This window comes from Streptomyces sp. NPDC048269, from assembly GCF_040652395.1.
In the GTDB taxonomy this organism is placed as follows: domain Bacteria; phylum Actinomycetota; class Actinomycetes; order Streptomycetales; family Streptomycetaceae; genus Streptomyces.
In genome coordinates this window covers 1-56,278 of record NZ_JBEZLW010000024.1, presented here as the reverse complement: position 1 = coordinate 56,278, position 56,278 = coordinate 1, and the positions used below count along the sequence as shown (strand labels likewise).

The window sequence follows — 56,278 nt, the reverse complement described above, 5'->3', positions numbered from 1 at the left end:
CAGCGCACCGTCCGTGAACCGCACCCGACGGCCCGCGCGGCGCTCATGGGAGACCTGACCGGCCGCCCGGGTGCCGGGCGTGGGATGCCAGCTGGTCAACCCGTACGCAACGTGCGCCACGTCCGCAGCAGTCCACTCCCCCATCGCCGCGGTCACCAGCAGGTCACCCAGTCCACCGTAGAAGGCCATCGCCGGCACCACGGGGACGGCTGCCTTCCGGGCTGCGTCCGCGTAGTCGGCGAACATGGAGACGTTGGCCTCGATCTCTGCCGCGACGTCGACGTACGGGATCCCCGCGCGCAAGGCTGCCTCGACAATCGGGCCTCCCGTCACCGCGAAGGGTCCGGCGCAGTTGACGACAGCCGCCGCGCCGGCGAGGGCCCGGTCCAGTGAGCTCGCGTCGTCCACGGTGGCCGGCCGCACCACCGCACCAGGCCACTCGGCCGCCAGCGCCTCCAACTGCGCCGCGTCACGGCCGGAGATGACGGTGGCGAAGCCGCGCCTTCGCAGCTCGGCGACGACGAAGCGACCGGTGTGTCCTGTCGCCCCGTAGACCACGACTGCAGCTGCTGTACCCATGGTTCCCCCGTATCTCGATGTGCTGACGAGTCCAGTCTCGCCGCAGGCGCCACCCGGCCGTGATGGTCCGGAACGACATCACCCATACACTTTCGGACATGCCCACTGTCGCCCTGCTGACCGCCGGTCACCTGCTGCACTTCGAGCTCGCGGTGGCTTGCGAGATCTTCGGCAATCCCCCGCGCGAAGCCGCACAGGGCTGGTACGACGTACTGCTCTGCGGGCCCGGGCCGGTGCAGGTCGGCCCGTTCTTGGTCGAGCCCGACCACGGGCTGGAGCGCATGGTCGGCGCCGACACCGTGATCGTGCCCGCCTGCGCCGACATCGACGATCCGCCGCCTGCGGAGGTGATCGAAGCCGTACGCGCTGCCCACGCGTCGGGAGCCCGGGTCGCATCCCTCTGCACAGGAGCGTTCGTACTCGGTGCCGCGGGCCTGCTGGACGGCCGGCGGGCCACCACCCACTGGGCTCACGCCGCGGAGCTGAGCGCACGCCATCCGCGGGCCGTGGTCGACCCGGACGTGCTGTACACGGACAACGGCAGCGTACTCACGGCCGCGGGCAAGGCCGCAGCCGTGGACCTCTGCCTCCACCTGATCCACCTCGACCACGGCGCCGCCATCGCCAACTCCGTCGCCCGCCGCCTCGTCATGCCGCCGCACCGGCCCGGCGGTCAGGCCCAGTTCGTGTCCACGCCGATGCAGGTCACGGGCGACCACACGCTGGCCCACCTGTTCGCCTGGGTCCAGCAGCGGCTGGACCAGCCGCTGACCGTGACCGACATGGCCCGGCAGGCGAACACGAGCCCGCGCAATCTCGGGCGGCAGTTCCACTCGGTGATCGGGCAGACGCCGATCCAGTGGCTCATAAGCCAGCGCGTACGTCGCGCCCAGGAGCTGCTCGAGACCACCGACGAGACCATCGAGGCGGTCGCCCTCGCCACCGGCATGGGTACCGCCACGACACTTCGGCGCCAGTTCAAGCGGATCGTCGGGGTCCCGCCCGACAGCTACCGCCGCTCGTTCCACAACGGAGAGCCGGCCTGACCCACGGGGGGCCGGCGCTCGTCACCGGCGTCCGCCGCCGGACTTCGCGCACGTCCAGCGCCCGCCTCCCAGCGGGGATTACGCCGTCCGCGGGAGCGCGAAGTCGGGCTCGGCAGGCGCACGCCGGAAATGAGCGCGCCGAAATGATCGGTGCGGCATCAGTCCCGCCGACTTCTACGATCATCAAATGACTGATCCTCTTTACCCCGCCAAGCCCCGCCCCGGAGACAGGGTTGCGGTGCTCTCCCCCTCGTCCGGTCTGCCCGGGCTCTTCCCTCTGCCCTACGAATTGGGGCTGCGCCGGCTCCAGGACGACTTCGGACTGACGGCAGTGGAATACCCGACCACGCGGAAGATGGGTGCGACGCCCGAGGAACGGGCCGCGGACATCCACACCGCCTTCGCGGATCCCGATATCAAGGCAGTGATCGCCAGTATCGGCGGAGACGACCAGATCACCGTCCTCCCCCATCTCGACGGCGGTCTGCTGCGCGCCCATCCCAAGCCGTTCTTCGGATACAGCGACAACACCAACCTGCTGCTGTTCCTGCGGAACCTGGGCATCGTCGGTTACCACGGCGGCTCGGTCATGGTCGAACTCGGACGGCCCGGCGCGATGCACCCGTTGACCGCGGACTCCCTCCGGGCGGCGCTGTTCACCTCGGGCGAGTACGAGCTGACTGCGTCACGCACCTGCGGGGACGTCAACCGCCCCTGGGAGGATCCGCACACCTTCGTGTCCGAACCGGAAATGGAGCCCTCCGACTGCTGGTCCTGGCACAACGGCGACCGGGTGGTCGAGGGGATCGGCTGGGGAGGCAACCTGGAGGTCATCTCCTGGATGCTGATGGCCGACCGCGCGGTGCTGCCGGTCGATGCCTACGCCGGCAACGTGCTCTTCCTGGAAACCTCCGAGGAGATGCCGCGCGCCGAAGAGGTCTACCGGATCCTGCGGCACATGGGCGAACGCGGGCTGCTGCAACAGTTCCCCGCGCTGCTGATGGGCAGGGCCAAGAGCTGGTCGTTCGAGAACCGGTTCGGTACCGAGGAGAAGGCGCGCTTCCGCCGGCAACAGCGCGAGGCGGTGCTGCGCGCCCTCCGGCAGTACGCCCCCGACACCATGGTGGTGTTCGACGTCGACCTCGGCCACACCGACCCGCAGCTCGTGGTCCCCGTCGGAGGACGAATTCGGGTGGACGGCCCGGCACGCCGGATCGTCGTCACCTACTGAGCCGGGCCGACCCGGAGCCGAACGACGTGGCGTCCCCATCGGTGGTCCCTGATCGAAGCACATGATTCCGCCGCGGCGGCCAACCGGTCAGGAATCGAGAAGCGTCGGTCACCGAGCCGCAGCTAGCGTGACTGCCATGGGCATCACCGCTCACACAGGCGGTGGTCCTCCTCCTCTACCCCACTACTTCAGGAGTGACCATGACCAGCTCTTCCACCCAGGGGATCAAGACCGTTCTGCATCCCGTTTCCGACCTGGCGAAGGCCAAGGAGGTGTACGCCGCCCTGCTCGGCGTGTCGCCGACGACCGACGAGTCCTACTACGTCGGCTTCGAGACCGCGGGCCAGCACATCGGGCTGGTGCCCGGCGGTGCACAGCAGGGCATGTCCTCACCGGTGGCCTACTGGCACGTGCCGGACCTCGAGGCGAAGCTCGCCGAGGTGACCGCCGCGGGTGGCACCGTGAAGGAGCCCGCGCACGACGTCGGCGGCGGCCGCCTGGTGGCCACCGTCACCGACCCCGACGGCAACGTCCTCGGGCTGCTCCAGGACCGATGAGCGCCGACACCCAGGCCCGGAGGCTCGCGCCGAAGCGAGGGCAAACGGGACCTGCTGCCTGAAACTGGCTGGACCGAGCCAGGCGACGCCGGCGGAGACCGCGAAGGCGGCCCGCGCAAGAGATGGAGACACGATGAGCAAGGCCACGAGGACGGGCACGCGGTCGTCTGCGCAGCACGTTGCCGACAGCCACGACCTGATCCGCGTGCACGGTGCGCGCGTGAACAACCTCAAGGACGTCAGCATCGAGATCCCGAAGCGCCGGCTGACGGTGTTCACCGGTGTCTCCGGCTCGGGCAAGAGCTCGCTGGTGTTCGGCACGATCGCCGCGGAGTCGCAGCGGCTGATCAACGAGACCTACAGCGCCTTCGTGCAGGGTTTCATGCCGACGCTGGCGCGGCCGGAGGTCGACGTGCTCGAAGGACTGACGACCGCGATCATCGTCGACCAGCAGCGGCTGGGTGCCGATCCGCGCTCCACGGTCGGCACCGCCACCGACGCCAACGCGATGCTGCGCATCCTCTTCAGCAGGCTCGGGGAGCCGCACATCGGCTCGCCCAACGCGTTCTCCTTCAACGTCGCCTCGGTCCGGGCCAGCGGTGCGGTCACGGTCGACCGCGGCGCTGACAAGACCAGGACCGTGAAGCAGACCTTCACCCGCACCGGCGGCATGTGTACGCGCTGCGAAGGCCGGGGCACGGTCTCCGACATCGACCTCACCCAGCTCTACGACGACTCCAAGTCGATCGCCGAGGGCGCGTTCACCATCCCCGGCTGGAAGTCGGACAGCTTCTGGACCGTGCGGGTCTACGCCGAGTCGGGCCTTCTCGATCCGGACAAGCCGATCCGCAAGTTCACCAAGAAGGAGATGCAGGACTTCCTCTACCGGGAGCCGACCAAGGTGAAGGTCGAGGGCGTCAACCTCACCTACGAGGGGCTGATTCCCAAGATCCAGAAGTCGTTCCTGTCCAAGGACAAGGAGGCGATGCAGCCGCACATCCGGGCGTTCGTGGAGCGGGCGGTCACCTTCACCATCTGCCCCGAGTGCGACGGCACCCGGCTCAGCGAGGCGGCCCGGTCCTCTCGGATCGGCAAGATCGGCATCGCCGACGCCTGCGCGATGCAGATCAGCGACCTGGCCGAATGGGTCCGCGGCCTCGACGAGCCGTCGGTGGCGCCGCTGCTCGACGCGCTGCGGGAGACCCTCGACTCGTTCGCGGAGATCGGTCTCGGCTACCTCTCGCTCGACCGGCCGTCGGGCACCCTGTCGGGCGGCGAGGCGCAGCGCGTGAAGATGATCCGCCACCTCGGGTCGTCGCTCACCGACACGACGTACGTGTTCGACGAGCCCACCATCGGCCTGCACCCCCACGACATCCAGCGGATGAACGACCTGCTGCTGCGACTGCGGGACAAGGGCAATACTGTGCTCGTCGTCGAGCACAAGCCGGAGGCGATCGCGATCGCCGACCACGTCGTGGACCTCGGGCCCGGCGCCGGTTCGCAGGGCGGCACCGTCTGCTTCGAGGGCACCGTCGAGGGACTGCGGTCCGGCGGCACCGTCACCGGCCGCCATTTCGACGACCGGGCCGCCGTCAAGGAGGCGGTGCGCAAGCCCACCGGCACGCTGGAGATCCGCGGCGCGACGACGCACAACCTGCGCGACGTCGACGTCGACATCCCGCTCGGGGTGCTGTGCGTCGTCACCGGCGTGGCCGGCTCCGGGAAGAGCTCGCTCGTGCACGGCTCGCTGCCACACCGGTCGGGGGTCGCCGGCGAAGGTGTGGTGTCGATCGACCAGGGAGCGATCCGCGGCTCGCGCCGGAGCAACCCGGCGACGTACACCGGACTGCTCGACCCGATCCGCAAGGCTTTCGCCAAGGCCAACGGCGTGAAGCCGGCGCTGTTCAGCGCCAACTCCGAGGGCGCCTGCCCCACCTGCAACGGCGCCGGCGTCATCTACACCGACCTGGCGATGATGGCGGGCGTCGCCACCACCTGCGAGGAGTGCGAGGGGAAGCGGTTCCAGGCAGCGGTGCTGGACTACCACCTCGGCGGCCGCGACATCAGCGAGGTGCTCGCGATGTCGGTGACCGAGGCCGAGGAGTTCTTCGGCGCCGGGGAGGCGCACACGCCCGCCGCGCACCGGATCCTCGGTCGGCTCGCCGATGTGGGGCTCGGCTACCTCAACATCGGCCAGCCGCTCACCACGCTGTCCGGCGGCGAGCGGCAGCGGCTCAAGCTGGCCTCCCAGATGGCCGAGAAGGGCGGGGTCTACGTCCTCGACGAGCCGACCGCCGGTCTGCACCTGGCCGATGTCGAGCAACTGCTCGGCCTGCTCGACCGGCTCGTCGACTCGGGCAAGTCGGTCATCGTCGTCGAGCACCACCAGGCGGTCATGGCCCACGCCGACTGGATCATCGACCTCGGCCCGGGCGCCGGCCACGACGGCGGCCGGATCGTCTTCGAGGGCACACCCGCGGACCTCGTCGCCGCCCGCTCCACCCTCACCGGCGAGCACCTCGCGGCGTACGTCGGCAGCTGACCGCCCGGCCACCGCCGCCCACTGACCGTCAGGTGGGCGGCTTCGGACGGGTAGTGCCGGGAAGGCAGGTCACCGTCGGGTTGTACGTCTCGAACACGCCCAGGGGGTTCTCCTTCCAGAGCCACAGGTGCAGGGCGTAGTGGACCGGCTGGCCCGGGAAGTTGCCGCGCTGCGGGCCCTGGAAGGGGGTGTCGAACAAGGTGGGGCGGTCGTCGTCCGTCGCCGTGTCCTGGTCACGGTCGTAGACCAGCCACTGGACCCCGACGAGGCGTTTGCCCCCGTGCCCGTCGTCCTCGTAGAACAGTGCGGCGGGCTTCGCCGGGTCGAGGGAATTGTCGAGCGCGTGGTTGAAGTGCGGGTAGCCGAGCGCCCCCGGGCCCGCCCGGTTGGCCACGCAGTACTCGTCCGGAACGTAGCCCGCCTCCACCGCGTTGGCGTGCAGGTGGTACCGGGCGGTCGCCTCGTACGTGAGCGCGCGGGCGGCCGCCGCTTCGCCGGTATCGGCTCCGGCCGCGGGAGCGGCGACGAGCGCCAGGGCGAGCGAGGCAGCGGTCGTGAGGACCGGGGCGAGACGTCGGACCATGCGCGGACTCCTTGGGGCGGGCTCCCTGGGCGGCTCCCCGGGCGGGCGGGCTTCAACAGCAGCCTGTCCCGCGATTCGTCGGCCCGCCACACGGCCCGACAGGTCGGCTGACCGCCGGTCGGGTGAGGCGGGCCCTGGCCCCACCGGCCATGTCGGTGCGGTCGACCGCCGGATCCGTCGAGCTCCCTCCCCATCCGGCCCGGACAGTCGGGGGCGGGTGTACGCCGGAAACGGCTCACCCCATCGAGCCACGGGTGGTTTCACGCCACGCTCCCCCAGGGAACCCGTAGGTCCGCAGAACTCAAGTGTCACGGAGGGTGCGGAACATGACGCAGGAGAACGCGGCACCGGGCATCGGCGGAGCGCCGCTGCACGACCTGGTGTCGGCCGTGTCCAGGGGCGCGCCGGAATACCGGGCATGCCCCCACCCCGTCTACGCCGCGCTGCGCGAGCAGGCCCCGGTGTGTCTGCTGACGCCCCCGCACGGGGTCGACACCTATCTCATCACCCGCTTCGAAGACGCCCGGGACGCCCTGTCGGACCCGCGCTTCAGCAAGGACATGCGCGGGGCCATCGACACGTACCACGCCGTGTACGGCAGCTTCTTCGACGCGCTCGACGACAACGTCCTGTTCTCGGACCCGCCCCGGCACACGCGCCTGCGCCGAGCTCTGCGGAGCGGCTTCACCCCGCGGCGGGTCGAGGAGATGCGGCCGAAGATCACCGCGATCGCCGAGAGCCTCCTCGGTGAATGCCGGAAGAGCGACACGGTCGACCTGATGTCGTCGTTCGCGTTCCCGCTCCCGATCGCGGTGCTGTGCGATCTGATGGGCATCCCAGAGGGGGACCGTCCCGAGCTCCTGGCCCACTTCGGGGTGGTGACCCGCGCCAGGTTCGATCCGCGGATGCGGGCGGAGCTGCAGGCGGCCGGGGAGTGGTTGCGGAACCGGCTCGCGCGGCTCATCGCGTACACACGCGCCCACCCGTCGGATTCGTTCCTCAGCGACCTCATCCACGCGGACGAGGGTCTGGACGACGCGGAACTGACCTCTTCGTTGTGGGTCCTCTTCTTCGCCGGCCACAAGACCACCGCGTTCCAGATCGGCAATTCCGTGCTGGATCTGCTGCTCCATCCGGATCAGCTGGAGAAGCTCCGGAAGGACCCGCTGCTGATTCCGCAGGCGGTCGAGGAGATCGTACGGTTCGAGGGGTCCGTCGAGACGTCGACGTTCCGGTACGCGACGGAGGACGCGGAGATCCGGGGAACGGTGATCCCCAAGGGCTCGCTCGTCCAGATCGCCATCTCCTCCGCGAACCGCGACCCCGAGAAGTTCGACTCCCCCGACGTCCTGGACGTGACGCGCGAGGGACTCCAGAGCACGCACCTGGGCTTCGGCCACGGCACCCACTACTGCCTGGGCGCCCCGCTGGCACGGCTGGAATTGGAGGTCGCCCTGGCCTGCCTCCTGCGGGAGTTCCCGGAGATGGAGCTGGCGGACGGGCAGACGGAGGGCGAGAACAAGGGGGCTTGGCTCACGGGCCCCGTGGCGGCATTCCGGGGGCTCCAGGAACTGCGGCTCGTCCTGGAGCCGTCCCGGACGGATGCCTGCCCCGCGCCGGGATCCGGGGCCGGGGTGACGTCCTCCGTCACCGCGGCGGCTTCCCTGTCCTCCTCCGTACCCTCCGTACCCTCCGTACCCTCCGGAAACTGACCGACTGACCGACTGACCGACTGACCAACTGGCCAACTGGCTAAGACCCGACGGACGGTGGATTTGGCATGACGGATTCCGCGAGCACCTCCCGGCTGGGCCTCCTCGGAACCTCGGCGGGCGAGCCGCTGACCTCCGGCGTGGGCACCGGAGAAATCGGCGGTCTTGCACGCGACGCTGCCGTTCCGGACCTGAGCGAAGCCCACGGCGCGCGCTCGAAGATCGACATGCATCAGCACTTCTGCGCACCGGAATGGCGCGAGTGGGCCGGGCGTCACGGGCTGATCAAACCGGAAAAGCTGCCGCCGTGGTCACGGCTGGACACCGACGCCGCGATCGGCTTCATGGACCGGGCGGGGATCGCGACAGCCGTCCTCAAGCCCATGCTGCCGGCGCGCTACCGTTCATCGGCGCAGCTGCGTGAAGCGATCAACATCACGCTCCAGTCGGCTCTGGAGGTGGCGAGTTCGCATCCGGGGCGGTTCGCGTTCTACGTGCCGCTGTTCCTCGACGACCTCGACGCGTCGTCCTGGGCCGTTCGTCGCGGACTCGGTCAGCTGGGCGCCGTCGGCGTGAACGTGACGGCCAACTACGGGGGCGTCTACCTGGGCGATCCCACGTACGACCGGCTGTTCCACGAGCTGAACGACCTCTCCGCAGTGGTCGACACCCATCCGCACAACCTCCCGGACGGCGCGCCCGGGGCGGTGACGGTTCCGGGCATTCCGAACTTCATGTGTGACTTCCTGCTGGACACGACGCGGGCCGCGGTGAACATGATCACCCATGGGACACTCGACCGCTTCCCGAAGATTTCCGTCATCCTCCCGCACGCCGGTGGCTTCCTGCCGTACATCGTGGGGCGCCTGGAAGCTCTCGGACGGTTCTGTGACCCGCCCCTCGAACCTGCCGCGGTACGCGACCACTTGCGACGCTTCTACTACGACACGGCGGCCCCCATGGCCGGCGCGGCAGCGCTCCTCGACCATGTGCCCGCCGACCACCTCCTCTTCGGCACGGACTTTCCCGCTGCCCCCGCCGACACCGTCACGAACCTGGCGATCCCCGCCCTGGAGACGGATCCCGCCTTGACCGCGGGGCAACTGAAGGGGATCTACCACGACAACGCGCTACGCCTGATTCCGCAGTTGGCGAGCGTCTGACGACTGCCCGGCCGCGCGTCAGCGGTGGAGCCACCAGTCCTCGTTCCCGTCGAGGAAGCGGGCAACGGCCCCACTCCTGTTCGCGCGACCGCCGACAAGCGGTCGCGCCGCCGGCACCGACGGGGCGTCCCCGCGCCGGCGCGGGGACGCCGTTCACTGCGGAAACGGCACCGCACTGCCGGTCCCGACGAAGCGCGACGTGCTCAGGAGTCCGGGTGTGCGGCCACGTACTCGCCGGCCTCCCGCAGGGCCTGGTGTGCGGTGCGCCGGCCCATCAGGACGCACAGCGTGTAGGCAGCGTCGTCGAGCGCCTGCCGGGCGCCCGCGTCGGACGGATCCCTCCGGAGCCGGGTATGGGAGGTACGGAACCGCTCCAGCACCTCGGTCACCCGTCCGAGGCCGGGCAGCAGCGCGCACGACGGTTCGGCAGCCGGGGCCCGGGCCGCTTCGACGGCCAGCCGCAGCGCACGCTCGATCCGCCTCGGTGGTTGTCCGCCCCGCGAACGCTCCACCAGCGCCGTCACCATCTGCCGCGCCGTGACGGCGGCCATGCCCGCTGCCGCGTCGAGGATCTCCCGCGCCGCCGAAGCGGTGCAGGGGGTCGCCGCCATGAGGATCCCCAGCGCCCACGCCGTCGTCGGCTCCTCGACGTCGGGTCGTACGGGACTTCGACCAGCATCTGCGCATACTCCCACCGCGTCAGGTGGCCACTGCTCGGAAGCAGCAGGAAGCGTCACGTGCCTCTCCTCGTCCTGGGCCGGGTCCGTGCTGGCAAGCAGTATGGGAGCTGCGCGCGCACAGGGGGACGCGGCACACCCACGCGGCTGCCGAGTCCCCCGGAAAGTGACGCCGCCGAGGTGGGGCGGAAGGGGCGCACGGACGAACCCGACGGCCCGAAGCGGGATCGCGCGGCGCGGTGACGGGCGATGACCGACGTGGACGACGTACAGTTCGCGGGCCGTCCTCGGATCCCGGCGGCGGAAGGACCGTGATGCCTCCATGAACGCGCGTACGGACAACGGCGGCGACCACGACGCCGCCGCGGGCACCGCATACGACGCGGGCCCCTACGTCCCCCGTCGGGGCGGCATCGACAGCCTCCGGCGAGCCGCCGCCTCGTGCCGCGGCTGCCCCCTGTTCGCGGAGGCCACGCAGACGGTCTTCGGAGCCGGGCCGCCGGAGTCCCGGTTGGTGCTGGTCGGGGAGCAGCCCGGAGATCAGGAGGACCGCAAGGGCGAACCCTTCGTCGGGCCGGCCGGAGCCCTGTTGCGCAAGGCGCTGAACGAGGCCGGGATCGACGACGAGCCCGTCTACTTCACCAACGCCGTCAAGCACTTCAAGTTCACCGTCGCCGAGCACGGCAAACGGCGCATCCACAAGGCACCGAACCTGCGCGAGATGAAGGCCTGCCGGCCCTGGCTCGCCGCTGAGCTGCGTCTCATCGAGCCGGAACTGGTCGTGGTCCTCGGCGGCACGGCCGGCAAGGCGCTCCTGGGCAGCTCCTTCCGGGTGAACGAGCAGCGCGGCGTACTGCGGCCGATGCCCGCGCCGGACGCCCTGGGCGAGGATGCGGCCGAGCCGGGGCACGCGCAGCTGCTCGCCACCGTGCACCCCTCCGCCGTACTCCGTGCCACCGACCGGGAGTCGGCCTATCAGGGTCTGCTCGCCGATCTGCGCGTCGCCGCGACGGCCCTGGGCTGAGCCGGCGGGCATGCCTGCTCAGCGCGAGGCCGGCCGGAGGGGTGGCGCGTGCGCCGGAGCCGACTGGGAAGGCGCAGGCGTATGACGCAGACAATTGCCCCACTACGACAGTTCGTACGGCGACGGCAGGAGCCCGCCGTCACCCAGGCGCTCCGCTCCACCGCCGCCGCCGTCGTCTCGTACGTCGTCGCGCTCCAGCTCAGCAGCGAACCGGCGCCGCTCACCGCGCCCCTCACCGCGCTGCTCGTGGTGCAGGTGACCCTCTACACCACGCTCACCACCGGGGTCCGCCGCGTCAACTCCGTCGTCGCCGGGGTTCTCATCGCGATCGGTTTCAGTGCTCTGGTGGGGCTGACCTGGTGGAGTCTGGGCCTGATCATCCTTGCCTCGCTCGTCATCGGCCGCGTGGTAAAGGCGGGAGAGTTCGTCCCGGAGGTCGCGATCAGCGCGATGCTGGTCCTGGGCGTGACCAGGGTGGCGGACACCGCCTGGGACCGGGTTCTGGAGACGCTGATCGGCGCCGCCGTCGGCCTTCTCTTCAACGTCCTGTTCGTTCCGCCCGTCTGGGTGCGGCCGGCCAGCGACGCCATCACCGACCTCGCCGCGCGCATGCGTACCCTGCTCCAGCACATCGGCGGAGAACTGGGCGGCAGCACGACGGTGGAGGAGGCGGCCGCCCGGCTGCACGAGGCGCGCCGCCTCGACAACGACATCGCCCAGGTCGACGGTGCCCTCAGGCAGGCGGAGGACAGCCTGCGGCTGAACCCCCGCGTGCGCGAAGGCGCCCTGTTCAGTCTGGTGCTGCGCACCGGGCTCGACACGCTGGAAATCTGCGCGGTCGTGCTGCGCGTGTCCTGCCGTACGCTCACCGATCTCGCCAAGGTGCGGGTGGAGCAGCCCCTTCTGCCGCCTGCCATCAGCGGAGCCCTGCAGGACCTGTACGGCCACATGGCCATGGCGGTGGAGGCCTTCGCCGAGCTGATCACGGCGCAGGTCAGCGCCAACGCCGAGGAAGCCGAGGCCAGGCTGACCAAGGAGCTGAGCACGGCACGCTCCAGCCGTGAGCGCCTTGCCGTGCTGCTACTGGAACAGGTCCGCGACCATCCCGGTGACTGGCAGCTGCACGGGGCGCTGCTCGCCGAAGCGGACCGGGTACTGGACGAACTCGGGGTCGAGAAGCGTTCGGAGCGGCTCCTGGAGGAGCTCGACCGGCACGCGCGTCAGCAGCGGGAGCGCTTCCCGCGCCTGCACGGGATGGCCCGACGCCTGCGCCGGGAGCCCCGGTTCGAGGACGGGTCGGGTGAATAGCCGAGCGAGGAGGCGATCAGTACCGCTGGGCCTTGGCGATCCTCGGTGTCAGATTCAGGTCGGCGGGCTTGCGGCTGATGGCGAGGGGCTGGGCCAGCTCGCCCGGCTCAAGGTCCTCCGCTCCGACGATCCTGCTCTCGACGACCTTGCCCGCGGCGTCCGTGAAGTCCACTTGGACGGCGTACGACGCCTTCTTGTCCGTGCTGTTGGTGATGCTGACGATGACCGCCAGGAGCCCTCCGGTCTCGGCCCTCGGCTTGCCCCGCAGCGAGACATCGGCCCCCGCGTTGCCACCACCCGACACCTTCTCCAGCTCCTCGGCAGCAGCCTTGTTCGCCCGCAGCGTCTCGGCCGACACGGAAGCCTCGAAAGCAGAAGCGGCGGCGGACGCGGACGAGGCCGCGGCCGACGCCGACGCGAGTGCGGACGCTGCGGCCGAACTCATCGGGGAAGGCGGCATGCCCGAGAAGGACGCCGCGTCGGGTGGCGTGGGCCGAGGGCTGAACGTCCTGGTCGGCTGGTCCCCGTCGTCCGTACTGCACGACGCCAGTGCGGCCGCCCCTGAGACCACGGTGGCCAGCGTCAACGCGACAGCCGCCAATCGCCGCCCAGCCGGTGAGTGCTTCCCGCACGCGGTCATGAGGTTTCCTCCCACTCCTGGCGGGCCGACGTCGGCCTCGTATGACCTCATGCTCGGGGTCGTGTACGCCTGCCGCGACCGGCGTAGCCCGATCGGGGGTGGTCCCGGTCTCGTCCGCCCCGGGCGCCGCCACCGCGGGGAGCGTCGCAGGCCGGAATGCCGATGGAGGACCGCCGTGACACGCTGAAAGAGGGGATCCCGCCGGTCCCGGCACGCCGGGCCGGCTCTGCAACCCATGGAGATCGAAATGGCCAGTGACGCCGGCAGGTCCCGAGGAAGCAACGCACACCCGAGTCCCTGGCACGCGCACACATCCGGGACCACCATCCTGGCGGCATCCCTGATGATCTTCGGTGGAGTGATGGCGATCTTCGAGGGGATCGCGGCCATCGCCAAGGACGACCTTTTCCTCGCGACGCGGCACTACGTGTTCGAGTTCAGCCTGGCGGGCTGGGGCTGGGTCCACCTCATCCTGGGCATCGTCCTGGTCGTCGCCGGCTGCGCCGTGATCGGCGGAGCCCTGTGGGCGCGCTTCTTCGGTGTCGCCGTTGCCGGCCTCGGCGCGATCGCCAACTTCCTGTGGTTGCCGTACTACCCCCTGTGGGCGCTGGTCCTGGTCGCGGTCAACCTTCTCGTGGTCTGGGCCCTGTGCACCGGCATGCACCGAGAAGCGGACACGGTCTGACCGCCTGCCCCTGCCGCGCCCCATGACGGCCTGGAACGCGGCGCGTTCCAGGCCGCCACGGGTAGCTCCCTTCAGGGCAGGCGTGCGTGGGGTTGGTCCGGCCGCTTGCTCCGGCGGCTGCGCAGGACGGCTGTCCCGGCGAGGCCTGCCGCGACGAGGAGCACCGCCGGTACGGCGTAGGCCGTGTGGGTACTCGTCCGGGGGCGGTCGGGAGTGGTGGCGCGAGCGGCCACGACGTGTGGCGTCTTCGACGATGCCGGGGGCACCAGTGATCCGACCGGATCCACGTGTCCCGCCGCGGCGAATCCCCAGTCCAGCAGCGACCAGGCTTCCTCGTACACCGCGTTTCCGCCGGCCCGCTGAGGGTTCATCACGGTCACCAGCAGGGTGCGTCCGCCCCGGCGGGCGGCCGCGATCAGCGTGTAGCCCGCCCGGGAGGTGTAGCCGTTCTTGACACCGATGATCCCCGGGTAGCGGCCCACCCCGTCTTCACCGGTCACCAGCCTGTTGGTGTTCTCGATGCCGAACGTCCAGGTGGGACTGCCGTCGCTGCGGGTGCCGCCGGGAAAGCGGGCGTCGGGGGTCGCCGCGTACGCGGCGAAGGCCGGGTCCGCAAGCCCCGTACGGCCGAAGACGGCAAGGTCGTAGGCCGAAGAGACCTGACCCTCCGCGTCGTAGCCGTCCGGGGAGACGACTGTGGTGTCCAGTGCGCCCAGGACGCGCGCCTTGGTTTGCATCTGCGCCGCCGTGGCTTCCCAGCCGCCGTTCATCTCGGCGAGTACGTGCACGGCGTCGTTGCCCGAGCTGAGGAAGACACCCCGCCACAGATCCGCCGCACGATAGGTGTGATCAGCGGAGACGCCCACCACACTGCTCCCGTCCGCCACCTCGTCCAGTTCGGCCTCGGTGACCGTGTGCCGGCTCGAGCCGGGAAGGTGGGGCAGCGTGGTGAGGGCGAACAGGGTCTTGAGGGTGCTGGCCGGAGGCAGACGGCGGTGTGCGTCGTGGGCGGCGAGCACCTCGCCCGTGCGGACATCGGCCACCAGCCACGACAGGGCGGACACATCGTCCGGCAGCTCGGGCGCTCCCGGTCGCGCCCGCACGTGGGTCCCGGAGCCGTGCAACAGCGAGGGGCTGACCGACGCGGCGGGTCGCGGCGGCAGCGGATCGGCTCGCGGGATGCCCACGGCCGTCGGTGCGAGGAGGACCGACGCACCGATGGCGAGAGCTGCCGCGCCGGAGCCGGTTCTGCGCCCAGAGGATCTGATGCTCATTCAGCCAGCGTAGGAACGTATCGGGCCGTCCGCAGCGACGGGTGAGCCGACCGGCGGAAGGGGCAGCCGCTGTCGGCCCTGTCGAAGCCGCGGGGGCGTCACCGTGCCTTCGTGACCGCCGGGAGGAATTCGCCCGCGAGCGTGCGGTGCCACCACGTCCGGTGTCGCAGGAGTTCACGCCGGTCGCTGAACGTGTAGCGGTAGAGGCGTGCGCGGATGCAGGCGGGCGGGGAGGTGGGGAAGGGGTTGCCGCGCAGGAGCTTGAGGGTGGCCGGGTCGTTGGCCAGGAGCCGTGCGACGAACGCTCCGAACCAGGGCGCCGCGTACGAGGGTGAGATGGCGGCGAACCACAGCAGCCAGTCCAGGCGCAAGTGGTACGGGGCGACCTGCGGTGGGATGCGGTGTACGTCACCGGGTTTGCCCTTGAAGCGGTATTCCTTCCACACCGTGTCGTCGGTGAGCTCCCGGTCGTCGGTTCCTTCGATCACCACTTCGTGGCGGACCCGGCCGACGCTGCCGAAAGCTCCGTAGGTGTTGACCAGGTGGAGCGGGTTGAATGACGCGTTCATCACCTGGTGCCGGGAGAGCAGGTTGCGGACCGGCCAGTAGCTGAGTACGGCCACGAGAGCGGTGACCGCCAGCACGATGCCCTGGTACCAGGCGGGCGGGGCGGCCGGTGCCGGAGCCTGGGGCAGCGGCAGGACGTCGGCGGCCCGCCCTCCGTCGATCGCGGTGAGTGCGAGCAGCAGGGCCAGCCAGTTGAGCCAGGCGAAGTTGCCGGATGCCACGAGCCACAATTGCGTGACGACGATGACCCCGGCGGCCACGCTCGCGACGGGCTGCGGCGCGAACAGGGCCAGAGGGGCGGCGAGCTGGGCGAAGTGGTTCGCGGCGGTCTCCACCCTGTGCAGCGGTCTGGGCAGGTGGTGGAAGAGCCAGCTGAGGGGGCTCGGCATCGGCTGGGTCTCGTGGTGGTAGTACAGGCAGGTCAGGTCGCGCCAGCACGGGTCGCCGCGCAGTTTGATCAGCCCGGCGCCGAATTCCAGACGGAACAGCAGCCAGCGCAGCATCCACAGCACCAGGACCGGGGGCGCCGTCCGGGCGTTGCCGAGGAAGACCGCCAGGAAGCCCGCTTCCAGCAGCAGCGATTCCCACATGAAGGCGTACCAGGTCTGGCCGACATTGACGATCGACAGGTACAGCGCCCACACGAGTGCCCACAGGAGCATCGACGCCCACAACGGCACGCGGTCGGCCGCGCCCGCCACGAGGGCGGCGGACAACCCCACGCCCGTCCACGCGACGACCGCGAAGAACCGGTCCGAGTAATGGAAGTGGAAGATGCTGGGCGAGCGCCGGAAGGGTACGGCCGCCACGAAACGCGGCACCGGGAGCAGCCCTCGCGCGCCGATGAGCGCCCGGAACTGGTTGGCGGAGCTCAGGAAGGCGACGAAGTACAGGGCTGCCAGGCCACGCTGGAAGACCAGCCTGCCCAGCCAGTACGTGTCATCGGTGAACCACTCCACAGCAGTCCTCCTGTGGTGGCCCCTGCCCGCGGCTCGTGCCGGTCATTCGGAGCGGGGCGCCGCTCGTCCCGGGCCGCGAGGAGCGGTGACTGCTTTCGCGGCCCACCGGAACGTGTCGGCCGGCTCATCCCGTGCCGCCCTTCGGGCTCCCGTCATCGACGATCTCCGCGTCGACGACGTCCTCGTCGGCGCCGGACGGCCCGGTGTCGGACGCCGGCCCGCCACCGCCTGCGGCGGCTCCTTGGGCTTCGGCGTAGAGGGCGGTGCCGATCTTCTGCGCGGCCGCGGCCGCCTTGTCGGTCGCCGCTCGGATGGCGGTGGTGTCCTCGCCCTTGAGCTTCTCCTTCAGCTCGGCGACGGCGCCCTCCACCTCGGTCTTGAGGTCGGCCGCGATCTTGACCTCGTTGTCCCGCAGCAGCCGCTCGGTCTGGTAGACGAGCTGTTCGGCGCTGTTACGGGTCTCGGCGGCCTCCTTGCGGCGGCGGTCCTCCTCGGCGTGCTGCTCGGCCTCGCGGACCATCCGCTGGATGTCGTCCTTCGGCAGCGAGGAGCCGCCGGTGACGGTCATCTTCTGCTCCTTGCCCGTGCCGAGGTCCTTGGCCGTGACGTGCATGATGCCGTTCGCGTCGATGTCGAAGGAGACCTCGATCTGCGGGACGCCACGCGGGGCCGGCGGCAGGCCGGTCAGCTCGAACATGCCGAGTCTCTTGTTGTACACCGCGATCTCGCGCTCACCCTGGTAGACCTGGATCTGCACGGACGGCTGGTTGTCCTCGGCCGTCGTGAAGATCTCCGACCGCTTGGTCGGGATCGTGGTGTTGCGCTCGATGAGCTTGGTCATGATGCCGCCCTTGGTCTCGATGCCCAGGGACAGCGGGGTCACGTCGAGGAGCAGGACGTCCTTGACCTCACCCTTGAGCACACCGGCCTGGAGGGTGGCGCCCATGGCGACGACCTCGTCCGGGTTCACGCCCTTGTGCGGATCCTTGCCGGTCAGCTCCCTGACCAGGTCCGTCACCGCGGGCATGCGGGTCGAGCCGCCCACGAGGATGACGTGGTCGATGTCCGAGAGCTTGATCTTCGCGTCCTTGATCGCGTCATGGAAGGGCCCCTTGCAGCGCTCCAGCAGGTCCGCGGTCAGCTGCTCGAACCGGGTGCGCGTGAGCTTCTCGTCCAGGTGCAGCGGGCCCTCGGCGGACGCGGAGATGTAGGGCAGGTTGATCGAGGTCTCCGTGGCGGAGGACAGCTCGATCTTCGCCCGCTCGGCGGCCTCGCGCAGACGCTGGAGCGCCATCTTGTCCTTGGACAGGTCGATGCCGTAGCCGTTCTGGAACTGCTTCACGAGGTGGTCGACGACGCGCTGGTCCCAGTCGTCGCCACCGAGGTGGGTGTCGCCGTTGGTGGCCTTGACCTCCACCAGTCCTTCGCCGATCTCCAGGAGCGACACGTCGAAGGTGCCGCCGCCGAGGTCGAAGACGAGGATCGTCTGGTCGTTCTCCTTGTCCAGCCCGTACGCCAGGGCGGCCGCGGTCGGTTCGTTGATGATCCGGAGCACCTTCAGCCCCGCGATCTCACCGGCCTCCTTCGTCGCGGTGCGCTGGGAGTCGTTGAAATACGCGGGAACGGTGACGACCGCGTCGGTCACGTCCTCACCGAGATAGGCCTCGGCGTCGCGCTTCAGCTTCTGCAGGACCCTCGCCGAGACCTCCTGAGCCGTGTACCGCTTGCCGTCGATGTCGCCGGCTTCCGGGAAGCGCCAGGCCGCCTCCCCGATGTGGCGCTTCACCGACCGCGCGGTGCGGTCGACGTTCGTGACCGCCTGCCGCTTGGCGACTTCCCCGACCAGGACCTCTCCGCCCTTGGCGAAGGCGATGACGGAAGGGGTCGTCCGGTTCCCTTCGGTGTTCGTGATGACCGTGGGCTCTCCGCCTTCCAGCACCGCGACGACGGAGTTGGTAGTGCCCAGGTCGATCCCCACTGCTCGTGCCATCGTCCGCTCCTCTCCGGCCTGACTGACGTCCGTGGCAGCACACCGGCCTCGCACGAGGTCTCATACGTTCGGCTCCGTATCCAGCGTCTCACTGGGGAACAGCCCCTGTGGCCGGGCCTGGCGAACCAACCCCCTCCTTTACGGACCTCCTCAATAAAGTTGACAAGACCACACTCAAGGTAGGCGTCAAACCTGGCGGACCGCACTTTCCTCCTGTTGGCCTATGCCCGTTGGCCTCTTTGGCCCAGGGGCACTCTCATGGACATCGGGCCGGTCTATCCGACCGGCCGCGACGGCAGAAAGGCACGCCCATGTACGAGATGCGCGCCGAATCCACCCCCGGCCGATCCGAAATGCTCTGGCACGTCATAGCCAAGGACCCGGCGACCGGCACCCTGTGCGGCTACACCCTGGCTCCGGATCAGACCGTCACCGCGCTCCTGTCCGAGGGAGCGGCGGAACGCTACTGCGTTCCCTGCATGAGCGCCTTCCGCACCGTCATGGAAGGCCGCACGCCGCCCGACGCCGACGCAGCGAAGACGCTTTCCTTCGACGGGCCCTGACGCGACGAGCGAGCGGCTCAAGGTGCACGTCGCGCCGGCCGAGTCATGGACCGCATCCGCATACGGACCAGCGAAAGCGCGAGCGGACGGCCGGCCGGCCGCGACTGCCCCCCGTCACCTTCGTCGTAGGCTGCCATAAAGGCGCTCCGGACAGCACCAAGGCATTCGGGCATCCGCTACGGGGTATATCGATCACATAGGGCGACGCGAAGTCTCGCGATCGCGGATCGCGAGGCAAAGCGCCGGGAATCCGAGAGGGGGCGAGAACAAATGATCACGGGACTTGCATTGGAGCGAGTGGAATTCACCTGCGGCCGGTGCTGGTACGAATGGAGCATCGACTACGACGTCCAGCAATACACGGATGATCAGGGTGGCGTCTGGGAGTACTTCTCGCTCGACGGCATCGCCGTGCCCTCCCCGTACACCCCGGCCGGAGCCTCCCCCTGCCCGGCCTGCGGGCGGCACTGGGTCGGCCGCCTCCTCGCCCGCAGGCTCATCCCCGCGGCGCCCGGACCGGACCACACCCCGCGCCAGAAGATCACCGACGCGGCCGGTCACCGGCCCGAGCGGCAGGACGCCCCGCTGCTCGGCGCCACCGCACACACCCAGCCGCAGCAGTTCGAGCCGCCCGCGGTCCTCGGCAGCTGATGATCGTCGCAGCACGGCCCCGGCGTGACCGCCGAGGCGAGGGGGGAGCCGCCCAGCAGGGCCGGCTTTCCAGCGGCAGGAGGAGCCATGACCCGACAGGTCCACGAGGTAATGACCGAGCGGCCGGTGGCCGTCGAAAAGCTGACGTCCCTCGCGGAAGCCGCACGCGTCATGCGAGACGCCGGCATCGGGGACGTGCTCGTCGTGGACGAGGGCCGTCTGCGCGGCATCCTGACCGACCGGGACCTCGTCATCCGTGCCATCGCCGAGAACAGGGATCCCGGGGAAACCACCGTGCACTCCGTCTGCAGCACCGAGGTGGTCACCGTCAGGCCCGGCGACGACGTCGGCCACGCCCTCGATCTCATGCGTCGGCATGCGCTGAGGCGTCTGCCCGTGGAGAGCGAGGACGGCACGCTGGTGGGCGTCGTCACCCTGGGTGATCTCGCGGTCGAACAGGATCCGGGGTCCGCTCTCGCGGCGATCTCGGCCGCGGAGCCCGACAGCTGACGCTGCCAGGTCCTCTCCCGGCGGTCTTCGCCCTGGCCGCGGTCACAGGCGCAGGACGACCAGCGCGGTGTCGTCGGTGATCCCGGCGGGCGGGAGGAGGTCCGCCAGCAGGCCGTCGGCGAGCGTGTCGGGGTCGGCGGCACGGTGACGTGCGAGGGAGTCGGCAAGCCGGTGGATGCCGGTGTCGATGTCCTCGTGGCGGCGTTCGATGAGCCCGTCGGTGTAGAGGACGAGGACGGAGCCCTCGGTGAACGCGGTGTCCGTTTGGGGTCGGGGTGCGTGTTCGGGCCGGGCGCCGAGTGGCGGGTCGGTGGCCTGGTCGAGGAAGGTGACGGTGCCGTCGGGGTGGCAGAGCGCGGGCGGAGGATGGCCGGCGCTGCTGTACGTGAGGGTGCGGCTGTGCCAGTTGATGAAGACGGACACGACGGTGGTGGATTCGGCGCCGTCGACGTAGCGGGCGTACAGGCCGAGCACTTCGAGTGCCCGGGCGGGTCCGTCGGCGACGCGGGAGGCGGCCGACAGGGCGCTGCGGAGCTGTCCCATGACGCCGGCCGCGCGCAGTCCGTGGCCCACGACGTCGCCCACGGCGATCGCGGAACGGGCGGCCTCGGGCAGGTCGACGATGTCGTACCAGTCGCCGCATACGTTCAGGGATCCGGTGGCAGGCCGGTAGCGCACGGCGGCCTGGTGGTGGCCCAGCGGGCGGGGTGCGGGCAGCATCGCCTCCTGAAGGTGGAGGGCCACCTCGCGTTCGCGGGCGTGGGCCTGGCGCAGGCGCTCGTTGACCTCCTGGAGTTCCCGGGCGCGGGTGTAGAGCTCGGCTTCGAAGACCTGGGCGGGACCCTCGCCGCCGCGGTCGCCGCGGGCGCCCCGGGCCCTGATGAGCTCCGTGACCTCTTCCACCCGGTGCAGGAGCAGTGCGACGGTGCCGTCGGGGGCGAATACGGGGACGTTGACCGGGCTCCAGTACCGCTCCTCCCACACCCCTGGCCGGTCGGGGTACTCCACGTCGTAGCGCTGGAGGGCCATGGTGTCGCGTTCCCCAGTGGCCACGACCCGCTGCAGGGAGGCGTGCAGGTTGTGCATGCCGGTCGCGGCCGGATCATTCGGGTTGTCGGGGAAGACGTCGAACAGATAGCGGCCGACGACCTGCTCCCGAGGCCGCCCGGACATGGACAGGAACGCCTCGTTGACATCCCGGAACACCAGGTCAGGGGTCAGCAGCGCGACCGCCCCGGGTAGGGCGTGGAAGACCGCCCGGTAGTCGGTTCCGGTTTTGTTCACGATCCACCTGCCCGCGCGCGAGATCGTTGGGATCTGCTGCTCTCACGATAGGCGCGGGCGCCCGGGGCGGCCGGTCACAGCGGTGTGGCTGGGCCGTTTGGGCCCGGGGAACCGCAGCCCGGCCTCGTGTACGAGCGACGCTGCCGGGCTGTGGTTGTGGCCGTCTACCGCGCGGTGTGGCCGCTCGCGAGTGCCCACTCGCGGTTGAGCGTGCCCAGCGGGATGCGGTGCTCGATGATCGGCGTACCGAACAGGGACAGCTGGAGGTGAAGCTGTCCGCTCAGGTCGAAGCCGCCGTACAAGGCCCAAGAACCGGATACCGAGGTCTTGCCGTCGGTGGAACCGGTCGCCTTGGCATCGGCCTCGCCGCGCACGTACGGGGCGAAGTCGGCGCTGACGCCGACGGCGCCGTACAGGCCGACGGAGGCTTCGGCGCCGAGAGCGCCCTTGACGCGCCCGGAGGCGGTGACGGTGGCCTTGACGGGCGAGCTCTGCACGGCAGACGTGCTGACCGGGGTCCAGCCGTTGCCGGACGCGTAGCTGCCGCCGACACGGAAGTCACCCTTGACGTCCTGCTGCACGTCGAGGGTCACGCGGCCGTCGGCCTCCACCTGGATGTAGCAGGTCAGGCCCAGGTTGACGACGACGGGCACCGGGCCCACCTGGATGACGGGGGAGCTGTGAAGCTTGGCGAACGGGATCCGCTTGGGCGCGCCGCTGCTGGCCGCGGCGCGGCCCTTGAGCTCCCACTGCGAGGACCAGTCACCGCTCATGCCGAGGAAGGCGGACTTCGGACCGAAGCCGCCGCCCGAACTGCCGTCGTACGAGAACTCCACCTTGGGGGCGAGCTGGACGAAGCCGGACACCGAGGCGCCTGCCGAGACGGGGGCGCCCTCGGCGGTGTCCACCGCGGCGCTCACGTCGAGCCGCAGGTTGCCGAGGGGCAGCTCGGCCCCCTTGGGCCCGAACTTCACGCCCTGGCCCTTCGCCCAGGAGAAGGTGACGCCCTTCATCAGGGGCTCGACGGTGACCGACGCCGGGTCGACCGGGACCTTGCCGTCGGCCTTGTCGTCCTTGAGGACGGAGGCCAGCGTCGTGGGAGCGGTCTTCACTTCGATTCCGCGGTCGGTCTTCCCGACGACCTCGGTGACCTTGGCGAGGAGGCCGTCGGGTGCACCGGGCGCCGGTGCGCTCGCGATGACGTCGTCCACGGCGACGGGCTGGTCGGGAGCGGGCTTGCCGGGCGACGGGGAGTGGCTCGGCGCGCCGGTGCGCTCCTGCGGAGCCGTGGATATGACGGCCCGTCCGCTCGCCTTGTCGTAGGAGGCGACCGTCAGGGAGGACTTCTCGGGCTGGCCCTTGCCCGTACGGGCGCGGGCGACGGCCGTGGGCGTGGCCGACCCCTGCGGAGCGGCGGCCACGTCGAGCTGCTGCGTACCGTCGGTGGCCGAGGCGGACGTGGCCGGGTTTCTCGGCTCGTCGGCGGTGTTGGTGTGAGTCGCAGAGGAGCAGCCGGTGGCGGCGAGGGCCAACGTGGTCAGGCCGGGGAGCAGGAGGCGTCTGGCGAGCGTGCGCACGGAGGTGTGACCTTCGGGTTGGGGGGAGGGGGCGTTACCCGCGGGTAACGCTGCGGTTGATCATGCCATGCGCACACAACGGCAGTCACCTTGGGATCCGGCCAACTCGCGTTCCCGACAAGGCGGTTGAAGCTTCACTCACCTACGCCCGGCCGGGCGGCGCGCCGGCCGTCGAACCGGGGCTCGGCCCCGTCGTCCCCATCCGCGTGCAGCCGAGCCCGAAGCGGTGGCAGCCGATCGCTCGCCCGGCGGCCGGAGCCGCTCCCCCGCCGGAGATCGGCCCGTGTGACCATGGCCCGTCAGCACATCGGCACCTCATGGGGGGACCATGCACACCCGCACCACCACCACCGCGACCGGCCTCGTTGCCGCGCTCGCAGCGCTGCTCGTACTGGCAGGCTGCACCGCACCGGGCGAGAGCCCGCGCGGGGCGGTGACCTCGGGGGCTTCCGCGCCCGCGCCCACCCGGAGCAGCGGGACCGGTTCCCCATCCGGGTCCGCGTACCAGGGGCCCCGGCCGCAGGATCAGAACCTGCTGGCGTGGACCGGGGACCCCAACGACGCGGGACACGTCACCGCCCAGTCGGCTGCCGGGGTCGGCGGGCGGGTCACGCTGGTACGGGTCGTCCTGCAGGAGCAGATCACCTGGTCGAACATCTGGCTGGGCCTGGCCGGTATCGACCCGAACGCCCAGCTCGCCAACTGCTACCTCGGCGTGTACGACGCCACCGGCACCCTGGTCGCGGCCACCGCGGACATCTCGCCCCAGCTGATGACCGACGCGATCGCCAAACCACTGCCCCTCGGCAAGCCGTTCACGGCCGCCCCCGGCACCTACTTCATCGCCCTCCTCCTCAACGGCAATTGGGCCACGAACGCCCTCACCCTGAAGTCCACGGGGGCCGGCATCTCGGTCAATGCAGGTCTGACGCCGCCGAAACTCCGGTACAGCACCGTCCTGACCGGTCAGACCTCACTGCCGGCCACCGTGAACCTCGCCGAGCAGTCCACCAGCACCATCAACACCGGCTGGGCCAGCCAGTGGTACGCGATCTCCTGATCGGCGGTGGTCCCGGTCGGCGACACGACCGGGACCACCGCGTTCCGGTCGTTCCCGGTCAGCGCGGGTCGGGAAGCCGGTCGACGCCGCGCGAGTGGACCAGCCGGGTGTACGCCTCCACCAGGGAGACGGTCGTCTTGCCCACCTGGTACTCGTGCTGGTCGATGGCCCGGACGGGCTGGACCTCGTAGGCCGTGCCGGTCAGGAAACACTCGTCGAAGTCCCCGAGCTCTTCGGGGAGGATGTGCCGCTCGACCACCGGGATGCCGAGCTCACGGGCCAGGTCGAGGACCGTCTGCCGGGTGATGCCGGCGAGGAAGCAGTCGGCCGTCGGCGTGTGCAGCTCGCCTCCGGTCACGAGGAAGAGGTTGGCCCCGGTGGCCTCCGCGACGTGGCCCCGGTAGTCCAGCAGCAACGCGTCGTCGAAGCCGGCCTCATCGGCGGCGTCGCGCGCCAGCGTGCAGATGTTGTACAGGGAGGCCGCCTTGGCCCGTACGGGGGCGGTGTCCGGCGCCGGGCGCCGCCAGCGCGAGGTACCCAGGCGGATCCCCCGCTCCTTGGCGTCGGCTGAGAAGACGTGCGGCCACTCCCAGGCGGCGATGGCGACATGCACGGAGGTGCCGGCGCCGGACACGCTGATCTGCTCACTGCCGCGCCATGCCACGGGCCGGACGTAGCCGTTGCCGATGCCCTGCCTGTCGATGAGCTCGAGCGTCGCCGCGTCGAGCTCCTCGACCGGGAACGGGAGGTGGAAGCCGAGTTCCCGCGCCGACTCGTGCAGCCGCCGCGTGTGCTCCGTCAGTTTGAAGACGTGGCCGTCGTAGACCCGTTCTCCTTCGAAGACACCGCCGCCGTAGTGGAGACCGTGGGTCAGGACGTGCAGGCGGGCGTCGCGCCAGGGAACGAACTGCCCGTCGAGCCAGATCACGCCGTCGCGGTCGTCGAGGGACGCGTGGTTCACTGTGCCGCCCCTGTCGGTGCGTAGTCGATGCGGATGAGGTGTTCGAGGGAGCGGTGGAATTCCTCCGCCTCCCCGGTGGAGTCGTGGTGGGAGAGGACGAACGCCGGATAGCCGGTGAAGTCCGGGTACGGACGCACGACGTCGCCCGGGTACAGCATCTGCACGACGTGGTCCACGCGAGGATCGTCGGCCAATGCGTCCAGACCGTGGATCGCGGTGATCCGCCCCGAACCCCCGCACGGAACGATGTAGTTGGCGGCAGCCCCCACCGCCCGCGCCAGCCGCGTCGGCGAGCCGGACCCGCTGTCGGTCAGGCTCTCGGTCACGGTGGTGGGTGCGAGTCCCGCGGCGATGCGCAGCGCGTCTCCGGCGAGATCGGCTCCGGTGACGTGCTCGGCGATGTAGTGGGAGACGCCGGAGCCGCCGACGCGGGCGCCGAGCTCCAGCAGGTACGGACGTACGCCGCCGCGCAGCCGCAGTTCCGTGTGGGCCGGGCCGTCGGTCACCCCGAGGGCGGAGTGGGCGGCGACGACTTCCCGTACCACCGCCTCCTGGACGTCCGGCGGGAGCGGGGCCGGCGCCCGGTAGACGCCCTCTTCGAAGTACGGGCCGGTCGGCTCTCCCTTGTATCCGATGGAGAGCACGGTGACTTCGCCGCGATGGGCGAGGGACTCGACGGCGAGTTCCGGGCCGTCCAGGTACTCCTCGACGATCAGACCGGTGGCGCGGCCGAGCTTGGTCCGGCAGACCTGCCAGACCTCCTCGATCACGGCGCCGAGCTGCTCCGCGCTGTCGGCCTTGGTCACACCGAGGCTGGAGAAGCCGTTCGCCGGCTTGACCACGACCGGGAAGGTGAGCCCGGTGTCGCCGGCCCAGGCGCCGGGGTCGTCCAGGACGACGAAGCCGGGCACGTTCAGTCCGGCTTCCGCCAGCCGCTGTCGCATGAGCCGCTTGTCCTGTACCGCCCGCGCGTCGGCGCTGCCGAGGCCGGGCAGTCCGAGGGTTTCGGCCACGTCCGCGACGAACGGCACGGCCGGGTCGTAGAGCGTGGTGATGCCGTCGAACGGGGTGCTTTCGTAACGTTCCCGCAGGACGGCCAGGGCCTTGGCCGGGTCGCCTTCCACATCCAGCGGGAGGACGTCCACCACGGCGGGCGGCAGCCGGTCGGGCGATACGGACTCGTCGGGGCGGGGAACCAGGACGATGTCGATTCCGGCGCGCAGTGCGCTGTCGAAGACCCAGCGGAGCGAGGTGCGCTGGTAGACGAGGACGACGGTGGGGCGCTGCGCGCGTGGTGCTGTCACGGTGTGCTTGTTCCAGATTCTGTCGAGGGGACGGGCTGGCGCTCTTCCGCTGCCGGCCCGGAACGCGAAGGGGCGACCGTCATCCAGACACCTGCCGAACAGAGCCCCAGGAACAGGACGGAGAGCAGGCCCGGTGCGTCCGCCGCGCCCCACGCCCACTCCCCCAGCCGTACCAGGAACGGCACCATCAGGGCGACGGCGGAGGTGAACAGCGGGCCCTTGCGCACGATCAGTTCGTGGGAGATGAGGAAGACGGGCGCGGTGAGCACCGCGCCGAGCACGGCGACCCCGGCCCACTGCGTGGCGCCGACGGTGCCCAGGGGTACGAAGAGGATCGCGGCGAGCCCGAGCATGACGGTGCCCGCACCCGTCACCGCGGGGAGCGCGGCCATGGGCGGGACGTCGGACATGTGCTGGCGGTACACGTAGCCGTACAAGGCGTACGCGAAGGTGCCCGCGAGGGCGAACAGGACACCGGTGACCAGTACGCCCGTCCCGGTGCCCGCGCTCGCCGAGCCGCCGTCGATCGCGTAGCCGAGTGCCGCGGCGACGGCCAGGACGGTCCCGAGGGCCTTGCGTGCGCTCGTGGGTTCGCGGAAGGCCACGATGCCGATGGCGAAGGTGATGCACGGCAGGAGGGACACCACCAGGCCTACCTGGGAGGCGCCGATCCGGTCGACACCGAGCAGCGTGCCCGTGTAGTAGGCGAAGAACCCCAGGAACGCGAGGAGGACGACGGCCCGCCGGCGGCCCGCGGTGGCCCGGATGGCGGGCCAGCTCCGTGGTTGCAGCGCGGAGATCGCGCTGATCACCAGGAAGCTGGCCCCGGTGCGGCCGGCCGCGACGGCCAGCGGCGGGGTGCCGCTGACCAGCCGCCCCGACACCACCCAGCCCGTCGCCAGCAACAGCACCATCAGGCAGGACAGGACGGGTACGCCGAGGCGGCCGCTGCGGATGCCGTGGCCACTGCGGCCGTTGGGGCCCTTGAGGCCGTCGGGGCCGCTGGTGTCGCTGGTGCCACTGGGGCCGTCGCCGCCACGGTGTCCGGGGTCGTCGCTCACGGGCGGTGTCACCACTCGGCTTCTGCGAACCGCAGCGGCGGCAGCGCCGCCAGCGGCTGCTTGGCCCGCAGCAGCACGCTCTGGTCTTCGGTGAAGCGGTACCGCTGCTTCACCTCGCCCTCCGGCAGGTAGGTACGGACGAGCGCCTTGGCCGCGGTCCGGTATTCGTCGTCGGTGGTGACCTGCTCTTCGAGTTCCTCGACGGTGGCGACGTACTCGCGCAGGGCGTCGAGGGTCTTGTCCCGGTCGAAGTGCAGCAGTCCGCCGGTCTCGGGCGATCCGGTCAGGGCGCCGTGCGCGCGAAGCCAGGAGTAGAGGAAGACGCCGGTGCCGGAATCGAAGTTACGGGTGGCGTCGTCCGCCTGCGGGTAGCGGAAGATCCGCTCCAGCAGGATCATGTCGATCTGTTCCCGCGCGAACGGCACCCCGCCGCCCGCGCAGGCGAGGACGGTCTTGGCGTCGACCTTGGTCTCTTCGAGGAGGCCGACGAACCAGTTCATCTTCAGGGAGATGTGCTGGTCGAACGGCCAACGGCCCTGGTAGTGCATGGAGTCGTGCAGGTACCCCCAGATCGCGCGGGCTTCGTAGCAGTCCTCGGGGGCGAGCCCGGACGAGGCCCGGGGTACGGACTCGGCGGTGAGGACCGACTCGGCGCCGGGAAGCGCGTACGTCTCGTGGATCTTCCGCATCTTGTTGTAGAAGAACATCGCGTAGGGCTGCTCTTTGACCTTGTCGCGCGCGGCCACGTTCTCGGGGAAGAACACGAGGCAGTTGCCGTGGGCGAAGCCGTCGCTGCCGGTGATGAGGACCAGCGACTGACAGTTGTTCTTGGGATGCGGGAAGGTCGTGGCCAGGTCCGGCAGCGCGTCGGGTTCCTTGCGCAGTGCGAAGAAGCAGTCGAGCCGCTTGCCCACTGGCGGCACGCTGTTGGTGGTCTGCGCGGGGGCCAGGAAGAAGACCGGCGTCCCGTCGGCAGGAGGCTGGAGCGCGTCCCGGGAGCGGGCGAAGTGCGGCGCGCTGTCGAGGCCGTCGGCGATCCATCCGTCCACGTCGGCCACGAGCGCGTCGGCCTGGTGTGCCCGTTCGTTGCGGCGGTACCAGGCAGCCGCCTCGTCCCGGATGGCGAGGAGCAGGTCCCGGTCGGCGGCCTGCGGCTCCGGCACCGTTCCGTCGTCGGCCTGGCGGCGGCGGAAGCGGTTGACCTTGGGGACGAGGGAGCGGGAGAGGTCCGCCGCATCGGCGCGCAGGGTAGCGGTGAGGGGGGCGCTCGTCGTCACAGCATCGCCCCGATGGTCTCGCGCCGGCCGGCCGCCTCGTCATCCGTCGCGAGCACCTGGTGGATGGTGAAGACCATGGGGACCGGGCCGAAGTCGCGCAGGACGCGCAGTCCGTGCCGTTCGGCGGCGACGATGGTCGTGATGCAGCCCTCGGTACGGCCGGCGGCGCAGTCGATGGCGGCCTGGGAGTTGCTCAGCACCAGGCGGGACTCGGCGTGCGCCGAGACCAGGCCGACCGGAGCGGGGTGCGTGGAGACGGTACGCGGATCGTCCGCACCCGCGCTCGCCAGGACCATGTTGTGGGTCGGCATGATGAAGCTGTCGACCATGCGCAACCGGTGCAGGTTGCCGAAGGTCAGCGTGTGCAGGTCCGGATAGACCGCGCAGGCCGCCAGTGCGTGCTCCCCGTCGTCGGGTACCGCGTCGAGGGCGGCCTCCAGCGACGCGTGGAGTTCGATCTTCCCGTCGATGCCCCGCCGGTGCAGCCACTCATGGGCGGCGGCTTCCAGGTTCGTGCCCTGCGGGCCGAGCGTGTGGACGTAGCGGATGCTGTCCACGCCTATGCCCGTGCCCATGTGGCGATGGGACTCGGTGGTCATGGTCAAGAGATCCCCCTTGTCGGCTGCCGGGGTTCTCCGGCGCCGGGTAGTTCTGCTGCGGCCGGTGGATCTCACCGGCTCCGCGGCGCCGGGAAGTCGGGCCCGACGCCAATGTGGAAGATCGAATCTTCCTTTCGCCGTCGGGGCAAGCCCCTTGTGTGGCGTCTCACATCCCGGGATCCAAGGGTGGAGGTCAGGATTCGCCGCGACCCGTCGCAGGTGGGGGCGCCGTTCGCGCCCCACTCCGCTCGTGAAGGCCCGAACTGCCGATCGCCGCCCGCCCGCTGACGTGATGTGAAAACCAGTGACAGCGGGCGGCTGCGGCGCTTCTCGGCCGCCCCGGCCCATGAGGCGGAATCAGCCGTGGCCGAATTCCCTTGCCACGCCCTCCAGTCGCAGCCGGTGGTTCTCCCACCACGACCGGTCGCCCTCCGGCATGTTGTCGTTGCCTTCCCGCATACCGACTGTCCCGTCGACGAGCTCCCGGACGATGTCTGCGTGGCCGGCGTGCCGGTGGGTCTCGGCGACCATGTGGACAAGGATCTGATGCAGTGTCACCTCACTTCGTTCCTCGGGCCACCACGGCACACGGCCGATCGCGTCGAGGGTCAGCGTCTCGATCGTGGTGTCCGAGTGCTTCCACGCCCGGTGGTACAGCCCGACGATCTGTTCGCGCGACTCGTCGGCAGCGGCCCACATGTCCGCGTTGGGTTCGGCGTCGTCCGCGAGCCAGGGCAACGGCTCTCCGGAAGGCCGCCCGAACGTCTCGCCGAAGTAGCCCAGTTCCATACTGGCGACGTGTTTGACCAGCCCCAACAGATTCGTTCCGGTCGGTGTCAGCGGACGCCGGACGTCATACTCCGAGAGCCCGTCGAGCTTCCACATCAGGGCGTCCCGAGCGGCTTGCAGGTAGCGGAGGAGGTCGGCCTTCGGTTTCGATTCGCTCATGCCAGGCAGTCTCCCACTCGGCACTGACAGCCGGTGCGGAGTCCGGAGCACATCAAACGACCGGCGGCAGGGCGTGAATCTCTACGGGAGTCCGATGAGGCCCCAGCCCCGTACCCCGGCCTGCGTGACCACCTCGCCCCACTCGCGCAGGAGCGCGACGGCGCCGTCGAAGGTGTCGGGCCGAGCCGCCCAGCGGCCGGCCTCGGTGTCGAAGGGCGCGCGGAGTTCCTCCAACCGCGGCGCGGCCACTTCCCAGGCGCGGACGAGCGCGGGCACCTCGTCCGGCGCACGGATCAGGAGCACCCGGGGGCGCCACGGCGCGGCATCGTCCGGGAAGCCGCCCACCGACGCGGGATCATCGTCCCGGCCCACCCCCGCGGCGTCGTACGGGCCGCCCCACACCAAACCGCCGAGGAAGCAGTCGAGGGCGTCCCGCAGGCCGGGCGCGGCGGACACCCTCATGTCGTCCCAGGCATTGGCCAGATGGAAGTGCCAGCTGTAGGAACCCGTGGTCCCGAAGAACCGGTACTCAGCGCACCACGACGACTGCCGCGGCCACACCCAGCCTCCCTCGACGGCCAGGTCGGCCTCCTCGCAGGGGACGCAGCAGAAGTCCGGGAACACGACGTCGGTCAGCGCCTCCAGGCGCCCGCCCGCCGGTATCCGCGCCAGCTGCTCCCAGTCGGCCATGACCACGGTGATGTCCAGTCCCATCAGCACAGGCTAACGACCCTGTGCAGACGAGGCGTTCCACCGCATCGACCCCTGCGGGCCGGGGACGTCAGTCGATGGCCCCGTTCCCGAGGCCGCGACTTCGCCGCAGGCAGAATGGACGGGGGCATGTGCAGCGGGCACGAGGCCGGAGGACTTCACGGGGTGCGTCGGTGGAACTCGGTTCAGTGGTCATCGCGGTGGCGGGCGTCGCGGGAACCCTCGGAGGAGCGCTGCTCACCCAGCGCGGCCTCGAACGCGCGAAGCGCCGGGAGATAGAGCTCGTCCGTGGCCATGAGGAAATTCGCGAGAGCCGAACGCTGCGACGTGCCTGCTACGTGGAACTCAACCGCGAGGCACGGCAGTTCACCACCGCGCTCAACCGCCACCTGCACGTTCTGAGGGAACGCGGCGCGGAGGAGTCCGACAGGAAGACGCTCGAAGAGGCGAAGGACGCGCACCGCGATCGCTACTCCGAAGCCCAGATGACCGCCTCCGACGAAGTGCTCGTGCGGGCGAGTGTGGTCAACCAGGCCCTGAACAAGGCCTACGGCCAGGTCAAACGCCTCGAACGAGGCGCCCCCGGGCCCGGCGAGACGATGGAGACCGCGTCGCGGGCCCAGCATGAGGTCTGGGACATGCTCCGAGCCATGAGAACCGCCATGCGTCACGATCTCGGTGTGTCGGAGGAAGGTTGAGAGGCGGCACGCCGGGAAGCGGCCTGGCCGCCGTCCGTGAGCAGCGTTGCCAGACCGTCGGCGAATGCGGTGATCCAGTCCAGTCGTGGCCCGCTGCGGGCGATGCGGAAGCCGTGGCGGCGACCCCAGAAGGCAGCCTGGACCGCATGGAACTGGGCCCAGCGCAGGGCGCGTTCGCGATCGAGCTCCGCCGCCTCGACGAAGACGTCCACGGTGCGGTGGACGGCCTTGCGCAGGTCGTCGGCTTCGAGGAGGGTCAACGCGCGCGACTTGAGCAGGGTGCCGCCGTCGTAAGCGGGGTCTCCCGCGTAGCCCTTGGGGTCGACGGCCAGCCAGGGCTCGCGGTCCGCTCGCAGGATGTTCCCGGCGTGGAGGTCGCCGTGGATGAGGGTGTCCGGCTGGTCGCGGCCCAGCTCGCGGACGGTCGCCACCGCGGCGTCCACCACGTACGGCGACAGCGTGTGCGCCAGCTCCCCTGCGTCCTTGCGCAGCTGCTCCTCCCAGGCGTCGGCCTGCTCCCGTAGCCGGGGCAGACCGGGCGGCGCGGGGATGGCCAGCCGGCGGCTTGTCCGCCCCGCGATCCGCACCACCTCGTCGCCGTCCGCGACCTCCGCCAGGGTCGACCGCCGAACCCGCTCCAGCAGCATCGCGAAGCGCTCGTCGTCCCGCTCGTGCAGCAGCACGGCTCCGCGCCCGCCCCACGCCGCGAACGCGTCCGGCTCGTGGACGTTGCCGGGATGCGGAAAGGACACCTTCAGCACGGCGGTCCCACCGTCCCGCCGCAGCACCGGGACGATGACGCCGACACCCCCGTGCATGACCTCGCCGTCCGGCACGCACCCCCAGAGCCCCAGCAACTCGTCCACGATTCCCGGAAGTCCGGCGAGCCACGCCGCTCCCGCCTCTCCTTCGCGCTCGATGGTGCTCCGCGAGAAGGCCTCTGGTGTTCCGATCATCCGAGCACCCTACGCGCCCCCTGCTGCCAATGGCTCAGCCTCAGCCGGACGGCTTCTCCGCGGGGACGCCGGACGTGAGGCCGCGGATACCGGCGGTGTCGAGGAGGTCGAGGAGGTCGCAGACCGCTTCGCGCAGGCTTGCGTAGTGACGATGTACTCCGTCCACCGCCACGGGCGCGTTGACCCCCCAGACGGTCATTCCGGCACGCAGCCCGGACTGCACCCCGGTAGGAGCGTCCTCGATGACGAGACAGTCCTTCGGGTCGGCGCCGAGTCGCGAGGCGGCCAGCAGATAGGGCACGGGCGACGGCTTGCCCTCCTCGACAGCGGCCGCGTCCACCAGGACCTCCGGGACCGGCAAGCCGGTCCGCGCGAAGCGGCCGCGCACGCGGTGCTCGTAGTTCGACGTCACCAGCGCCCAGCGGTCCGGCGGCAGCGCGGCCAGCAGTTCTGCGGCGCCGTCGAAAGCCGCGTAGACACCTGACCGGACGTCCTCGTCCTCCAGCTCGTGCAAAGCGGCCAGACACTCCGCGGGGTCCTTGTCCGGAGCGACGTGGGCGAAGGTCTCCATCGGCCTGGTCCGCAGCGCGACCCGGTGGACCTCGTCGAGGTCCAGCCCGTACCGCTCCGCCCACGTCAGCCAGACCCGGCGCTGATTGTCCACGGCATCGATCAATGTGCCGTCGACATCGAACAGGACGTACTTCACGGCCCGAGGCCGTGCCGGTTCGCTGATCACGTAATGAGCATGCCAGCAAGCCCCGAGCAGGCGGACTGCCGGACGACGTCAGCCGACTGGCTGACATGGCCTGACGCGCGGTGCAGAATCGAGGGAACTGACGTCGGGGGGCGCTGATGGGTCGGGCACTGCGGGTGGGGATACCCGTTCTTCTGGCGGGTTTCGCGCTCTGGTACGCCTCCTACGTCACCACGATCGTCGCGTGGGAGCTGCGGAAGATCGTTTCTTGGCTGGCCGTGCCGTTGCTGTTCGCGGCGTTCGTCGCCCTGCCGTGGCTGGTGGTGAAGCGGCTCCGGCGGCGGAAGGAGACCGGCTCGGACGGGTCGGACGCGGCGGTGGTCGTCGGGTGCCTCGGGGCCGTCGTCGGGCTGGGCCTCGCCGTCGCGTGGCTGGTCTACGGCGCGTACCTCCAGGACCGCGCGTACATGGAGCACGTGCGGATCGTCTCCGAGCCGGTGCCCGAGCTGGCGGCGCGGGCGCCGTACGTGGTCGGTAGGGCGCAGGCCGCTCCTCACCTGGGCGATGTGACCGGCGAGATCTCCGACATCACCTACCTGCCCGACTCCGACAGGTTCGCCACGCTGGTGGAACGGCGTGGCTGGCTGGCCGGCTACGAGGTCGGCCTGGTGCAGGACATCCCGCTCGGCGGCAACAGTCGCACCCAGCAGCGCTGCGCGTTCGACGTGGGGGTGGCGGACGCGCGGATCGGCGGCTGGTTCAACCACAACCTCGGCCGGAAGATCTCGGCCGAGAAGCGCTGGGTCCGGTTCGACACCGGCGACGCCTACGTGACCTGCTCGGGCGACACACCGATCGTGGTCGTGCCCCTCAAGCGCCAGACCGGGTTCCTGGTCGTCACCGAAAGGCCCGCCGGACTCGCGCTCTACGACGGGCGGACCGGGAAGCTGACGATCACCACCGACACCTCGGCGGTACCCGGCCCGTCCTATCCGATGAGCATCGCGGCCCGGCAGCGGGAGGCGACGGCCGCGGTCGGCAGCTTCGCCGACTGGTGGTTCGAACGCAGTGGCTGGGACGCCTCCGAGGACGGCGCCAATGAGGGCAACGAGTCGGAGTTCGCCCTGCAGTACCGCGACGGGTCGGGGAGCAGCGCGTACGTCACCCCGCTCACGCCCCAGGGGGAGGCCAGCTCGGTCGTGGCCGTGTCGACGGTGCCGACCCGCCATCAGGGGGGCGGGCTCGCCCCGATGACCGTCCACCGGCTCAGTCCGACCTGGTCGTCGCCGAAGGCGCTCGTCGCACTGATCAAGGCCGAGTACCGGGACGTCTGCTGCTACAACGACGACATGGTGTTCGAGGTCGTTCCCACCGGCGGCAGAACCTGGACGGCGACCATCGGCAGCGAGCAGAACATCCGGTACCGGGTGGAGGGCAGAGGCCAGGTCGCCGGCCGTGAGGCGACCTGTCTGAAGGCCGCTGACGGAGCGCTCATCCGGTGTGGCTACGCGGCGCCCGGATCGCCGGAGGAACAGGAGCTCAAACGTCAGGAGGAGCAGAAGAAGAAGAGCGAGACCGGGACGGCCCCACGGGACGTCGGCGATCTCACCGCCTACAGCGCCGCGGAACTCGCCGAACTTCACCGCCGCGTGTCCGAGGAGGTCGGCCGCCGCCTGAAGGGCGGGTAGGCCCACGAACGGCTCAGCGGCGCGTTCACCGACCGGTCGCCGCATTCGCGAGGCGGCGTCGCTGCACGTGGCGGGCGTAAAGGAGGTGCACGAACGCCTCGGCGGACAGGAGCAGGACGACCAGCCAGGGCGCGAGGCCGCCGGCGGCCCACACGACGAGGAGCGGGATGCCGATGCCGGGCACGGCCCAGACGGCGACGGACCCCGGAGGGCGGTGGAAGCGGAGCGCGATGGCGGCGTGGGCGGCGTGGTAGAGGGCCAGACCGCCGCCCAGGGCCCAGGCGGCTCCGGTCGGCAGATGGGCGTGGTCGGCCTCTTCGACGGCGGTGGCCAGACCGCCGGCCATGCACAGCACGCCCGCGGTCACGAAGAAGTGCAGGAAGCCGCCGACGTCGCGGGCCAGGAGGTACGCGTCACGGCCCTGCGCGGAGCCGAGCATCAGCTCGGCGGAGGTCGATCCGAAGTCGAAGTACGACCACCACAGGGTGGCGAGCAGTACGAAGCCGAGGACACCGACGAGTCCCGCCCGCAGGGTCCAGACGTGGTCGGCGGACGTCACGAGCGCGATCACCGATTCGCCGAGCACGATGATGACGAAGAGCCCGACCCGCTCGACGATATGCCCGGTGTCCAGGCTGCCGGGGACGCCTCTGCCCCGCGAGGTGAGCAGCAGCGCCATCTCGCCGGCGATCAGGCCGGCCCAGACGACGTACTGCCAGGGTGCGGGCACGGCGGCGGAGCCCGCCCACAGCAGGCCGGAGGCCAGGCAGTAGCTGAGGGGACGCCAGCGGGGGATGCGATCGGGTTCGGGGTAGCGGGTGGCGGGCCACCAGAGTCCGAGGAGCACGAGCCGGGTGCCGGCGTAGCCGAGGGCGTAGACGGAGCCGCGGTCGGTGTCGGCCTCGGGGACGGCTGCGGCCATCACGGCGATGCAGAGCATGGCGAACAGCATGAGCAGCCGGCGGCGGGGGCTGTTGTCGACGAAGAGGTTCGAGGACACCGTGAGGTTGACCCACAGCCACCAGGGCGGGAAGTAGAGCGCCAGGAACACGGCGAAGTCGCGCAGCCCGGGGTCACCATGGAGGCCGTGCGACAACTGGGCGGCGAGTGCGACGAAGACGAGGTCGAAGAAGAGTTCGAGCCAGTTGGCGTGGCGGCCCGGATGCGCCGCCACTCCCGGCCGCGCACCCGCGCCCGGCTCCGACTGAGGTGTGCTCATGGGTCCGCCCACGTCCGTGCTGCCGCGCACGCGGCGTGCCTCCTGGTAGGAGACCACGCCGCCCTCCCGAGCGCCTCCCGGGGACGGGGGCCCGCCATGAAAAACATGTCGCCAACAGCGGCCACAGAGCCTTACTTGGCGGTAACTTGCTGGTGGTCCAGGAGAGTCAGCGGAGGGAGCAGGCCCGTGGCGGACCACGACCTGACCGGTTTCACCCAGAGCACGTTCACCCACGACGGCGCCACCCGCCGGGTACTGCGCCGGGGCACGGGCCCCGCCGTGATCATCATGGCGGAGATACCGGGCATCACCCCCAAGGTCATCGAGTTCGCCGAACACGTGGCGGCGTCCGGTTGCACGGCCGTGCTCCCGGTGCTCTTCGGAACACCCGGCCGCGACGCGGATCCCACCTCCTCCGGCTGGCCGAGTGTCGGCCGCGCCATGGCGTCCTCTCTGTGGCAGGTGTGCGTGAGCCGGGAATTCACGCTGCTGGCCACGGGCCGGAGTTCGGGGGTCGTACGATGGCTGCGCGCCCTGGCCGCCGCCGAGCACGAACGCTGCGGCGGCCCGGGAGTGGGCGCCGTCGGGATGTGCCTGACCGGTGGATTCGCCCTGGCCATGGCCACGGACTCACGCCTCGTCGCCCCGGTCCTGTCCCAGCCGTCGCTGCCGCTGGCCTGCACCAGGAGCCGCGCGGGCACCATCGACATCAGCCCCGGGGAACTCGCCGTCGTCCGCCGGCGCTGCGAGCGCGAGGGGCTCCAGGTCCTGGGGCTGCGGTTCCGGGGTGACCGGCTCGTGCCCGGGGACCGGTTCGCGTACCTCCGGCGCGAACTCGGCGACGCGTTCGTCGCCGTCGAGCTGGACGACAGCGCCGCGAACCCCAAGAGCGCCCTTCCGCCGCACTCCGTCCTGACGGAGCACCTCGTCGACGAACCCGGGCAGCCCACCCGGCAGGCACTGGACACGGTCCTCGACCTGTTCCGCACACGACTGCTCGGCGCACCCCGTCCCCTGTGACCGGCGGTCGGCTGCCGACGGCCGGCGCGGAGAGCGAGCTCGGCGCGCCGTACGACCAGCCCGGCGGCCTAGCGAACCGCTGTGCCCGCCTGCCCCGCCCAGCGGCGCAGTGCGGTCGCGGCCCGTTCGGCGTCGTCCGGGCGGAGGCCCTTGATGGATATGTGATGGTTGGCGCCGGGCACGTCGAACACGTAGGAATCGCGGGCGCCGGCGCCCAGGCGGAAGGGTTCCGCGACCGCGATGTCGTTCTCGCCGTTGACGAACATGAGTGAGCTGCCGTGATGGCGTACCCAGCGGTCGATGTCCGCCATGGCAGCGGTCTGGAAGCGCAGGGGGATGTCCTTCGGCACGTAGGTACGCATCTCCTGGATGCCGGGGTAGCGCAACAGCCCGTCCAGGTGGGGGGCGGTGAACTGGGCGTATCCGAGTTGGGTGCCCAGTTGATAGAAGTACGGCGTGAAGGCTTCGAGGGTCTGGTCCGTGTACACCGGGAGCTGGGTCACCTCGGCGACCCATGCGTAGAGCGCGTCGTCAGTCGCGGTGGGCGGAGGTATGAACGCGCAGCCGTCCGCGGGCTGATGCATCCAGAACATCATCGGCAGGCGCAGCACGGCGAGTTCGAAGGCTCGATCCGCGCTGCCGATGATCTGGAAGGTCTTCTTCTCGCCCTCGGCCCACCGGCCGTACCGCTCCGTCATCGACCCGCGCCGCGTCAGCGCCTCTCGCTGCGCTGACTTGATCGCGGCGCGGCACTCCGCGGTGCCGAGCTGCTCGAGGCGGGCGTCGTACGCGGTGTCGTCCCGGTCGTCCGTGTTGTTGGGGGCGGAGTACGCGACCGTACCGGCCACGTCTTGCGGGTAGAAACGGCGGTGGTAGACGGCCGTCATCCCGCCCTTGCTGCCGCCGGTGGAGATCCACGCGCCGCGGTAGACCTTTTTGAGCGCGGCGATGAGGCGATGGTGGTCACTCGCCGCCTGCCAGATCGTGAGCGTCGACCAGTCCGAGCCCCCGGGCCTGGATGTCCCGAAGAACCTCTGCTCGGTGGCGATCTGATTGGCATCCAGCACGTCGGTCGGCTCCGCCGGGCGGTTCGGCGAAGGTCCGAGGTCGTAGCCGTTGGAGTAGAGCACCATGGGCCGCAAAGTCGATTTGTGCACCAGAGTCATTCTCTGGTCGAAGGAACCCCGGTCGGGGTGCCGGTGGTCGGCGGGCTGGCGGTAGGCGAGGTCGAGGACGATCTGGCCCGGGGCGGCGGCGGGCCGTTCGCCGACCACGCGCATTCCGGGGACGGCTTCGATCCGCGCCCGGATGTCGCCGTCCGGCGGCTGGGCCTGGACCGGCGCAGACAGCCCGGTAACCGCGATCGCAGTCAGCAGAACCAGTGTGAACAGGCGTTTTGTCGTGGTCTTCATGTCTCCAGACAACCGCACGCGATCGGACGGCGGATCCCCCGAGCGTGGAAAGCGTCTCCCCCTCATGGGGGGAGACAATCTCTGCCCGCTGACATAGTCGTCACAAAGCTCACGGCCCGACCGCGCGTGGCGTCCGCGCACTGTCGGCGGGACGTGCCGATGCCCGCCGCGCGTGGCGGACCGGCCGCAGCCAGGTCACCGCGCCCGCTCCAGCAGGGCGTTCCCGAGGTCGCTGGCCGTGTAATGGACCTCGCGCCGGTAACGGTGGCTGGTGACCAGACCGGCCTCTCGCAGTACGGCGAGGTGCTGCGATACGGCGCCCAGACTCAGCCCGGTCCGTGCGGCCAGCCGGGTCGTCGTGGACGGCGAGCTGGTATGGGTGAGGACCTGCGCACGGCTGCGGCCCAGCAGACGGGCCAAGCCGTCCCCAGCGGCGTCACGCCGTTCCCACAGAGTGCCCACCGCCCGAGAAGGGTAGACCGCGCACGGTGGCGCCCCGCCCTGCCCTGACTGACCGGCCAGCAGACGGCAGCGGACCGCGAACGCGCTGGGGGCCAGGGTGATCCCGCCGCCGTCCAGGACGAGTTCCCCCGTCGGCAGGTCGCCGGACACCAGGCGGTCGCCCCTCCAGTGCAGCGCCGGATGGAGGTGTGCGAACACCTCGCCGATTCCGTCCTCGGCGAGCTGGCGGGTCCGGTACGCGACGTCGGCCTCCAGTACGGCGCGGATCCGCGGCCAGTGGGGGCGTACACCCGCACGCCACCACGCGAGCACCGCCTCGGCCAGCTCGGGCAGTACCCGTCCGGGGTCCTCGGCCAGCCGCTGCTCGAACGCGGTCAGCGCACCTCGCCGGGCGGCCGCTTCGAGCCCGGCTCGCACCCTCTCGGCCGGCAGGGCCGCGAGCGCGGCGAGCTCCTCCTCCATCTCGGCCAGCGGACACCGCGGGGGCGGCGTCAGGAAGCTCCGTACCGCGCCGTCCCGGCCCACCAGGGCATGCAGCGGTGCCGTTCTTCCGGCGAGGCGGTCCTGCCGGAGGGCCAACGCCTGCTTGATCCACGGCAGATGAACGGCATGCCGCCCGGGATCGGCGACCGCCCCTCGAACTCTCCAGGGCCTGGGCTGGACCGCGTTCATGACCTTCAAGATCACCTCGGTCACCGTCCGCCAACAGGTCTGCCCGGAGCCGCTCCTGGGACGGATGACGGCCACCTTCCGCTTCGTGGTGTGGGGGTGCATGCCCGTGGGTGCGCTCGTCGGAGGGCTGCTGGGTGAGCACTTCGGCGCGCGGACGGCCCTGTGGACCGGAGCCGTGGGCGAACTCCTGGCCGTGCTCCCCCTCCTGCTCTCGCCGCTGCGGACCGCGCGTGAACTCCCCCGGTAGCGTCGGCCCCATGCGCTACACCCACGTCGACGTGTTCACGGCCCTCCCTACAGCGGCAACAGCCTCGCGGTGTTCCCCGACGCCGACGCGCTGACGGACGCCCAGATGCTGAGCATCACGGACACCCTTGCCCGGGCCCGCGTCGGCGCGCCGCTCGACACGCCCCTGGCGCGTCTCGGCGCCCAGTTCGCCTACCTGCTCGATGCCGCCGCGCTGGAGGGACGGCACCGGGACAACGGCGGCGTCCTCGAAGACGTCGCCACCGGCAGCGGTGCGGGCTGCGCCGCGGCTCATCTGCGCCGCCACGGCCGCATCGGCTCCGGCGAGCGATCGGTCCTGCGCCAGGGACGCTTCACGGGGCGCCCCAGCGAGATGACCGTCAGCGCGGAAGGGGACGGCCAGGACATCCGGTCCGTGTGCGTCGGGGGCGGCGTCGCCTTCGTGGCGGAGGGGCACCTCCACGAGCTCCCGCCGGCGTAGCGGTGATCCGGGCCCTCAGCCCTCTTCCAGGACCGCCCGGATCACGTGCCGGGCGTTGCGCGCCATCGTCGGGTTCCTCTTCCGGTGGTACGGCAGCGCGATCAGCGCCTGCGAGAGCGTCCGTCCCCGGCCGCGCTTCCAGGTCGCGTCGTCCACGCCGAGCGCCTCGCGGAAGACCTCCCTCGCACCGGCCGGGAGCAGATTCCACGCGGGGAACAGGTCGCAGGCCGGATCGCCCACACCCATGCACCCGAAGTCGATCACCGAGGACAGCCTGCCACCGCGCACCAGAAGATTGCCCGGCATCAGATCGGCGTGCAGCCATACCGGCGGCCCGTCAGGGCCCGGGGCCCGCAGCGCGTCCTCCCATACGGCGGCCACGGCATCGCAGTCGACGCCCTCCTCCGGGATCCCGCGCAGTTTCCCGATCGCCGCCCGGGTCGCCGCGTCGAGCGAGGCGAGCGGCCCGCCACGGTACGCCTCCGGCGCCGACGGCGCGGTGACGCTCCTCATGGCCGTCACGAACCCGGCCAGATCCTCGGCCAGCAGCACGGGCTCGCCGAGCGCCCCCGCCTCGGGGTTCTCCCCGTCCAGCCACCGGTACACCGCCCACGGCCACGGATACCCCTCGGCGGGCTCCCCCGCGCCGAGCACCTCGGGGATGGGCGTGGGCAGCCGGGGCGCGAGACGGGGCAGCCACTCCCGCTCCATCGCCACGTCCTCGGCTCCGCCCTTCACCAGCGGCAGCCGTACGACCATGTCGTCGCCCAGCCGGTACATGCCGTTGACCGTGCCGCCGGAAGGGAACCGCTCCACCGCGAGCCCCGCCCACCGGGGGAACTGCCCGGCGACCAGTCGCCGTACGAGGCCGGCGTCGACGGGGTGCAGGCCGGGGTCCATCTGTCCTGTGGTCATAGGCTGCCCATCCGATCGCCGGGCCCCGGCGATCGTCAATTCCTTTTGCGACGCCCGGGTACTCCCGCCGGGGCCACCGTCCTGGTCGCCGGAGGTGTCACCCGGCCGTCGGCCGCTGGCCGCGGGCGGGCTGGCCGGCGATCAGCAAGGTGGTGCCGGCCGGCCGGAAGCCCAGACGGGCGTAGAGCCGGGCGACCGACTCTTGTGCGTACGCGAGGAAGACGGTCCGCACCCCGCGGTCCGCGGCGTGGGCGGCGAGGGCGGTGGTCACGGCGGCCCCGAGACCCTGGCGGCGCGCAGTGGGGTGGGTCCCGATCCCGCCGATCTCCGTGGCACCGCCGCACGGGTGGTAGTGTCCGGCCGCCAGCGGGGAGCCGTCGGGTGCGAATGCGGCGACCAGCACCTTCGTACCGTCGCGCAGGGTCTGCCGAACGGCCGGTATCTCTCCGGCGGGTACGGACGCGGGTCCTCCGAAAGCGAGGTTCGGCACGGCGAGTACGGCAGCGAGGGCGGGGTCGTCGGCTGCCACGGCCCGTACGGTCACCCCCGCGGGGAGCGGCACCGCGGCCGGTGCCCGCGCCGGGTCGAGGACCATCAGCGGGCGCTCCTCCACCGCGACCCCCGTTCCCTCGACCGTGGCGCGCAGCCCGGGCCTGGCCTCGGCGAGCCACTCGAAGGCTTGCGGCACGCCCAGCTCCCGCTGCCGGGCCCGTACCCGTTCCAGATCGGCGGCCTTCACCGTCCGCCCGCCGTCCCCCGGGGCCGGCTGCGCGTGCGAGGGCCCGCCGTAGTAGGGGGCGCCCGCTGCCCGGCGTACGAACAGCCGCAGCGTGCCGAACTCCTCGGCCTCGGCGAACAGCAGGGGCACATGGGTGTAGTAGTGCTCGATACGGTCACGCAGCGTCGGCCCGGTCATGCGTGCATCCCATCACGTGCCCCCGGGCCGGGGCGTGAGGGGGGCCGCGTGCGACAGCCAGCGCTACTCCGGCTGCGTCACCGTCAGGGACCACCGGATGTTCTCCGCCGAGGCGTCCACCGACACGGAGAAGGATCCGCGTCGTACGACGCCCGCGTCCATGGTCACCGAGCCCACGCCCGCGCTTCCGGCCGGGCAGTCCACGGCGAAGGAGGCGACCTGGAACCCCTGCGATTCCATCGTCACCCGCACGCTGCCGCCCCCTTCGCAGGCCACCGTGAGTACGGTCGGCAGCCCGTCCCAGGCGCCCGCCGACACGACGCCGCCGTCTCCGGTGCGCTCCTCCACCCACACCAGACCGTCGGGCCCGGGGTGAGGGAGCAGCGGGTCGGCCGCCGCGGCTGCGGGTACCGCTCCCAGGCCTGCCATGGCGAAGGCCGCCAGCGTCGCCACGGCCACAGTCTTCCTCGCACGTATCACGTCTGCTCCTTGATGATCCGTCATGGAGTAGACAGCGTCCGCGAAGGAAGACCGGGCCACATGAGTACGCGTACTCATTCGGTGCCGCGCCTGCTGCCGGCGGGGGCCGGCCTCCGCCGAGTCCAAGAGCCGCGCCGCCACGGGTGTCGCCGCCGCGTGCGGGCTCCCCCGTGGCGGAGTCGGCTCCGCGCGGAATCCGATCTGGCCCGGCTGCCGCTCACCGAAGGCTCCTGGCGGGAGGGGAGCCGCAACGTCTACCGACTACCCTGCACGCGGATCGCGATTTTGCCGCGTACCTGACCCCCTCTCAGGCGACGTATGGCGTCGGGTACTTCGGTCAGGGGATACGTCCGGTCGACGGCCGGGGTGAGCGAGCCGGACTCGATGAGCTCGCCGAGGACGCGCAGGTCCTCGTGACGCGGGACGGAGGCGAGTCCCCGCAGCCGGTGGCGGACGAAGGGCGACAGCAGCAGGGCCCACAGCTGCCGCTCGTTGCCGCCGATCCAGCGGCCGTCGGTCTCGCCGCCGACGATCACCAGGCTCCCGCGCGGGGTCAGGGCCCGGCGGAGCCGGCCCAGGGGGCGGTTGCCCGCGATGTCGAGGACGAGGTCGTAGCGTCGGGCGCCGTCGGCGGGGTCCTCCCGGGCGTAGTCGACGACCTCGTCGGCGCCGAGGGAGCGGACCAGGTCCGCCTTGGAGCCACTGCACACCCCGGTGACGTGGGCGGCCCCGAGCGCCTTGGCCAGTTGCACGGCGTACGTCCCCACGCCGCCCGAGGCTCCGATCACCAGGACCCTCTGGCCGGGCTCCAGCCGGCCGGCGCGCAGGGCCTGGAGGGCCGTGCTCGCGGAGATCGTGACGACGGCCGCCTGCTCGGGCGTGAGCCGGGCGGGCCGGGGAGCCAGTTCGTCCTCCTTGGCGCACGCGTACTCGGCGAAGGAGCCGGTGCAGGTTCCGTAGACCTCGTCGCCCGGCCGGAAGCGGGTGACGTTCTGGCCGACGGCTTCCACTCGGCCCGCCACGTCCATGCCCCGGACGCGCTGCTTGGGGACGCGCAGGCCGAAGCCCGCGGCGCGGATCGCGTAGGGCATGCCCGCCATCAAGTGCCAGACGCCCTGGTCGACGCCGGCCGCGTGCACGCGCAGGAGCACCTCGCCGCGGCCGGGCACGGGCTGGTCGATCTCGTCGAGGCGCAGGACGTCGGGCGAACCGTAGACGTCTTGGACGATGGCTCTCATGAGGTGTCTCCCTCGGTGCCGGTGCTGTTCGAGCTGCCGGCAGGGGTCGCTGAATACTGAAAGACGCTGTCGAGCGGGACGCCGAAGACCTGGGCGATCTGGAAGGCCATCTCCAGCGACGGCGAGTAGCGGCCCTGTTCGATGGCGATGACCGTCTGACGGCTCACGCCGATGCGGCGGGCGAGTTCGGCCTGGGTCATCTCGCCCTGGGCGAAGCGCTGGGCCCGGATGGTGTTGGTGACCCTCGTCGCCTTCACCACGGGTGGAAACCGAACCGGTAGGAAATGATCTTGACTGCCGAGCCGAGCACCGACGACAGGACGAAGGCCAGGAAGATGGCATTGGCGATCCAGAACGGATCGGCCTCGGCCATCGCGAGGACCAGGCCGGTGACCCCGCCGATCACGACGAACGACTGCCCCACGTACTCGCCGAAGCGGTGGATCTCCCGGTCGCGCTGGTCCTTGAGGTTCGCGTCGCGCGGCGAGAACGCGGCGATCACGATGTGAGCGGCGATCGACGCGACGATCGACGAGCCGACCGTCCACAACAGGGCTCCCACGTACGGCACTTGGGTCAGCGGCACTCCTGCGGGGCGCCCCAGCACGATCCACAGGTAGACCGCGTACGACCCGACCGCAGCCACCAGCATGCTCCAGGCACGTTTTTCCTCGATTGCCACTCCCGCCCCCCATGTCAAGAAAACCAGACACTCGGAGTGTCAAGCAGTCACGACACCATGTCAAGTATTCTTGACTTACCCATCCCTGCCTACCGCAGCGTTCAGCGCACGGCGACCGGCGAGGAGCCACCCGGCATCACGAGGCGGGGCGCGCCCGTGCCGTCCGCCGGGACCGACCAGATGTCGCTCGCGCGTCCGTCACCGCCCGGCAGGGCGTAGGCGACGGTCATGTCATCGAGCCAGGCGGCCTGGTCGTCGACGCTGTGCGGCTCGGCCAGGGGGTGTTCGCGCATGGTCGGCAGGTCGAGGACGTACAGCCGCCAGGGTGCCGCGGGGTCGTCCGAGACCTTCTTCTTGAAGGCGATCCGGGAGTTGTCCGGCGACAGGGACGGACATTCGGCGTTCTCGCGCAACGCCGTCGCAGTCCAGTTCCGCAGGTCGCCCTCGACCAGGTGAGTGCGGCCCTTGGTCGAGACGGTGGCGTAGAAGCGGTTGTCGTCCCGGGCGAAGGTCACGCCCCAGTAGTTGACGTCGGGGGCGTGGTGGCGGGACCCGTCCAGGGTCAGCGGGATCTCCTCCATCGACTTGATCAGATAGCCGGTGTTCAGGTTCAGGACCGACGTCCGCGTGGAGAAGGCGGAGGTGGCGTAGGAGTCGCCGGTCGCGAACGTCGTCCAGGACAGCAGCCGCCCGGAGGCGGAGACGCGGGCCCGGTTGGGGATGCCCGGGACGGTCACGCGGCGGACCTCGCGCAGTTGCCGGTCGAGCACGAGGGCTTGGGTGCGCGCCGGGATGCCGGGCAGCTTGCGCAGGCACAAGGCCCGGTCTCCCGCGGCGTAGAACCGGTCGCAGGAGGGGCCCCCGGGCGCGCGGGAGCCGTCGGGGCCTGGACCGCGGGTGACCAGTCCGGTGGCCGGGTCCCGGAAGTAGAGACCGGGCTCGTCGAGACTGAACGTACCGTTCACGGGGGCCTGTGGGGACAGCCGGTCGCGATGCCTGGCATGCAGTACGTAGCCCAGCGAGCCGCCCGCGAGAACGAGTACGGCGGCCACCACGAGGGCGAGGCGGAGCTGCTGCGGGCGGGATTTCACGGCGCCTCCGGGGCGGCGAGGGCGGCCGCGGCAGGATCGGCGGCGGGCGCGGCGGCGGGATCGGCGGCGGGCAGGATGCGCCAGGCGGCCGCGAGCGCCCCGGCCAGCGCGAGCGCCGCGGCCCACAGGGCGGGCCCCTGCCCCCAGAAGGTCCAGACGGCCCCGAACCCGGCCGCGCCGAGCAGCCGGGCCAGCGCCTGGCCGGTCTGCAGCACCGCGAGACCGCCCGCCCGGCCGTGCGCGGGCAGCACGGGGCCGGCGAGCGCCATCAGAACGCCGTCGGTGAAGGCGTAGAAGATCCCCAACAGGACCAGTACCGCCACGACGGCCGGCCAGACGATGGGGATGAGCAGCACCGCGTACGCGCCGAGCAGGGCGAGGTGGCCGAGCAGGAAGGGCAGTCGCCGCCCGGTCCGGTCGGCGAGCCGGCCCGCCGGGACGGCGAGCAGCAGATATCCGGCCGCGGCGCCGAGCGGGAGCAGGGGGAACAGGGCGGGCGGGAGGTCGAGACCGCGCTGGAGCAACAGGTAGAGGAAGGCGTCGCCGATGGTCGCGGCGCCGAGGAGGGACGCGGCGTACAGGATGCGCCGGAAGGCGGGGTCGCGAAGTGCCGTTCGCCGCAAAGGGTTTGCTGCGGGGACGGAGGGGCGGGGCGCGGCGGGCGGGACGTACAGGACGAGGAGGAGCACGCCGAGCAGTCCGGTGCAGAAGCTGACGGCGAACACCGCGTCGTAGGCGTCTGCGGTCACCCACAGCACGGCGAACGCGGCCAGCGGGCCGAGGAGTGCGCCCGTGGTGTCCATGGCGCGGTGCACGCCGAACGCCCGGCCGAGCGTCTCCGGGGGACCGCTGAGCGAGATCAGGGCGTCGCGCGGGGCGGTCCGGATGCCTTTGCCGAGCCGGTCCGCGGCGAGTGAGGCGGCGATGCCGGCGGCGGCTCCGCCGGCGAGGAGCAGCCCGAGCCGGGAGAGCGCGGAAAGCAGGTAGCCGGCTCCGGCGACCCGTTTATGCCGGCCGCCGCGGTCGGCGAGCCGCCCGCCGAGGAGCCGTACGAGCGCGGTCGCGCCATTGAACATGCCGTCCAGGAAGCCGAATTGGAGCGGCGAGAGACCAAGGCCCAGGACGAGGTAGAGCGGGAGCACCGCCGTGACCATCTCGGACGAGACGTCGGTGACGAGGCTGACCGCGCCGAGCGCGAGGACGGTGGCGGGGACGCGCCGCCGGGCCCCTGGGGTGCGGGGCGGCGCGTCCGGGCGGCCGGTGTTGGCCAGGTACATCAGTGGCAGCTGTACTTCGGGCTCGTGTCCTTGACCTGTCCGTCGCTGCCGACGTAGGTCCAGCCGTAGCCCGAGTCGGTGAACTCCAGTTTCAGTACGCCGTATTGGCCGCTGATCCGCTTCTGGCTGTTGGGCTGGACGTCCTCGATCGGGTAGGGCTCGGCGCCGCCCATGCCTCCGACGACCTCCACGATCCCGCCTGCGGTGGCCTTGCCGTCGGGGTCCTGCGGGGCGAACCGCTCGTAGTGGTGGTCGTGCCCGTTGAGGACGAGGTCGGCCTTCGCGCCGTACAGGATCTTCCACACGGGCTTGGAGACCGGGTCGTTTCCGTGGCCGCCCGACGAATACAGCGGGTGGTGCCAGTAGGCGGCTATGCACTTCTTGCCGTGGGCGGCGAGATCGGCCCTGAGCCAGTCGATCTGGGCGGCCTGGTCGAAGGAGTTGGAGTCGAGGGCGATGAAGTGCCAGTTGCCCTCGTCGAAGCTGTAGTAGCTCTTGCCCTGCGGGTAGGCGATGCTCCCGAAGTAGCCCTTGTACCCGGCGAGGGAGCCGGCCGGGTCGTAGGTCTCGTGATTGCCCGGGACCGGGTGGGTCTTGGCCTTGAAGGCGCCCCAGGTCTTGTCGTAGTAGGCGCGGTAGTCCACGAGCCGGGCGTCGTCGTACTGGTTGTCGCCCATCGTCAGGTAGAACTTCGGATCGATCTGCCGGGCGAGCGCGGCGGTCTTCGGGTGTGCGCAGCCGCTGTCGGAGGCCGTGCACTGGGCGGCGATGTCGCCGGCGGCGACCACGGTGAAGGCGCCTGTGGGGGGCGGCCCGCCGTCGAGGGTGCCGTACACCTCGGCCTCGAAGAGCGAGTAGCCGTACGCCGTGCCGCGCGCGGTGCCGTGGACGCGCACGTACCTGCCCTTGCCAGAGAGCCCGGTCCAGTCGTCGGTGCCGCCGTTGCCTGCGGTTTCCTGGGCCACCGGGGTCCACGTCGCCCCGTCCGTGGACACCTCGACGCGGTACGCCTTGGCGTAGGCGGCCTCCCAGTTCAGCCTGACCCTGGAAATGGTGGCGGCGGCCCCGAGGTCGACCCGGATCCACTGGGGGTCCTTGCCCTCGGCGCTGGCCCAGCGGGTCGCGGGGGCGCCGTCGAAGGCGTTCTTGGCGCCGAGCGAGGAGCTCTCGGCGGAGGAGGCGGTGGCGGGCTTTCCACGCGAGATCAGCGGGTCCGCGGCGGCTCCGGCCCGGCCGGGCCAGGCGAGCAGGAGCCCGCCGACGAGGACGAGCGTGGCAGCGAGGACGAGGGGGAGGGTGTGGAGTCTGCTGCGGAACACGAGAGGTCGAGCGAAGGTATTCAGGTGCATACCTGTACTCCCTGGCCTTGGGGACGGCGAGAGCTGGACACCGGTGCGGGACACCACCCCCCGGCCGGGGGGCGGGCAGAGGGGCAGCGTCACGGCGGCCGGGGCAGAGCTCTCGCTGAGCGCGTCATGCCCGAGGAGGGGCACCGCGCCAAGCCGCCGACGGGGAGCGTAGCGGATAGGAAGGTTTCCTACCAGTAGTCCAACCCTGGCGTCGAGGTGGCGCGTTGGACCGTGATCCGTCCCACGCCCGCGCGCACGTGGGACGGCACCTCGACACGCGGACGGCGGCCCGGTGGGGCGCAGCCGGTCCCCGGGCGAGGTCACGCGCCCGCCAGCAGCACCTCCAGAGCCTCGGCCGTGGCCGGATGGAGACCGGTCAGTACCGCGCCCTGCGGGCCGGGATCCGTCGACTGCCAGGCCTCGTCGCAGCCCAGCAGGCTCGCGACCGCGTCGCACGTCGCCGGGTGGGCGGCGAGCAGTGTGCAACCGCGGTTGCCTCCGGCCGCCCGCCGCGTCGCGACCGCCGTTTCCGGCTGCTCCCGCCACGGCGGCACCCACTCGTCCAGTGCCGCGAGCCGGCCGGGGAAGATCCGCCCCGCCTCGCGGACCAGCAGCGGGGCCAGTTCGGCGCCGCCTGCTCGCAGAGTGGTGATCAGGGTCGGCAGCCACGGCAGCAGAACCGGGTCCGGCAGCCGTCCGAATGCGTGCGACACGGCCTCGACGACGAAGTCGGTGAGGCCCGGGACGGGTTCCAGGGCGTGTACGAAGCCGCTGAGGTAGCGCGGATAGGCGGGCACCACCAGAGGGTTGCCCAGCAGTTCGTCGCACCGCGCCCGCAAGTCCGCCCGGGAGAGGCGCCCGAGCTGCACCTGAGCCGCCCACAGCAGCGCCGTCTTCGGCGGGTCCTGAGGATGCGACTGGGCGACCGCCAGCTCGAGTTGGGTCCGGTCGCACCCCAGCGACAGCGCCAGGCTCTCCATGCTGAACAGGAAGCCCAGCGTCGCCGCCACGTGCCGGACGGTGGCGTCGTCGTCCGTGAACGCCGTCGGCAACAGGGTGCAGTAGTGCGCGTATCCCGTCTTGGCGAAGGACTCGATCCACGGCGGCAGCACCGGCTCGCCGGTGCGGTAGTACGCCAGCAGTCGCCGTACCCTGCGGAGCACCTCGGGTGCGCCGTCGACACTGCGTTCGGCGGAGAGCACGTCCAGAGCGCGTGCGCCGAGCTCGTCGGCGAGGCGGCGGCTGCGCAGGTACATCGTCGCGTCCTCGACGGTTTCCAGGACCGTCGCCGCGGTGGCCTGCGGGGCGTACGCCGTGCGGCGCAGGCGCTGCTCCAGGACCTGCTCGATGCTGACGCCCTCGTAGCCGAGCTCGATGAGCGCACGCTGGTGGGTGCCCAGCGAGAGGTCCCACGACTCCTGGATCGGCCGCTCCCCCAGCCTCCGCTCGCCCATGATCGGCCGGGCGGTGCCGTGCGGCATCAGGTACCGCAGCATCCACAGCACGTCGGAGCACTGCTCCAGCTCCGGCTGCCCCGCGATGTCCAGCAACGCCCGTTGCACTCCGCGTTGCTGGAGCTTGAGGTTGAGGGGCGCGAGCCGGTCGTGCACGTCGCGGGCCAGCGGTGGCAGCGCGTCGTAGCCGACCTGGCCGATCCGGTCGCCGCCCATCATGATCTCGACGAGGCGGCGCACGTCACGCCGGCCGGGCACCGCGTCCTTCTCGATGCAGGTGACGGCCGCGTCCTGGAAGTCGTACGGCGTCGGCCTGGCCCGGTCGCGCATCCGTGCCAGCAGGATCGACGTCTCGAACACCGCGATGGCGTCGGCGGTTGAGGCGAGGTAGCCGTTGCGGCGCGCGGCGCGCACGATCTCCACGGACCAGCCGAGCAGTTCCGCCTCGTCCAGCCGGTCCAGGACGGGTGGTTGGCGCAGGAACCCGGTCAGCTTGTCGGAGGACGGAAGCGCCGGTTCGGGAGCCGCGGCGGTCGGGGTTTGCTTCGCCTTCGGTCCGTTCGGCCCCTTCAGTCCCTTGGACCCCTTCGCGCCCGCTTGTCCGGCCAGGCGGTACGGCTCCACCCGCGTGCGTCTGACGTTCTTCGCCCAGACCGTCGAGGCGATCGACACCGAGCCGGCCGCGAGGCCGAACTGTGCCTCTATCGCCGCGTGGCTGGACGGGATCAGGCCGTGCAGCCACTTGGTGCCGCTGCGCGGGCTGATCTCGAAGGTGTCGGCGCCCTTGACGCCGAACTCCGCGACACGGCTGGCCGCGTGGAAGGCGCCGCAGACGTAGAGGCAGTCCGCGGGATCGGCGCCGGTGGCGGCCAGGTGCTGGCGCATCCTGGTCCACATGTAGCGCTCGCGGTCCTCGTCCACGCCCACCCGCCCCGGGTCGCCGGGTGCGAGGCGCCGGAACAGGCTGCCGATCAGGAGCATGACCTGGCGGTAGGTGTCGTGATCGCTGTCGCCGAGGGGCAGTTCGACGTACTGGTGCCACCACTCCGACCAATGCCGCACCTTGCCGTGACGCAGCAGGTGTTCCTCCAGCTCTGCGAAGCGCGGCCGGAGGTCACCGATCTCGACGCCGACCGCGTCGCCGTGCAGCGCTGCCTCCTCGTCGGCGGGCGGCGTGTCGGTGTCGGCGGCCTCACCGGGGTGTGTCCCGCGCGCGTCCCACTGGAAGACGTGGTCCGAGGACCGGTCGACCAGGACCAGTTCGACACCCGGAGTGTCCAGTGCGTACGCGATCGCCTGGTACTCGGCGGAGGCCTCGGTGATCGGTGCCACCACCGACAGCGGCGACCACTCGGCCGGGAAACCGTCGGTCTCGGTCGCGAACGCCTGCACCGCCACCGGGAGCTTGCAGTTGCGCAGTTCGGTCAGCAGCGGCGCCATGTCCTCGCACAGCTCCAGGTACACGACCTTCGGCTGCTTCTCCCGCAGGCGGCGCGCCATCGCGATCGCCGAGGCAGGCGAGTGGTGGCAGACGGGGAATATCTCCAGTGGCTCGCGCGCGGCGCGGTCGACGTCGTCGACGATGCCGAGGAGGATGCCCTCCAGGGCGTCTGGGCCGTCGGCGAACGTCGCTGCGGCCTCCTGCAGCTGCGCGCGCAGCGCCTTGAAGGTTCCCTCGTGCGTGCCGCTCATGACAGGGTGGCGATCGCGTCGCGGCCGCCCTCCAGGAACTCCGGCCAGCATCCGCCCTCCTCCTTGCTGCGGGGCTCGACGACGCCGTGCAGGTACTTGTTGAGGATGGCCAGGTCCTCGGGCTCGCGCCGGGCCAGTGATCCGACGATCGAGGACGCCAGCGCGTGGGCGGTCAGGGCACGCTCGCCGAAGAAGTCGCTGTGCAGGATCGCGTCTTCCAGCACGCCGATCTGTTCGGCGGTGGACAGCGCGGACTCCAGCTTCTCGTCGTCGCTGCCTGCCGCGGCCGCCGAGGCGCGCAGGTCGGCGAAGCTCTGCAGCAGCACGTCGAGCAGCGTCGGCGGCACGTCCAGTTCGAGCTGGTGGCGGCGGAGCAGTTCCTCGGTGCGGAAGCGGACGATCTCCGCCTCGCTCTTCTTGTTCGTCACCACCGGGATGCGGACGAAGTTGAAGCGGCGCTTGAGCGCCGAGGACAGGTCGTTGACGCCCCGGTCACGGCTGTTGGCGGTGGCGATGATCGAGAAGCCGGGCTTGGCGAAGACGATGCCGTCACTGTCCAGTTCCGGGACCGAGATGTACTTCTCGGACAGGATCGAGATCAGCGCGTCCTGGACGTCGCTGGTGGAACGGGTGAGTTCCTCGAAGCGGCCGATCGTGCCGGTCTCCATCGCGGTCATGATCGGTGACGGGATCATCGACTCCCGTGACTGGCCCTTGGCGATGACCATGGACACGTTCCAGGAGTACTTGATGTGGTCCTCGGTGGTGCCGGCGGTGCCCTGCACCACCAGCGTGGAGTTGCGGGAGATCGCCGCGGACAGCAGTTCGGCCAGCCAGCTCTTGCCGGTGCCGGGGTCGCCGATGAGCAGCAGCCCGCGGTCGGAGGCCAGGGTGACGATGGAACGCTCGACGAAACTGCGGTCGCCGAACCACTTCTGCGAGACCTCCCGGTCCAGGCCGTCGGCACGCTCGGAGCCAAGGATGAACAGGCGGACCATCTTGGGTGACAGGCGCCAGGAGAAGGGCTTGGGGCTGTCGTCGATGGACTCCAGCCAGTCCAGTTCCTCGGCGAACTTGATTTCGGCGGGGGCGCGCAACATGTCGGACATGAGAGGGCCTTTCTAAGCGAGGAACGTCTTGAGTTCGTGGACGAGCTTGCGGATGTGGCCGGAGAGCACCGGCGTACCGAGGTCCTTGAAGCGCTCCCGGAACCACGGGTTGACACTGCCGCGGCCGGAGCTGGTCACCGAGCCGACCGGGATGAACTTGGCCCCGGAGCGGTGGATGGCGGCCATGGACTCGAACAGCGGCTCGGTCTGCCATTCGTAGAAGTCGGAGATCCACACGACGACGGTGTTGCGGGGCTCGGCGATCTTCGGCTGGGCCAGCGCCATCGCGACCGTGCCGTCGGTGCCGCCGCCGAGCTTGGTGCGCAGCAGGGTCTCGAAGGGGTCGTGGACCCACGGCGTGAGGTCGAGCGCCTGCGTGTCGTACGCGATGAGGTGGACGTCCACCTTCGGCAGCCCGGCGAAGATCGACGCCAGGATGGTGCAGTTCACCATCGAGTCGACCATCGACCCCGACTGGTCCACGACGACGATCAGCCGCTGCGGTGTCGTCTTGCGGACGGTGTGGCGGTAGTAGAGGCGGTCGACGTACAGCCGCTCCTCCTCCGGGCTCCAGTTGGTGAGGTTCTTCCAGATCGTGCGGTCGAGGTCGAGGTTGCGGAACACCCGCTTGGGCGGGACCGAGCGGTCCAGGGCGCCTGCCGTGGCCTTCTCCACCTGGGTGCGCAGTACCTCGGCGACCTCGTCGACGAAGCGGCGGATCAGGGCCTTGGCGTTGGTCAGTGCCACGCCCGAGAGGTTGTTCTTGTCCCGCAGCAGCTGCTCGATCAGAGACATGCTCGGGGTCAGCTGCGCGGCGAGCTCGGAGTCGGCCAGCACCTCGCGCAGGCGCATCCGCTTGACGAGGTCCGCCTCGATGGCTGCGAGGTCCGGGCCGATCTCCGGAATCAGCCGGCTGAGGTCGGGTGTCGTGCCGCGCCCACCGGTGCCGGCCGGGCTGACTCCCCGTCTCGCGCCCGCTCCCCCGGCGCGGCCGCCGCGCAGCTCTCCGGGGCTGCACCCGAGCGCGCGCTCCAGCCAGCCCGCATCGGACTGCCAGCGCGTCAGCTGTCCGGCGGTGACCGTCCCCGAGCCGGAGGCGAAGACGTTCAGCAGCACCTTCGACACCAGTGCGGCACGCCGGACTTCGGCAGCCCGGTCGCGTGCACCGTCCTCATCCGGCTCGGGCGCCATCAGACCGTCGAACTCGGCGGCCAGCTCCGGGTGTCGCTGCACGACGGAGTCGACGGAGGCCTGCGGGTCCAGCAGCGAGGTCGGCAGACCGATGTCCTCGACGACGGCGAGGCTCGCCGATTCGAGTGCGGCCTGCTCCTCCTGGTCGAAGAGACGGGCGAGGAGCCGCCAGTACAGGACCTGGCGACGGTTCTCGTCGGTGTCCACCGCGGGTCCTGTCATGTGCTCCGTCATTTCCGCAGCAGCCTTCCGGCGCGTTCCCGCAGCACGGCCACGGCGTCGGTGGCGGCCTTCTCGGCCCTGACCCCGGCCTTGTCGGTGGTTCCCCCGGCCCAGCCCCCGGCGTGGATCGCGACGGCCTTCTTCCGTACGGTCGTCTCGACGGCCAGGGGCTGGATCCGGTACGTCCCCGCGTCCCAGCGGAGCAGCCCGATGCACGCCCCGGAGGCCGCGACGGCTTCGGGGGTGAGCGGTCCGGCGGCCGGGATCCGGTCGGTGTCGACGGCCAGGGGGTGTCCGGCGACGGTGAACGTGAGCGCGTCGTCCTCCTTCTGAGCGGCGTAGCCCTCCAGGAACACGGGCACGGAGATGCGCGCCGGGTGCCGGTCCAGCGGTGCGGTCGGTGCCCCGGTGGCGGTCGGCAGGGCGACGCGGGCCGTGGCGAAGGCGTCGGCGGGCTCGCCCGGGCGTGCGTGCCCGTCGCTCCAGACGAGGTCGCCCTCCGCCGTGACCGGCATGTCGGTGATCTCCATCGAGCGGCCCTCGCTGACGGCTGCCAGGAGTGACATGTGCGGGCGGAGCAGCTGCCATAGGCCGGCTCCGACGACCGTGTCGGGTTTCGGCACCGACACTCCGGCGCGCACCAGGCGGGACGCGCCGCCTTCTGCGGGCTCGAACACCGCGTGGACCTGGGCCTGTACGGCGGTCGCGTGTTCTTGCAGGTCGACGCCGAGGGGCAGGAGCCGGCCGGTGAGCGCACCGCTCAGGTGCGCATCGGCCGCACCCGGCAGCGTGAGCAGCATCGCGCGCGACCACAGGTCCGCCCAGCGGCGTGCCGGTACGCGTTCCAGCGTCGCGCCCGGGCAGGACGCGGCGAGTTCGGCGGCGAAGCCGTCGAGGAGCGTCGCCAGGCGGCGCAGCGCCGGGTCCGGAAGCATCGCGGAGACGACCTGCGCCGACCCGGAGACCACATCGTGGTCGATGCCCTGCCAGCCGGTGCGCGCCAGGTCGCAGAGCCAGGAGCGGGCGGCGGCGAGCAGGTTCACCGGCTGCCGCCTTCCGGGCGCGGGGACGCTCTCCCCGCCGCGGGGGCGGCCTGTGGCCTCCTCGACGCGCGTGGTCAGCGCGTCGTGGACGGATCCGAGGAGTGCGGTGCGGGCGGCGGCGAGGGCGAGGTAGTGGTCCTCCCCCGCGGCTCCGGCGGCCGCCTTCTCGGCCGCCTCGGCGACCCTGGAGGCCAGGGGCGTCCCGGCGACGGCATGGGCGAGCTCCGTCAGGCCGGCGGCCTGGGCGGGGCGGGGGCGCAGCAGGCCGGCGACGAGGGCCCGGTCGAAGGCGTCGACGGCCGCCAGGGCCTCATCCAGCCCGGCGACGGTTCCGGCGAGCAGGTCCGCGCGCATCACGCCACCGCCCTGGTGGGCGGGAACCAGTGCATCTCCGGCAACGGCGCGGTGACCGGCGCGAGTTCCAGATACGCCAGGTGGCGCAGGAACCGGCTGAAGACGGGCGCGGCGGCCTTGGTGTCCCCCTGCGGCGGACGTGCGCTGATCATGTCGGCGGTGAGGGTCTGCGCGCTGGGTTCCCCGGCCACGGCCTCGGCCTTCAGGTAGCGGGCCACGCGCTCGACTCCGTACTGCAGCACCGCCTCGGTGATCAGAGCACGGATGTGATTGCAGAACGAGCCCCGCGCGCCACCGCAGGGCCGGTTGTTGTTGGTGCTGCAGGCGAACGCATAGCTGCCGGCCGCCACTGACGAGACGTAGACCCGCTCTATGTCCGAACCGCTGGACACCACGCCCTGCAGGCGTCCGTCGGCCAGTTCGACGAACGGGACCTTGGCGAGCTTGCGCGGCCGCGCGGGTGCCATCACCCGTGCCGTGCTCGACCTCTCCCAATCTGACAACGCACCATCTCCTATGCACCGAGGGGGCGTCCGCGCCACATCGGCGGGACACGACTGAACATAGGTGCGACCACTGACATTGATACTCGTAGCGGGTTCCGGTGGTCGTGGCTCTGCCACTGACTGACGCCCTGCTGGGCTGTCTTCCCGTTGTACCGTCCGGCT

53 protein-coding genes (1 of these 53 cut by a window edge) are annotated in these 56,278 nt (G+C 71.0%); 18 read left to right on the top strand and 35 right to left on the bottom strand.

Features of this window, described 5'->3' with window-relative positions:
* Positions 1-579 carry the 5' portion of a saccharopine dehydrogenase NADP-binding domain-containing protein gene (locus AB0D48_RS24080; RefSeq protein ID WP_362400494.1) on the bottom strand. 453 nt of this gene lie to the left of the window's left edge, so only the first 579 of its 1,032 coding nucleotides appear in the window; the start codon lies at positions 577-579; the stop codon falls past the left edge of the window.
* Positions 580-677: 98 nt separating this feature from the next.
* On the opposite strand from AB0D48_RS24080, the gene AB0D48_RS24075 reads away from it, so the two are divergent.
* The 4 genes from AB0D48_RS24075 (at position 678) to AB0D48_RS24060 (ending at position 5,958) form a co-directional block, all read left to right on the top strand.
* Positions 678-1,625 carry a helix-turn-helix domain-containing protein gene (locus AB0D48_RS24075; protein ID WP_362400491.1) on the top strand — a complete coding sequence of 316 codons (948 nt, stop codon included), beginning with the start codon at positions 678-680 and terminating at the stop codon, positions 1,623-1,625.
* 187 nt (positions 1,626-1,812) lie between these two features.
* Positions 1,813-2,856: a S66 peptidase family protein gene (locus AB0D48_RS24070; RefSeq protein ID WP_362400488.1), complete on the top strand. Its 1,044-nt coding sequence runs from the start codon at positions 1,813-1,815 to the stop codon at positions 2,854-2,856.
* A gap of 200 nt (positions 2,857-3,056) precedes the next feature.
* Positions 3,057-3,413: a VOC family protein gene (locus AB0D48_RS24065; RefSeq protein WP_362400485.1), complete on the top strand. Its 357-nt coding sequence runs from the start codon at positions 3,057-3,059 to the stop codon at positions 3,411-3,413.
* A gap of 133 nt (positions 3,414-3,546) precedes the next feature.
* Positions 3,547-5,958: an excinuclease ABC subunit UvrA gene (locus tag AB0D48_RS24060; protein ID WP_362400482.1), complete on the top strand. Its 2,412-nt coding sequence runs from the start codon at positions 3,547-3,549 to the stop codon at positions 5,956-5,958.
* A 28-nt stretch (positions 5,959-5,986) separates the two neighbouring features.
* Here the strand turns inward: AB0D48_RS24060 and AB0D48_RS24055 are convergent, their stop codons facing one another.
* Positions 5,987-6,541 carry a hypothetical protein gene (locus tag AB0D48_RS24055; protein WP_362400479.1) on the bottom strand — a complete coding sequence of 185 codons (555 nt, stop codon included), beginning with the start codon at positions 6,539-6,541 and terminating at the stop codon, positions 5,987-5,989.
* Between the two features lie 326 nt (positions 6,542-6,867).
* On the opposite strand from AB0D48_RS24055, the gene AB0D48_RS24050 reads away from it, so the two are divergent.
* Both AB0D48_RS24050 and AB0D48_RS24045 read left to right on the top strand, forming a co-directional pair.
* On the top strand, positions 6,868-8,253 hold the full coding sequence (locus AB0D48_RS24050; RefSeq protein WP_362400476.1) for a cytochrome P450: 1,386 nt from the start codon (positions 6,868-6,870) through the stop codon (positions 8,251-8,253).
* A 68-nt stretch (positions 8,254-8,321) separates the two neighbouring features.
* Positions 8,322-9,416, top strand: a complete 1,095-nt coding sequence (locus AB0D48_RS24045; RefSeq protein ID WP_362400473.1) for an amidohydrolase family protein — start codon at positions 8,322-8,324, stop codon at positions 9,414-9,416.
* Positions 9,417-9,619: 203 nt separating this feature from the next.
* Here AB0D48_RS24045 and AB0D48_RS24040 read toward each other — a convergent pair whose 3' ends face one another.
* On the bottom strand, positions 9,620-10,027 hold the full coding sequence (locus AB0D48_RS24040; RefSeq protein ID WP_362400470.1) for a DUF5133 domain-containing protein: 408 nt from the start codon (positions 10,025-10,027) through the stop codon (positions 9,620-9,622).
* Between the two features lie 388 nt (positions 10,028-10,415).
* Between AB0D48_RS24040 and AB0D48_RS24035 the strand changes: the two genes are divergently transcribed.
* Together AB0D48_RS24035 and AB0D48_RS24030 are read left to right on the top strand one after the other, a co-directional pair.
* Positions 10,416-11,117, top strand: a complete 702-nt coding sequence (locus AB0D48_RS24035) for a UdgX family uracil-DNA binding protein (RefSeq protein ID WP_362400467.1) — start codon at positions 10,416-10,418, stop codon at positions 11,115-11,117.
* An 81-nt stretch (positions 11,118-11,198) separates the two neighbouring features.
* The gene (locus AB0D48_RS24030; RefSeq protein WP_362400464.1) at positions 11,199-12,425 is read left to right on the top strand and encodes an aromatic acid exporter family protein; all 1,227 of its coding nucleotides are present in this window, start codon (positions 11,199-11,201) and stop codon (positions 12,423-12,425) included.
* 16 nt (positions 12,426-12,441) lie between these two features.
* Here the strand turns inward: AB0D48_RS24030 and AB0D48_RS24025 are convergent, their stop codons facing one another.
* Positions 12,442-13,065, bottom strand: coding sequence for a hypothetical protein (locus tag AB0D48_RS24025; RefSeq protein ID WP_362400461.1), 624 nt, complete (start codon positions 13,063-13,065; stop codon positions 12,442-12,444).
* Positions 13,066-13,408: 343 nt separating this feature from the next.
* Between AB0D48_RS24025 and AB0D48_RS24020 the strand changes: the two genes are divergently transcribed.
* Complete coding sequence (locus AB0D48_RS24020) at positions 13,409-13,750, top strand: hypothetical protein (RefSeq protein WP_362400596.1); 342 nt, start codon at positions 13,409-13,411, stop codon at positions 13,748-13,750.
* 71 nt (positions 13,751-13,821) lie between these two features.
* On the opposite strand, the gene AB0D48_RS24015 is transcribed toward AB0D48_RS24020, so the two are convergent.
* From AB0D48_RS24015 to dnaK, 3 genes are all read right to left on the bottom strand, one after another.
* On the bottom strand, positions 13,822-15,024 hold the full coding sequence (locus AB0D48_RS24015) for a D-alanyl-D-alanine carboxypeptidase (RefSeq protein ID WP_362400458.1): 1,203 nt from the start codon (positions 15,022-15,024) through the stop codon (positions 13,822-13,824).
* 98 nt (positions 15,025-15,122) lie between these two features.
* Entirely contained in the window at positions 15,123-16,550 is a 1,428-nt protein-coding gene (locus tag AB0D48_RS24010) for a lipase maturation factor family protein (protein WP_362400455.1), read from the bottom strand.
* Positions 16,551-16,674: 124 nt separating this feature from the next.
* Positions 16,675-18,540, bottom strand: a complete 1,866-nt coding sequence (gene dnaK / locus AB0D48_RS24005; RefSeq protein ID WP_362400452.1) for a molecular chaperone DnaK — start codon at positions 18,538-18,540, stop codon at positions 16,675-16,677.
* Positions 18,541-18,851: 311 nt separating this feature from the next.
* Between dnaK and AB0D48_RS24000 the strand changes: the two genes are divergently transcribed.
* From AB0D48_RS24000 to AB0D48_RS23990, 3 genes are all read left to right on the top strand, one after another.
* Positions 18,852-19,103, top strand: coding sequence for a hypothetical protein (locus AB0D48_RS24000; protein WP_362400449.1), 252 nt, complete (start codon positions 18,852-18,854; stop codon positions 19,101-19,103).
* Positions 19,104-19,400: 297 nt separating this feature from the next.
* Positions 19,401-19,754, top strand: a complete 354-nt coding sequence (locus AB0D48_RS23995; protein ID WP_362400446.1) for a hypothetical protein — start codon at positions 19,401-19,403, stop codon at positions 19,752-19,754.
* Positions 19,755-19,841: 87 nt separating this feature from the next.
* Entirely contained in the window at positions 19,842-20,264 is a 423-nt protein-coding gene (locus AB0D48_RS23990) for a CBS domain-containing protein (protein ID WP_362400443.1), read from the top strand.
* A 42-nt stretch (positions 20,265-20,306) separates the two neighbouring features.
* On the opposite strand, the gene AB0D48_RS23985 is transcribed toward AB0D48_RS23990, so the two are convergent.
* Positions 20,307-21,548, bottom strand: coding sequence for a SpoIIE family protein phosphatase (locus tag AB0D48_RS23985; protein ID WP_362400440.1), 1,242 nt, complete (start codon positions 21,546-21,548; stop codon positions 20,307-20,309).
* A 164-nt stretch (positions 21,549-21,712) separates the two neighbouring features.
* Positions 21,713-23,125, bottom strand: coding sequence for a hypothetical protein (locus AB0D48_RS23980; RefSeq protein ID WP_362400437.1), 1,413 nt, complete (start codon positions 23,123-23,125; stop codon positions 21,713-21,715).
* A gap of 328 nt (positions 23,126-23,453) precedes the next feature.
* Between AB0D48_RS23980 and AB0D48_RS23975 the strand changes: the two genes are divergently transcribed.
* Complete coding sequence (locus tag AB0D48_RS23975) at positions 23,454-24,185, top strand: hypothetical protein (protein ID WP_362400434.1); 732 nt, start codon at positions 23,454-23,456, stop codon at positions 24,183-24,185.
* A gap of 58 nt (positions 24,186-24,243) precedes the next feature.
* Here the strand turns inward: AB0D48_RS23975 and AB0D48_RS23970 are convergent, their stop codons facing one another.
* The 7 genes from AB0D48_RS23970 to AB0D48_RS23940 form a co-directional block, all read right to left on the bottom strand.
* On the bottom strand, positions 24,244-25,146 hold the full coding sequence (locus AB0D48_RS23970) for a branched-chain amino acid aminotransferase (RefSeq protein ID WP_362400431.1): 903 nt from the start codon (positions 25,144-25,146) through the stop codon (positions 24,244-24,246).
* The gene (locus tag AB0D48_RS23965; RefSeq protein WP_362400428.1) at positions 25,143-26,450 is read right to left on the bottom strand and encodes an ATP-grasp domain-containing protein; all 1,308 of its coding nucleotides are present in this window, start codon (positions 26,448-26,450) and stop codon (positions 25,143-25,145) included. The genes AB0D48_RS23970 and AB0D48_RS23965 overlap by 4 nt, the downstream gene beginning before the upstream one ends.
* Positions 26,447-27,511, bottom strand: a complete 1,065-nt coding sequence (locus tag AB0D48_RS23960) for a DMT family transporter (protein WP_362400425.1) — start codon at positions 27,509-27,511, stop codon at positions 26,447-26,449. The genes AB0D48_RS23965 and AB0D48_RS23960 overlap by 4 nt, the downstream gene beginning before the upstream one ends.
* Positions 27,512-27,519: 8 nt before the next feature.
* Entirely contained in the window at positions 27,520-28,788 is a 1,269-nt protein-coding gene (locus tag AB0D48_RS23955; protein WP_362400422.1) for a DUF6421 family protein, read from the bottom strand.
* A complete protein-coding gene (locus tag AB0D48_RS23950) occupies positions 28,785-29,387 on the bottom strand; it encodes a bacilysin biosynthesis protein BacA (RefSeq protein ID WP_362400593.1) in 603 nt (200 codons plus the stop codon). Before AB0D48_RS23950 ends, AB0D48_RS23955 begins: the two co-directional genes overlap by 4 nt.
* Before the next feature lie 357 nt (positions 29,388-29,744).
* Positions 29,745-30,335, bottom strand: coding sequence for a DinB family protein (locus AB0D48_RS23945; protein ID WP_362400419.1), 591 nt, complete (start codon positions 30,333-30,335; stop codon positions 29,745-29,747).
* A gap of 81 nt (positions 30,336-30,416) precedes the next feature.
* Entirely contained in the window at positions 30,417-31,049 is a 633-nt protein-coding gene (locus tag AB0D48_RS23940) for a hypothetical protein (protein ID WP_362400416.1), read from the bottom strand.
* A 170-nt stretch (positions 31,050-31,219) separates the two neighbouring features.
* On the opposite strand from AB0D48_RS23940, the gene AB0D48_RS23935 reads away from it, so the two are divergent.
* Positions 31,220-31,744, top strand: a complete 525-nt coding sequence (locus AB0D48_RS23935) for a hypothetical protein (protein ID WP_362400413.1) — start codon at positions 31,220-31,222, stop codon at positions 31,742-31,744.
* Here AB0D48_RS23935 and AB0D48_RS23930 read toward each other — a convergent pair.
* Both AB0D48_RS23930 and AB0D48_RS23925 read right to left on the bottom strand, forming a co-directional pair.
* Positions 31,714-32,700: an aminoglycoside phosphotransferase family protein gene (locus AB0D48_RS23930; RefSeq protein ID WP_362400410.1), complete on the bottom strand. Its 987-nt coding sequence runs from the start codon at positions 32,698-32,700 to the stop codon at positions 31,714-31,716. The two genes, AB0D48_RS23935 and AB0D48_RS23930, sit on opposite strands and share 31 nt — an antisense overlap.
* 40 nt (positions 32,701-32,740) lie before the next feature.
* Positions 32,741-33,439 (bottom strand): HAD-IA family hydrolase, encoded by a 699-nt coding sequence (locus AB0D48_RS23925; protein ID WP_362400407.1) that lies wholly within the window; start codon positions 33,437-33,439, stop codon positions 32,741-32,743.
* Between the two features lie 116 nt (positions 33,440-33,555).
* Here AB0D48_RS23925 and AB0D48_RS23920 point away from each other — a divergent pair, with 116 nt between their 5' ends.
* Entirely contained in the window at positions 33,556-35,085 is a 1,530-nt protein-coding gene (locus tag AB0D48_RS23920; RefSeq protein ID WP_362400404.1) for a hypothetical protein, read from the top strand.
* 25 nt (positions 35,086-35,110) lie between these two features.
* On the opposite strand, the gene AB0D48_RS23915 is transcribed toward AB0D48_RS23920, so the two are convergent.
* Positions 35,111-36,304: a low temperature requirement protein A gene (locus AB0D48_RS23915; protein WP_362400401.1), complete on the bottom strand. Its 1,194-nt coding sequence runs from the start codon at positions 36,302-36,304 to the stop codon at positions 35,111-35,113.
* 186 nt (positions 36,305-36,490) lie between these two features.
* On the opposite strand from AB0D48_RS23915, the gene AB0D48_RS23910 reads away from it, so the two are divergent.
* On the top strand, positions 36,491-37,324 hold the full coding sequence (locus tag AB0D48_RS23910; RefSeq protein WP_362400398.1) for a dienelactone hydrolase family protein: 834 nt from the start codon (positions 36,491-36,493) through the stop codon (positions 37,322-37,324).
* Between the two features lie 68 nt (positions 37,325-37,392).
* Here the strand turns inward: AB0D48_RS23910 and AB0D48_RS23905 are convergent, their stop codons facing one another.
* Positions 37,393-38,736 carry a S28 family serine protease gene (locus AB0D48_RS23905; protein WP_362400395.1) on the bottom strand — a complete coding sequence of 448 codons (1,344 nt, stop codon included), beginning with the start codon at positions 38,734-38,736 and terminating at the stop codon, positions 37,393-37,395.
* Between the two features lie 195 nt (positions 38,737-38,931).
* Positions 38,932-39,870, bottom strand: coding sequence for a DUF5937 family protein (locus AB0D48_RS23900; RefSeq protein WP_362400393.1), 939 nt, complete (start codon positions 39,868-39,870; stop codon positions 38,932-38,934).
* Between AB0D48_RS23900 and AB0D48_RS23895 the strand changes: the two genes are divergently transcribed.
* Positions 39,869-40,117 carry a hypothetical protein gene (locus AB0D48_RS23895; protein ID WP_362400390.1) on the top strand — a complete coding sequence of 83 codons (249 nt, stop codon included), beginning with the start codon at positions 39,869-39,871 and terminating at the stop codon, positions 40,115-40,117. The genes AB0D48_RS23900 and AB0D48_RS23895 overlap by 2 nt on opposite strands.
* Before the next feature lie 69 nt (positions 40,118-40,186).
* Positions 40,187-40,597 carry a PhzF family phenazine biosynthesis protein gene (locus AB0D48_RS23890; RefSeq protein WP_362400387.1) on the top strand — a complete coding sequence of 137 codons (411 nt, stop codon included), beginning with the start codon at positions 40,187-40,189 and terminating at the stop codon, positions 40,595-40,597.
* Between the two features lie 15 nt (positions 40,598-40,612).
* Here AB0D48_RS23890 and AB0D48_RS23885 read toward each other — a convergent pair whose 3' ends face one another.
* From AB0D48_RS23885 to AB0D48_RS23820, 14 genes are all read right to left on the bottom strand, one after another.
* Complete coding sequence (locus tag AB0D48_RS23885; protein ID WP_362400384.1) at positions 40,613-41,512, bottom strand: aminoglycoside phosphotransferase family protein; 900 nt, start codon at positions 41,510-41,512, stop codon at positions 40,613-40,615.
* A 97-nt stretch (positions 41,513-41,609) separates the two neighbouring features.
* Complete coding sequence (locus AB0D48_RS23880; protein ID WP_362400381.1) at positions 41,610-42,428, bottom strand: GNAT family N-acetyltransferase; 819 nt, start codon at positions 42,426-42,428, stop codon at positions 41,610-41,612.
* Positions 42,429-42,491: 63 nt separating this feature from the next.
* A complete protein-coding gene (locus AB0D48_RS23875; protein WP_362400378.1) occupies positions 42,492-42,908 on the bottom strand; it encodes a hypothetical protein in 417 nt (138 codons plus the stop codon).
* Between the two features lie 254 nt (positions 42,909-43,162).
* Positions 43,163-44,146 (bottom strand): NAD(P)-dependent alcohol dehydrogenase, encoded by a 984-nt coding sequence (locus AB0D48_RS23870; protein WP_362400375.1) that lies wholly within the window; start codon positions 44,144-44,146, stop codon positions 43,163-43,165.
* Positions 44,143-44,403, bottom strand: a complete 261-nt coding sequence (locus tag AB0D48_RS23865) for a helix-turn-helix transcriptional regulator (protein WP_362400372.1) — start codon at positions 44,401-44,403, stop codon at positions 44,143-44,145. Before AB0D48_RS23865 ends, AB0D48_RS23870 begins: the two co-directional genes overlap by 4 nt.
* A complete protein-coding gene (locus tag AB0D48_RS23860) occupies positions 44,400-44,828 on the bottom strand; it encodes a hypothetical protein (RefSeq protein WP_362400369.1) in 429 nt (142 codons plus the stop codon). The genes AB0D48_RS23865 and AB0D48_RS23860 overlap by 4 nt, the downstream gene beginning before the upstream one ends.
* Before the next feature lie 101 nt (positions 44,829-44,929).
* Positions 44,930-45,919, bottom strand: a complete 990-nt coding sequence (locus tag AB0D48_RS23855; protein WP_362400366.1) for a hypothetical protein — start codon at positions 45,917-45,919, stop codon at positions 44,930-44,932.
* Positions 45,916-47,196 (bottom strand): MFS transporter, encoded by a 1,281-nt coding sequence (locus AB0D48_RS23850; protein WP_362400363.1) that lies wholly within the window; start codon positions 47,194-47,196, stop codon positions 45,916-45,918. Before AB0D48_RS23850 ends, AB0D48_RS23855 begins: the two co-directional genes overlap by 4 nt.
* Positions 47,196-48,515: a discoidin domain-containing protein gene (locus tag AB0D48_RS23845; RefSeq protein ID WP_362400360.1), complete on the bottom strand. Its 1,320-nt coding sequence runs from the start codon at positions 48,513-48,515 to the stop codon at positions 47,196-47,198. Before AB0D48_RS23845 ends, AB0D48_RS23850 begins: the two co-directional genes overlap by 1 nt.
* 350 nt (positions 48,516-48,865) lie before the next feature.
* Entirely contained in the window at positions 48,866-51,691 is a 2,826-nt protein-coding gene (locus AB0D48_RS23840; protein WP_362400357.1) for a DUF5682 family protein, read from the bottom strand.
* The gene (locus tag AB0D48_RS23835; protein ID WP_362400354.1) at positions 51,688-52,800 is read right to left on the bottom strand and encodes an AAA family ATPase; all 1,113 of its coding nucleotides are present in this window, start codon (positions 52,798-52,800) and stop codon (positions 51,688-51,690) included. The genes AB0D48_RS23840 and AB0D48_RS23835 overlap by 4 nt, the downstream gene beginning before the upstream one ends.
* A 12-nt stretch (positions 52,801-52,812) precedes the next feature.
* Positions 52,813-54,213, bottom strand: coding sequence for a VWA domain-containing protein (locus tag AB0D48_RS23830; protein WP_362400351.1), 1,401 nt, complete (start codon positions 54,211-54,213; stop codon positions 52,813-52,815).
* Positions 54,214-54,221: 8 nt separating this feature from the next.
* The gene (locus tag AB0D48_RS23825; protein WP_362400348.1) at positions 54,222-55,610 is read right to left on the bottom strand and encodes a hypothetical protein; all 1,389 of its coding nucleotides are present in this window, start codon (positions 55,608-55,610) and stop codon (positions 54,222-54,224) included.
* Positions 55,610-56,077 (bottom strand): hypothetical protein, encoded by a 468-nt coding sequence (locus tag AB0D48_RS23820; RefSeq protein ID WP_362400345.1) that lies wholly within the window; start codon positions 56,075-56,077, stop codon positions 55,610-55,612. Before AB0D48_RS23820 ends, AB0D48_RS23825 begins: the two co-directional genes overlap by 1 nt.
* Positions 56,078-56,278 lie beyond the last annotated feature (201 nt).

Excerpts from the sequence above, each read along its gene's own strand:
- AB0D48_RS24075 (WP_362400491.1), top strand. The coding sequence starts at position 678 with ATGCCCACTGTCGCCCTGCTGACCGCCGGTCACCTGCTGCACTTCGAG.
- AB0D48_RS24070 (WP_362400488.1), top strand. The coding sequence starts at position 1,813 with ATGACTGATCCTCTTTACCCCGCCAAGCCCCGCCCCGGAGACAGGGTT.
- AB0D48_RS24065 (WP_362400485.1), top strand. The coding sequence starts at position 3,057 with ATGACCAGCTCTTCCACCCAGGGGATCAAGACCGTTCTGCATCCCGTT.
- AB0D48_RS24060 (WP_362400482.1), top strand. The coding sequence starts at position 3,547 with ATGAGCAAGGCCACGAGGACGGGCACGCGGTCGTCTGCGCAGCACGTT.
- AB0D48_RS24055 (WP_362400479.1), bottom strand. The coding sequence starts at position 6,541 with ATGGTCCGACGTCTCGCCCCGGTCCTCACGACCGCTGCCTCGCTCGCC.
- AB0D48_RS24050 (WP_362400476.1), top strand. The coding sequence starts at position 6,868 with ATGACGCAGGAGAACGCGGCACCGGGCATCGGCGGAGCGCCGCTGCAC.
- AB0D48_RS24045 (WP_362400473.1), top strand. The coding sequence starts at position 8,322 with ATGACGGATTCCGCGAGCACCTCCCGGCTGGGCCTCCTCGGAACCTCG.
- AB0D48_RS24040 (WP_362400470.1), bottom strand. The coding sequence starts at position 10,027 with ATGGCGGCGACCCCCTGCACCGCTTCGGCGGCGCGGGAGATCCTCGAC.
- AB0D48_RS24035 (WP_362400467.1), top strand. The coding sequence starts at position 10,416 with ATGAACGCGCGTACGGACAACGGCGGCGACCACGACGCCGCCGCGGGC.
- AB0D48_RS24030 (WP_362400464.1), top strand. The coding sequence starts at position 11,199 with ATGACGCAGACAATTGCCCCACTACGACAGTTCGTACGGCGACGGCAG.
- AB0D48_RS24025 (WP_362400461.1), bottom strand. The coding sequence starts at position 13,065 with ATGACCGCGTGCGGGAAGCACTCACCGGCTGGGCGGCGATTGGCGGCT.
- AB0D48_RS24020 (WP_362400596.1), top strand. The coding sequence starts at position 13,409 with ATGATCTTCGGTGGAGTGATGGCGATCTTCGAGGGGATCGCGGCCATC.
- AB0D48_RS24015 (WP_362400458.1), bottom strand. The coding sequence starts at position 15,024 with ATGAGCATCAGATCCTCTGGGCGCAGAACCGGCTCCGGCGCGGCAGCT.
- dnaK (WP_362400452.1), bottom strand. The coding sequence starts at position 18,540 with ATGGCACGAGCAGTGGGGATCGACCTGGGCACTACCAACTCCGTCGTC.
- AB0D48_RS24000 (WP_362400449.1), top strand. The coding sequence starts at position 18,852 with ATGTACGAGATGCGCGCCGAATCCACCCCCGGCCGATCCGAAATGCTC.
- AB0D48_RS23990 (WP_362400443.1), top strand. The coding sequence starts at position 19,842 with ATGACCCGACAGGTCCACGAGGTAATGACCGAGCGGCCGGTGGCCGTC.
- AB0D48_RS23975 (WP_362400434.1), top strand. The coding sequence starts at position 23,454 with ATGCACACCCGCACCACCACCACCGCGACCGGCCTCGTTGCCGCGCTC.
- AB0D48_RS23950 (WP_362400593.1), bottom strand. The coding sequence starts at position 29,387 with ATGACCACCGAGTCCCATCGCCACATGGGCACGGGCATAGGCGTGGAC.
- AB0D48_RS23945 (WP_362400419.1), bottom strand. The coding sequence starts at position 30,335 with ATGAGCGAATCGAAACCGAAGGCCGACCTCCTCCGCTACCTGCAAGCC.
- AB0D48_RS23940 (WP_362400416.1), bottom strand. The coding sequence starts at position 31,049 with ATGGGACTGGACATCACCGTGGTCATGGCCGACTGGGAGCAGCTGGCG.
- AB0D48_RS23930 (WP_362400410.1), bottom strand. The coding sequence starts at position 32,700 with ATGATCGGAACACCAGAGGCCTTCTCGCGGAGCACCATCGAGCGCGAA.
- AB0D48_RS23920 (WP_362400404.1), top strand. The coding sequence starts at position 33,556 with ATGGGTCGGGCACTGCGGGTGGGGATACCCGTTCTTCTGGCGGGTTTC.
- AB0D48_RS23915 (WP_362400401.1), bottom strand. The coding sequence starts at position 36,304 with ATGAGCACACCTCAGTCGGAGCCGGGCGCGGGTGCGCGGCCGGGAGTG.
- AB0D48_RS23905 (WP_362400395.1), bottom strand. The coding sequence starts at position 38,736 with ATGAAGACCACGACAAAACGCCTGTTCACACTGGTTCTGCTGACTGCG.
- AB0D48_RS23895 (WP_362400390.1), top strand. The coding sequence starts at position 39,869 with ATGACCTTCAAGATCACCTCGGTCACCGTCCGCCAACAGGTCTGCCCG.
- AB0D48_RS23900 (WP_362400393.1), bottom strand. The coding sequence starts at position 39,870 with ATGAACGCGGTCCAGCCCAGGCCCTGGAGAGTTCGAGGGGCGGTCGCC.
- AB0D48_RS23885 (WP_362400384.1), bottom strand. The coding sequence starts at position 41,512 with ATGACCACAGGACAGATGGACCCCGGCCTGCACCCCGTCGACGCCGGC.
- AB0D48_RS23880 (WP_362400381.1), bottom strand. The coding sequence starts at position 42,428 with ATGACCGGGCCGACGCTGCGTGACCGTATCGAGCACTACTACACCCAT.
- AB0D48_RS23870 (WP_362400375.1), bottom strand. The coding sequence starts at position 44,146 with ATGAGAGCCATCGTCCAAGACGTCTACGGTTCGCCCGACGTCCTGCGC.
- AB0D48_RS23850 (WP_362400363.1), bottom strand. The coding sequence starts at position 47,196 with ATGTACCTGGCCAACACCGGCCGCCCGGACGCGCCGCCCCGCACCCCA.
- AB0D48_RS23840 (WP_362400357.1), bottom strand. The coding sequence starts at position 51,691 with ATGAGCGGCACGCACGAGGGAACCTTCAAGGCGCTGCGCGCGCAGCTG.
- AB0D48_RS23835 (WP_362400354.1), bottom strand. The coding sequence starts at position 52,800 with ATGTCCGACATGTTGCGCGCCCCCGCCGAAATCAAGTTCGCCGAGGAA.
- AB0D48_RS23830 (WP_362400351.1), bottom strand. The coding sequence starts at position 54,213 with ATGACAGGACCCGCGGTGGACACCGACGAGAACCGTCGCCAGGTCCTG.
- AB0D48_RS23825 (WP_362400348.1), bottom strand. The coding sequence starts at position 55,610 with ATGCGCGCGGACCTGCTCGCCGGAACCGTCGCCGGGCTGGATGAGGCC.
- AB0D48_RS23820 (WP_362400345.1), bottom strand. The coding sequence starts at position 56,077 with ATGGCACCCGCGCGGCCGCGCAAGCTCGCCAAGGTCCCGTTCGTCGAA.